This is a genomic window from Pseudarthrobacter sp. NamB4, from assembly GCF_005796185.1.
Lineage (GTDB): Bacteria > Actinomycetota > Actinomycetes > Actinomycetales > Micrococcaceae > Arthrobacter.
Genome location: NZ_VAHM01000007.1, coordinates 1 through 56,272, shown reverse-complemented (window position 1 = coordinate 56,272; position 56,272 = coordinate 1). Strand labels below are relative to the sequence as shown.

At 63.6% G+C, this 56,272-nt stretch carries 58 protein-coding genes and 1 tRNA gene (1 of these 59 cut by a window edge); 26 read left to right on the top strand and 33 right to left on the bottom strand.

Annotated features, from left to right (window positions below; all coding sequences use genetic code 11):
* Positions 1-134, bottom strand: the beginning of a protein-coding gene (locus FDW81_RS08495) for a DUF3043 domain-containing protein (protein WP_138133757.1). The gene continues 469 nt to the left of window position 1, outside the view; only the first 134 of its 603 coding nucleotides appear in the window; its start codon is at positions 132-134; the stop codon falls past the left edge of the window.
* A gap of 89 nt (positions 135-223) precedes the next feature.
* On the opposite strand from FDW81_RS08495, the gene FDW81_RS08490 reads away from it, so the two are divergent.
* From FDW81_RS08490 to FDW81_RS08470, 5 genes are all read left to right on the top strand, one after another.
* The gene (locus FDW81_RS08490; RefSeq protein ID WP_138133756.1) at positions 224-1,666 is read left to right on the top strand and encodes a dipeptidase; all 1,443 of its coding nucleotides are present in this window, start codon (positions 224-226) and stop codon (positions 1,664-1,666) included.
* 164 nt (positions 1,667-1,830) lie between these two features.
* Positions 1,831-2,220 (top strand): iron-sulfur cluster assembly accessory protein, encoded by a 390-nt coding sequence (locus FDW81_RS08485; RefSeq protein ID WP_138133755.1) that lies wholly within the window; start codon positions 1,831-1,833, stop codon positions 2,218-2,220.
* Between the two features lie 186 nt (positions 2,221-2,406).
* Positions 2,407-3,279 carry a cytochrome c oxidase subunit II gene (coxB, locus tag FDW81_RS08480; RefSeq protein ID WP_138133754.1) on the top strand — a complete coding sequence of 291 codons (873 nt, stop codon included), beginning with the start codon at positions 2,407-2,409 and terminating at the stop codon, positions 3,277-3,279.
* Between the two features lie 10 nt (positions 3,280-3,289).
* Positions 3,290-5,011: a cytochrome c oxidase subunit I gene (gene ctaD / locus FDW81_RS08475; RefSeq protein WP_138133753.1), complete on the top strand. Its 1,722-nt coding sequence runs from the start codon at positions 3,290-3,292 to the stop codon at positions 5,009-5,011.
* A gap of 2 nt (positions 5,012-5,013) precedes the next feature.
* A complete protein-coding gene (locus FDW81_RS08470) occupies positions 5,014-5,415 on the top strand; it encodes a cytochrome c oxidase subunit 4 (RefSeq protein WP_138133752.1) in 402 nt (133 codons plus the stop codon).
* Positions 5,416-5,499: 84 nt separating this feature from the next.
* Here FDW81_RS08470 and FDW81_RS08465 read toward each other — a convergent pair whose 3' ends face one another.
* Positions 5,500-5,793 (bottom strand): HPr family phosphocarrier protein, encoded by a 294-nt coding sequence (locus tag FDW81_RS08465; RefSeq protein WP_138133751.1) that lies wholly within the window; start codon positions 5,791-5,793, stop codon positions 5,500-5,502.
* Positions 5,794-5,955: 162 nt separating this feature from the next.
* On the opposite strand from FDW81_RS08465, the gene FDW81_RS08460 reads away from it, so the two are divergent.
* Complete coding sequence (locus FDW81_RS08460; protein ID WP_138133750.1) at positions 5,956-6,726, top strand: GntR family transcriptional regulator; 771 nt, start codon at positions 5,956-5,958, stop codon at positions 6,724-6,726.
* A 114-nt stretch (positions 6,727-6,840) separates the two neighbouring features.
* Here the strand turns inward: FDW81_RS08460 and FDW81_RS08455 are convergent, their stop codons facing one another.
* The 4 genes from FDW81_RS08455 to FDW81_RS08440 form a co-directional block, all read right to left on the bottom strand.
* Complete coding sequence (locus FDW81_RS08455) at positions 6,841-8,511, bottom strand: ubiquinol-cytochrome c reductase cytochrome b subunit (protein WP_138133749.1); 1,671 nt, start codon at positions 8,509-8,511, stop codon at positions 6,841-6,843.
* Positions 8,489-9,562: a ubiquinol-cytochrome c reductase iron-sulfur subunit gene (locus FDW81_RS08450; RefSeq protein WP_138133748.1), complete on the bottom strand. Its 1,074-nt coding sequence runs from the start codon at positions 9,560-9,562 to the stop codon at positions 8,489-8,491. Before FDW81_RS08450 ends, FDW81_RS08455 begins: the two co-directional genes overlap by 23 nt.
* 97 nt (positions 9,563-9,659) lie before the next feature.
* Positions 9,660-10,448 (bottom strand): c-type cytochrome, encoded by a 789-nt coding sequence (locus FDW81_RS08445; RefSeq protein WP_138133747.1) that lies wholly within the window; start codon positions 10,446-10,448, stop codon positions 9,660-9,662.
* 86 nt (positions 10,449-10,534) lie between these two features.
* The gene (locus FDW81_RS08440) at positions 10,535-11,209 is read right to left on the bottom strand and encodes a heme-copper oxidase subunit III (protein ID WP_240720081.1); all 675 of its coding nucleotides are present in this window, start codon (positions 11,207-11,209) and stop codon (positions 10,535-10,537) included.
* Between the two features lie 112 nt (positions 11,210-11,321).
* On the opposite strand from FDW81_RS08440, the gene trpD reads away from it, so the two are divergent.
* Positions 11,322-12,380 carry an anthranilate phosphoribosyltransferase gene (trpD, locus tag FDW81_RS08435; protein WP_138133746.1) on the top strand — a complete coding sequence of 353 codons (1,059 nt, stop codon included), beginning with the start codon at positions 11,322-11,324 and terminating at the stop codon, positions 12,378-12,380.
* 20 nt (positions 12,381-12,400) lie between these two features.
* Here the strand turns inward: trpD and FDW81_RS08430 are convergent, their stop codons facing one another.
* Positions 12,401-12,682, bottom strand: a complete 282-nt coding sequence (locus tag FDW81_RS08430) for an Lrp/AsnC family transcriptional regulator (protein ID WP_138133876.1) — start codon at positions 12,680-12,682, stop codon at positions 12,401-12,403.
* 101 nt (positions 12,683-12,783) lie between these two features.
* Positions 12,784-13,188, bottom strand: coding sequence for a DUF3054 domain-containing protein (locus FDW81_RS08425; RefSeq protein WP_138133745.1), 405 nt, complete (start codon positions 13,186-13,188; stop codon positions 12,784-12,786).
* A gap of 139 nt (positions 13,189-13,327) precedes the next feature.
* Here FDW81_RS08425 and FDW81_RS08420 point away from each other — a divergent pair, with 139 nt between their 5' ends.
* The 3 genes from FDW81_RS08420 (at position 13,328) to FDW81_RS08415 (ending at position 15,440) form a co-directional block, all read left to right on the top strand.
* On the top strand, positions 13,328-13,801 hold the full coding sequence (locus FDW81_RS08420) for a VOC family protein (protein ID WP_138133744.1): 474 nt from the start codon (positions 13,328-13,330) through the stop codon (positions 13,799-13,801).
* A gap of 550 nt (positions 13,802-14,351) precedes the next feature.
* The gene (locus FDW81_RS18090) at positions 14,352-14,501 is read left to right on the top strand and encodes a hypothetical protein (protein WP_171027141.1); all 150 of its coding nucleotides are present in this window, start codon (positions 14,352-14,354) and stop codon (positions 14,499-14,501) included.
* A 147-nt stretch (positions 14,502-14,648) separates the two neighbouring features.
* On the top strand, positions 14,649-15,440 hold the full coding sequence (locus FDW81_RS08415) for a BTAD domain-containing putative transcriptional regulator (protein ID WP_138133743.1): 792 nt from the start codon (positions 14,649-14,651) through the stop codon (positions 15,438-15,440).
* A gap of 347 nt (positions 15,441-15,787) precedes the next feature.
* Here FDW81_RS08415 and FDW81_RS08410 read toward each other — a convergent pair whose 3' ends face one another.
* Positions 15,788-16,777: a M12 family metallopeptidase gene (locus tag FDW81_RS08410; protein ID WP_240720079.1), complete on the bottom strand. Its 990-nt coding sequence runs from the start codon at positions 16,775-16,777 to the stop codon at positions 15,788-15,790.
* Between the two features lie 984 nt (positions 16,778-17,761).
* Here FDW81_RS08410 and FDW81_RS18415 point away from each other — a divergent pair.
* A complete protein-coding gene (locus FDW81_RS18415; RefSeq protein WP_240720077.1) occupies positions 17,762-18,145 on the top strand; it encodes a hypothetical protein in 384 nt (127 codons plus the stop codon).
* A 9-nt stretch (positions 18,146-18,154) separates the two neighbouring features.
* Positions 18,155-18,280 (top strand): hypothetical protein, encoded by a 126-nt coding sequence (locus FDW81_RS18605; protein ID WP_255467097.1) that lies wholly within the window; start codon positions 18,155-18,157, stop codon positions 18,278-18,280.
* Positions 18,281-18,634: 354 nt separating this feature from the next.
* Here the strand turns inward: FDW81_RS18605 and FDW81_RS08400 are convergent, their stop codons facing one another.
* On the bottom strand, positions 18,635-19,321 hold the full coding sequence (locus tag FDW81_RS08400) for a TetR/AcrR family transcriptional regulator (RefSeq protein ID WP_138133742.1): 687 nt from the start codon (positions 19,319-19,321) through the stop codon (positions 18,635-18,637).
* 78 nt (positions 19,322-19,399) lie between these two features.
* On the opposite strand from FDW81_RS08400, the gene FDW81_RS08395 reads away from it, so the two are divergent.
* The 9 genes from FDW81_RS08395 to FDW81_RS08350 all read left to right on the top strand — a co-directional run bounded on the left by FDW81_RS08395 (position 19,400) and on the right by FDW81_RS08350 (position 27,222).
* Entirely contained in the window at positions 19,400-19,693 is a 294-nt protein-coding gene (locus tag FDW81_RS08395) for a hypothetical protein (RefSeq protein WP_138133741.1), read from the top strand.
* A 332-nt stretch (positions 19,694-20,025) separates the two neighbouring features.
* Positions 20,026-21,237, top strand: coding sequence for a type III polyketide synthase (locus tag FDW81_RS08390; RefSeq protein WP_138133740.1), 1,212 nt, complete (start codon positions 20,026-20,028; stop codon positions 21,235-21,237).
* Positions 21,238-21,287: 50 nt separating this feature from the next.
* Positions 21,288-21,938, top strand: a complete 651-nt coding sequence (locus FDW81_RS08385) for a class I SAM-dependent methyltransferase (protein ID WP_370278884.1) — start codon at positions 21,288-21,290, stop codon at positions 21,936-21,938.
* Between the two features lies 1 nt (position 21,939).
* Entirely contained in the window at positions 21,940-23,088 is a 1,149-nt protein-coding gene (locus FDW81_RS08380) for an NAD(P)/FAD-dependent oxidoreductase (protein WP_138133738.1), read from the top strand.
* 325 nt (positions 23,089-23,413) lie between these two features.
* Positions 23,414-24,094 carry a peptide deformylase gene (locus tag FDW81_RS08370; protein ID WP_138133737.1) on the top strand — a complete coding sequence of 227 codons (681 nt, stop codon included), beginning with the start codon at positions 23,414-23,416 and terminating at the stop codon, positions 24,092-24,094.
* 84 nt (positions 24,095-24,178) lie between these two features.
* A complete protein-coding gene (locus FDW81_RS08365) occupies positions 24,179-25,063 on the top strand; it encodes a putative RNA methyltransferase (RefSeq protein ID WP_138133736.1) in 885 nt (294 codons plus the stop codon).
* A gap of 125 nt (positions 25,064-25,188) precedes the next feature.
* Positions 25,189-25,653, top strand: coding sequence for an NfeD family protein (locus tag FDW81_RS08360; RefSeq protein WP_138133735.1), 465 nt, complete (start codon positions 25,189-25,191; stop codon positions 25,651-25,653).
* A 33-nt stretch (positions 25,654-25,686) separates the two neighbouring features.
* A complete protein-coding gene (locus FDW81_RS08355; protein WP_138133734.1) occupies positions 25,687-26,628 on the top strand; it encodes an SPFH domain-containing protein in 942 nt (313 codons plus the stop codon).
* A gap of 246 nt (positions 26,629-26,874) precedes the next feature.
* The gene (locus FDW81_RS08350; protein ID WP_013600997.1) at positions 26,875-27,222 is read left to right on the top strand and encodes an RNA polymerase-binding protein RbpA; all 348 of its coding nucleotides are present in this window, start codon (positions 26,875-26,877) and stop codon (positions 27,220-27,222) included.
* 78 nt (positions 27,223-27,300) lie between these two features.
* On the opposite strand, the gene FDW81_RS08345 is transcribed toward FDW81_RS08350, so the two are convergent.
* From FDW81_RS08345 to FDW81_RS08260, 18 genes are all read right to left on the bottom strand, one after another.
* A complete protein-coding gene (locus tag FDW81_RS08345) occupies positions 27,301-28,041 on the bottom strand; it encodes a polyprenol monophosphomannose synthase (RefSeq protein WP_138133733.1) in 741 nt (246 codons plus the stop codon).
* Between the two features lie 94 nt (positions 28,042-28,135).
* Positions 28,136-29,791 carry an amidohydrolase gene (locus FDW81_RS08340; RefSeq protein ID WP_138133732.1) on the bottom strand — a complete coding sequence of 552 codons (1,656 nt, stop codon included), beginning with the start codon at positions 29,789-29,791 and terminating at the stop codon, positions 28,136-28,138.
* A gap of 77 nt (positions 29,792-29,868) precedes the next feature.
* Positions 29,869-32,763 (bottom strand): RNA helicase, encoded by a 2,895-nt coding sequence (locus FDW81_RS08335; RefSeq protein WP_138133731.1) that lies wholly within the window; start codon positions 32,761-32,763, stop codon positions 29,869-29,871.
* A 20-nt stretch (positions 32,764-32,783) separates the two neighbouring features.
* Positions 32,784-33,578 (bottom strand): twin-arginine translocase subunit TatC, encoded by a 795-nt coding sequence (gene tatC, locus FDW81_RS08330; protein WP_138133730.1) that lies wholly within the window; start codon positions 33,576-33,578, stop codon positions 32,784-32,786.
* 48 nt (positions 33,579-33,626) lie between these two features.
* Positions 33,627-33,899 carry a Sec-independent protein translocase subunit TatA gene (tatA, locus tag FDW81_RS08325; protein ID WP_104997977.1) on the bottom strand — a complete coding sequence of 91 codons (273 nt, stop codon included), beginning with the start codon at positions 33,897-33,899 and terminating at the stop codon, positions 33,627-33,629.
* A gap of 32 nt (positions 33,900-33,931) precedes the next feature.
* Positions 33,932-34,282, bottom strand: a complete 351-nt coding sequence (locus tag FDW81_RS08320; RefSeq protein ID WP_138133729.1) for a hypothetical protein — start codon at positions 34,280-34,282, stop codon at positions 33,932-33,934.
* Between the two features lie 10 nt (positions 34,283-34,292).
* On the bottom strand, positions 34,293-36,299 hold the full coding sequence (locus tag FDW81_RS08315; protein ID WP_138133728.1) for a YafY family protein: 2,007 nt from the start codon (positions 36,297-36,299) through the stop codon (positions 34,293-34,295).
* A gap of 113 nt (positions 36,300-36,412) precedes the next feature.
* On the bottom strand, positions 36,413-36,808 hold the full coding sequence (locus FDW81_RS08310; RefSeq protein ID WP_138133727.1) for an FKBP-type peptidyl-prolyl cis-trans isomerase: 396 nt from the start codon (positions 36,806-36,808) through the stop codon (positions 36,413-36,415).
* 86 nt (positions 36,809-36,894) lie between these two features.
* A complete protein-coding gene (locus FDW81_RS08305; RefSeq protein WP_138133875.1) occupies positions 36,895-37,824 on the bottom strand; it encodes an FKBP-type peptidyl-prolyl cis-trans isomerase in 930 nt (309 codons plus the stop codon).
* A 110-nt stretch (positions 37,825-37,934) separates the two neighbouring features.
* Positions 37,935-39,299: a Pup--protein ligase gene (gene pafA / locus FDW81_RS08300; protein WP_138133726.1), complete on the bottom strand. Its 1,365-nt coding sequence runs from the start codon at positions 39,297-39,299 to the stop codon at positions 37,935-37,937.
* Positions 39,300-39,312: 13 nt separating this feature from the next.
* Positions 39,313-40,023 (bottom strand): proteasome subunit alpha, encoded by a 711-nt coding sequence (gene prcA, locus FDW81_RS08295; protein ID WP_138133725.1) that lies wholly within the window; start codon positions 40,021-40,023, stop codon positions 39,313-39,315.
* 1 nt (position 40,024) lies between these two features.
* The gene (prcB, locus tag FDW81_RS08290; RefSeq protein WP_138133724.1) at positions 40,025-40,846 is read right to left on the bottom strand and encodes a proteasome subunit beta; all 822 of its coding nucleotides are present in this window, start codon (positions 40,844-40,846) and stop codon (positions 40,025-40,027) included.
* Positions 40,847-40,927: 81 nt separating this feature from the next.
* Positions 40,928-41,131, bottom strand: a complete 204-nt coding sequence (locus FDW81_RS08285; RefSeq protein ID WP_138133723.1) for a ubiquitin-like protein Pup — start codon at positions 41,129-41,131, stop codon at positions 40,928-40,930.
* Between the two features lie 85 nt (positions 41,132-41,216).
* Positions 41,217-42,887, bottom strand: coding sequence for a depupylase/deamidase Dop (gene dop / locus FDW81_RS08280; protein WP_138133722.1), 1,671 nt, complete (start codon positions 42,885-42,887; stop codon positions 41,217-41,219).
* Positions 42,884-44,635 (bottom strand): proteasome ATPase, encoded by a 1,752-nt coding sequence (arc, locus tag FDW81_RS08275; RefSeq protein ID WP_138133721.1) that lies wholly within the window; start codon positions 44,633-44,635, stop codon positions 42,884-42,886. Before arc ends, dop begins: the two co-directional genes overlap by 4 nt.
* Before the next feature lie 82 nt (positions 44,636-44,717).
* Positions 44,718-45,782, bottom strand: coding sequence for a tRNA (adenine-N1)-methyltransferase (locus FDW81_RS08270; RefSeq protein WP_138133720.1), 1,065 nt, complete (start codon positions 45,780-45,782; stop codon positions 44,718-44,720).
* A 93-nt stretch (positions 45,783-45,875) separates the two neighbouring features.
* Complete coding sequence (locus tag FDW81_RS08265) at positions 45,876-47,036, bottom strand: site-2 protease family protein (RefSeq protein ID WP_138133719.1); 1,161 nt, start codon at positions 47,034-47,036, stop codon at positions 45,876-45,878.
* On the bottom strand, positions 47,029-47,772 hold the full coding sequence (locus FDW81_RS08260; RefSeq protein WP_138133718.1) for an HAD family phosphatase: 744 nt from the start codon (positions 47,770-47,772) through the stop codon (positions 47,029-47,031). The genes FDW81_RS08265 and FDW81_RS08260 overlap by 8 nt, the downstream gene beginning before the upstream one ends.
* Positions 47,773-47,923: 151 nt before the next feature.
* On the opposite strand from FDW81_RS08260, the gene FDW81_RS08255 reads away from it, so the two are divergent.
* Entirely contained in the window at positions 47,924-48,829 is a 906-nt protein-coding gene (locus FDW81_RS08255; RefSeq protein ID WP_138133717.1) for a PAC2 family protein, read from the top strand.
* 7 nt (positions 48,830-48,836) lie between these two features.
* Here the strand turns inward: FDW81_RS08255 and mshC are convergent, their stop codons facing one another.
* Together mshC and FDW81_RS08245 are read right to left on the bottom strand one after the other, a co-directional pair.
* Entirely contained in the window at positions 48,837-50,114 is a 1,278-nt protein-coding gene (gene mshC, locus FDW81_RS08250) for a cysteine--1-D-myo-inosityl 2-amino-2-deoxy-alpha-D-glucopyranoside ligase (protein ID WP_138133716.1), read from the bottom strand.
* A 15-nt stretch (positions 50,115-50,129) separates the two neighbouring features.
* On the bottom strand, positions 50,130-50,963 hold the full coding sequence (locus FDW81_RS08245) for an undecaprenyl-diphosphate phosphatase (RefSeq protein WP_138133715.1): 834 nt from the start codon (positions 50,961-50,963) through the stop codon (positions 50,130-50,132).
* A 52-nt stretch (positions 50,964-51,015) separates the two neighbouring features.
* On the opposite strand from FDW81_RS08245, the gene FDW81_RS08240 reads away from it, so the two are divergent.
* Positions 51,016-51,948 (top strand): aldo/keto reductase, encoded by a 933-nt coding sequence (locus FDW81_RS08240; protein ID WP_138133714.1) that lies wholly within the window; start codon positions 51,016-51,018, stop codon positions 51,946-51,948.
* A gap of 19 nt (positions 51,949-51,967) precedes the next feature.
* Here the strand turns inward: FDW81_RS08240 and FDW81_RS08235 are convergent, their stop codons facing one another.
* Complete coding sequence (locus tag FDW81_RS08235) at positions 51,968-52,234, bottom strand: hypothetical protein (protein WP_138133713.1); 267 nt, start codon at positions 52,232-52,234, stop codon at positions 51,968-51,970.
* Positions 52,235-52,273: 39 nt separating this feature from the next.
* On the opposite strand from FDW81_RS08235, the gene FDW81_RS08230 reads away from it, so the two are divergent.
* Complete coding sequence (locus FDW81_RS08230; protein ID WP_138133712.1) at positions 52,274-52,507, top strand: DUF5703 family protein; 234 nt, start codon at positions 52,274-52,276, stop codon at positions 52,505-52,507.
* 21 nt (positions 52,508-52,528) lie between these two features.
* Here FDW81_RS08230 and FDW81_RS08225 read toward each other — a convergent pair whose 3' ends face one another.
* Both FDW81_RS08225 and FDW81_RS08220 read right to left on the bottom strand, forming a co-directional pair.
* The gene (locus FDW81_RS08225; RefSeq protein ID WP_138133711.1) at positions 52,529-53,689 is read right to left on the bottom strand and encodes an acyl-CoA dehydrogenase family protein; all 1,161 of its coding nucleotides are present in this window, start codon (positions 53,687-53,689) and stop codon (positions 52,529-52,531) included.
* A 12-nt stretch (positions 53,690-53,701) separates the two neighbouring features.
* A complete protein-coding gene (locus FDW81_RS08220; RefSeq protein WP_138133710.1) occupies positions 53,702-55,006 on the bottom strand; it encodes a M20/M25/M40 family metallo-hydrolase in 1,305 nt (434 codons plus the stop codon).
* 170 nt (positions 55,007-55,176) lie between these two features.
* On the opposite strand from FDW81_RS08220, the gene FDW81_RS08215 reads away from it, so the two are divergent.
* Positions 55,177-55,259 (top strand) — tRNA-Leu (locus FDW81_RS08215).
* 202 nt (positions 55,260-55,461) lie between these two features.
* Positions 55,462-56,272: tyrosine-type recombinase/integrase (locus FDW81_RS08210; protein ID WP_138133709.1), on the top strand; the 811-nt coding region annotated here is incomplete at its 3' end.

Here is a 56,272-nt window from a genome sequence, read left to right as displayed (position 1 = left end):
GCTGCCTCCTGTGCCTTCCGGGTAGGCGTGGGAGCACCCTTGCCGCTCACGCGGGCTGCCTCCGCCGCGGCTTCTGCAGCCTCTTGGTCTACTGTTTGCTGCGCCGAGGGCGCTTCCTTCTTACGTCCGAACACCTGACCAGAATACCTTGCGGAGGCTGACGGAATTCATCCCGCACCGGCCCTCCGGCGCAGCTGGATGTGACGCGGGTAATGTTTCGGCCATGACTTCATCGCCAACTGCCATGCCGCAGAACCCCAAAGGCACCGCATCCCCGGGCCTGGCCGAAAACAGCTGGACGGAAGAACTCCGCAGCTCGATTGACCAGGACTTCGGGCGCATGCTGGAACGCCTGAAGAACCTCGTTGCCATTCCTGGCATAGCCTGGCCCAGCTTCGAACGCGCACCCTTGGAACGCAGTGCTGAAGCAGTTGCGGACCTGCTCCGCGACGCTGGCGTTGGCAACGTGCAGATCCTTGCATGCGACAAGCCGGACGGCACTCCGGGAGGTCCCGCCGTCGTCGCTTCCCGGGCTGCCGCGGAGGGTAAACCGACCATCCTCCTGTACGCCCACCACGACGTCCAGCCCACAGGCGACCGGAGCCTGTGGGAAACAGAGCCGTTTCTGGCCGTTGAGAAGGATGGGAGGCTGTACGGCCGGGGCGCCGCCGACGACAAAGCCGGCATCATGGCCCACATAGCGGCGTACGCCGCAGTTTCGGAAGTTTTGGGCAGCACACTTGGCCTGGGCGTGACGTTCTTTTTTGAAGGCGAAGAGGAAGCCGGCTCGCCGACGTTCCGATCCTTCCTGGAAGCCAACCAGGAGCTGCTCCGGGCTGACGTCATCGTCGTGGCCGACTCGAGCAACTGGAAGGTGGGTACCCCCGCCCTCACCACCAGCCTGAGGGGCCTCGTGGACGGCACGATTGGGGTCCAGGTCCTTGAGCACGCTGTTCATTCGGGCATGTACGGCGGGCCCGTACTGGATGCGCCCACGCTGCTGTCCAGGCTCATTGCCACCCTGCACGATGACGAGGGGAATGTTGCCATCGAGGGACTGGTGGCAAAGGATACGGCCGCGGTGGAACTTCCCGAAGCGGACTACCGGGCTGATGCATCAGTGCTCGACGGCGTCCGGCTGGCGGGGTCGGGCAGCATCGCCTCGCGGCTCTGGACCAAGCCCGCCCTGTCCATCATCGGGTTCGATGCTCCCTCCGTGGAGTCGGCCTCGAATACCCTGTTGCCCACCGCACGCGCGAAGTTCAGCCTGCGCCTGGCGCCGGGGCAGGATCCCGGCGAGGCAATGGACGCGGTGCGCCGGCACGTGGAGGTGAATGCTCCGTTCGGAGCGAAGGTTACGTTCACCCCGGGGGAGAGCGGCAACCCGTTCCAGACTGATACTTCTTCCCCCGCGGCCTCAGCGGCCATGTGGGCCCTGGGAGAGGCATGGGGGGTGCCGGCGGTGGAAACAGGAATTGGCGGTTCCATCCCCTTCATTGCCGACCTCACCGAGATGTATCCGGACGTACAGATCCTGGTGACCGGGGTGGAGGATCCCGACTCACGCGCCCACAGCGCCAACGAGTCCCTGCACCTTGGTGATTTCCGCAAGGCCATCCTCGCCGAAGCGCTGCTTCTGGCACGGATCAACGCCGAGGGCCTGTAGGGGAAAGGGAGTCCGGAGGGAACAACCGGGATGCGTACATGGTTACGTCTGGAGTTAGAGCTACAGGTGCGCCCCGCGTAGCATGTAGCTATAGCCCATACCGTATCCGTAGGGGCAGGCACCGCCAGCGCGGAGCCGCCAGACCGTCCTAAGAAGGTAGGCCAATGAGCACCGCTACCAATGAGAACAGCACCGGTACCACCAGTACGGCCAGTGATGAACTGCCCGTCCACGAGGTCAATCTGACCGACGTCGCAGCAGGCAAGGTACGCAGTCTTCTCGAACAGGAAGGCCGTACCGATCTGCGCCTCAGGGTTGCCGTGCAGCCCGGCGGCTGCTCGGGGCTGATCTACCAGCTTTACTTCGATGAGCGGCTCCTGGACGGAGACGCAGTCCGTGACTTCGACGGCGTTGAAGTTGTGGTGGACAAGATGAGTGTGCCGTACCTCAGCGGCGCCAGCATCGATTTCGAAGACACCATCGCCAAGCAGGGCTTCACCATTGACAACCCGAACGCCGGGGGCTCCTGCGCGTGCGGGGACTCGTTCCACTAACCCGGTTATTTCGCCCGGTGCCGGCGCCGTGCCACCTGCCGAAAACAACGGCAAGGGGGCACGGCGCCGACATGTGGGCGAAACGCCCGGCGGAGCGGTAAGCTCTACACCGAGTAGTAAAACTTTTCGTGTGCCCGGGGCGGCCAAGTCTGCCCGGACAACAGCAACAAGTAGGAAGGGCCGTCTGTGAGTTCGCAGAACCGAACCGGCAGCCGACGCAAAACGATCACCACGATCTCAAGCTTGGCAATCGCCGGCGCGTTGGTTTTGACCGGATGTTCGCCAGAGGTAGAGAAGGGGTGGCTGCCCACTGAACGCGGCACCACCAGCAACACCGACCGCATCATGGACCTCTGGGTCAACTCATGGATTGCCGCCCTGGTTGTGGGCATCATTACCTGGGGCCTGATCGTCTGGTGCCTGGTTGCCTACCGTCGCCGCAAGGGCACCGTCGGGTTCCCGCGGCAGACCAGCTTTAACCTCCCGCTGGAAGTCTTCTACCTGACCATCCCGCTGTTCATGGTGTTGGTGTTCTTCTACTTCACCGACCGCGACCAGCAGGCGATCGATGACCGGTCCCAGCCTGCCGACGTCGTTGTGGACGTCCGCGGCAAGCAGTGGGCCTGGGACTTCAACTACAAAGCAGGCGACGTCATCGAAGAGGACGTCCACGAGGCAGGCGTTCAGACCAACCTGACCGGCAACACCATCGACAAGGAACAGATGCCGACGTTGTACCTGCCGGTGAACAGGTCCGTTGACCTCGAGCTCAACGCACGCGACGTCATCCACTCCTTCTGGGTTCCGGCTTTCCTTCAAAAGCGCGACATGATCCCGGGCAAGACCAACTACATCAGGTTCACCCCCACTAAAGAGGGCACCTACGACGGCAAGTGTGCCGAACTCTGCGGCGAGTACCACTCCGAAATGCTGTTCCGCGTCAAGGTGGTGTCGGAAGATGAATTCCAGGCACACATGGACGATCTGCGCGAAGCAGGCAACACGGGTCTGCTCGGCGTGGAGTACGACCGCAACCCGAACGTGAACGACATTAAGTAAGGGGAGCGACGTGGCTACGTACACTCAATCCGCACCCACCGGAGTCCTGGCGGCTCCCGTGGTTCCGAAATCCAAGGGGCGCATCGTCGTCAACTGGATCACCTCCACCGACCACAAGACCATCGGGTACATGTACCTGATCGCGTCCTTCGTGTTCTTCTGCCTGGGCGGCGTCATGGCGCTGCTCATCCGTGCCGAACTCTTTGAGCCCGGCATGCAGATCCTGCAGACCAAGGAGCAGTACAACCAGCTGTTCACCATGCATGGCACCGTGATGCTGCTGATGTTCGCCACCCCGCTGTTTGCCGGCTTCGCGAATGTCATCATGCCTCTGCAGATCGGCGCTCCGGATGTCGCCTTCCCGCGACTGAACGCCCTGGCGTTCTGGTTCTTCCTGTTCGGCTCCACCATCGCCGTATCCGGCTTCATCACCCCGCAGGGTGCTGCATCCTTTGGATGGTTCGCCTACGCGCCGCTGTCCAACACCACCTTCAGCCCCGGCATCGGTGGTGACCTCTGGGTCTTCGGCCTCGCGCTTTCCGGCTTCGGGACCATCCTGGGTGCGGTCAACTTCATCACCACCATCATCTGCATGCGTGCTCCCGGCATGACCATGTGGCGGATGCCGATCTTCACCTGGAACACCCTGGTCACCGCAATCCTGGTGCTCATGGCCTTCCCGCCGCTGGCCGCCGCACTGTTCGCGCTCGGGGCTGACCGCCGCTTCGGTGCGCACATCTTCGACCCGGAGAACGGCGGTGCGGTCCTCTGGCAGCACCTGTTCTGGTTCTTCGGCCACCCCGAGGTGTACATCATCGCCCTGCCGTTCTTCGGCATCGTGTCCGAGATTTTCCCGGTGTTCAGCCGCAAGCCGATCTTCGGCTACAAAGGCCTGGTCTACGCCACCATCGCCATCGCCGCCCTGTCCGTGACGGTGTGGGCGCACCACATGTACGTCACCGGGGCTGTGCTGCTGCCGTTCTTCGCCTTCATGACCATGCTGATCGCAGTGCCCACGGGCGTGAAGTTCTTCAACTGGATCGGCACCATGTGGCGCGGGTCGCTGACCTTTGAAACCCCCATGCTGTGGAGCATCGGCTTCCTGATCACGTTCCTCTTCGGCGGCCTGACCGGCATCATTTTGGCCTCGCCCCCGCTGGACTTCCACGTCTCCGATTCCTACTTCGTGGTGGCACACTTCCACTACGTGGTGTTCGGCACCGTAGTGTTCGCAATGTTCGCCGGGTTCTACTTCTGGTGGCCCAAGTTCACCGGAAAGATGCTGAACGAGCGTCTGGGCAAGATCCACTTCTGGCTGCTCTTCCTGGGCTTTCACGGCACCTTCCTGATCCAGCACTGGCTGGGCGTCGAGGGCATGCCGCGCCGGTACGCGGACTACCTCGTGGAAGATAACTTCACCTGGATGAACCAGTTCTCCACTGTCGCATCGTTCGTCCTGGGCGCTTCGCTGATCCCGTTCTTCTGGAACGTGTACGTCACGTGGCGCAGTGCTGAAAAGGTCCAGGTGGATGACCCGTGGGGCTTCGGAGCTTCCCTGGAGTGGGCTACGTCCTGCCCGCCGCCGCGACACAACTTCACCTCGCTGCCCCGAATCCGTTCGGAGCGTCCCGCGCTGGACCTGCACCACCCTGAACTGCGCCAGGTACACACCGTTGAGTCACCGGCTCCTGCAGCCCAGGTACTCGGAAACGCCGACCAGAAGGACAACTGACGATGAAAATTGAATCTTGGATCTTTGGTGCAGGAGTTTTCTTCTTCGTTCCCGTCTCCCTGATTTACGGGTTCCTCACCAACTGGGGTGAATGGGTAGGCATCCTCGGGATCCTGCTCGTTGGCGGCCTGGCCGGCATGATCGGGGGATACCTCGGCTTCACCGGGAAACGCGTCGGCCTGCGTCCCGAGGACCGCAGCGACGCTGAAATCCACGAGGGCGCCGGTGAGCAGGGACACTTCAGCCCCTGGAGCTGGTGGCCGCTGGTCCTCGGCATCTCCTGCGCCACAGGCTTCCTGGGCCTCGCCGTAGGGTTCTGGATCGTGTACATCGCTGCCGGCCTGGCAGTCGTTGCCCTTGTGGGCTGGGTGTACGAATACAGCCGCGGAGACCACGCGCACTAGAAGAGCAACACATATCTATATAAACGACGTCGGGCCCCACCAGATTTGGTGGGGCCCGACGTCGTTATGTCCGCAGGGCAGCGGCTAGACCGTGCCTTGTGACTCCAAAAGGTCGCCAAGCGACCGGAGGGCTTCTTCGGCTTTCTCGCGGCTTAGGTGGCCGTTCAGGGCCGCTTCGCTGATTCCCAGTTCCACTTCGCAGCCCTGGGGGAAATCAGCCGTCATCACCTGCAGCAGGGACCCGGCGTCGACACCCCCGCTGCCTTCCTTGGTAATGGTGACCGGCAGTCCGGTCTCGTTGACAGCCCGTACGAAGACGGCGGCAGGTCGTGCGTGCAGCCCGATGGCTGCTGTGACCACGGCCTTGTGTGTTGGCAAAGCGACTCCTTCATGGCGACGGCCCCCAACCGCCGGTTCAAATTTTCCTGACAAATATAGCCGCCCGGCCTACTGCCCCGCCAAACGGGCTGTGGGGGAGAGAACGTGGTCTAGACCTGCACTAAAATTTAGGTGTGGACTTGGAAGCAGGAGAGATGACCCATGGCTGCTAGTGCCGCAGCCATTACTGGCGATATCGACCGCGCAAGCGGCGTAGCCATCTATATCCAGCTGCGCGAGCTACTACGTTCCTACATCGCAGAGTCGTGCCCGCCGGGGTCGGCTCTGCCTTCGGAACGTGATCTCGCCGAACGTTTCGGCCTTGCCCGGATGACAGTGCGTCAGGCGATTGATGCCCTGGTCGGTGAAGAGGTAATTGAGCGGGTCGTAGGCCTCGGCACCTTCGTCCGCCGGCCAAAGCTGGATCTGCAGGTAAAGCTCACTTCCTACAGTGAGGAAATGCAGCGCCGCGGGATGGTCCCAGCCGCGAAGGTCCTTAGCTTTGAGCAGATTGGCGCCAGTGCCTTTTTGGCCCGCGAACTGCAGCTGGACGAGGGGACACCCCTGGTGCGTTTCCGGCGCCTGCTGCTGGCCGACGGTGAACCCATGAGCGTTGACGAAAACTTCATTCCCGCCCATCGCGTGCCGGGCCTGCTTGATGGTGAACCCCCAACGTCCCTGTACAACGTTCTCAGCGAGCAGTTCGGGCTGGTGATGGAATGGGGCGAGGACATGATTGAGGCCACTGCAGCGTCCCCGTCCACCGCGCGGCTGCTGAATGTGGAGGTGGGCTCACCGCTGTTGAAGATTCAGCGCCACGCCTTTGTTGCACGGGCGATGGTGGACTATTCCGTGTCGTACTACCGGGCAGACAGATACAAACTGTGGGTGCCGCTGCAGCGGCCGGGGGCACGCAGGGCGCGCAACCACTGAACTTCAGCCGCTGCCTGTTGAGCAGCGATCCGGCTCTAATGCAGTTCAAAAAACGCTACGCACACAGGAAGGCCCGGTCCGATGGACCGGGCCTTCCTGTGTACGCTCTAAAGCCTAGTGGGACAGGCTCTTTGCTTCCTCCGGCGCCTCAACTGCTGCATGGCCGTGGCCGTGGGCAGCTTCCAGCTCAGCGGGGGTGGCGGGGGCAACGCGGTCCTCGAAGAACCACTTGGAAAGGAACGCACGGCGCTTTTCCTTGCGCGTCACCACACCGTGTTCGTTCGGCATGGCGGGGAGAACCTCGGGGGATTCGAAGCCCACCAGCTTGTAACGCTTGTATTCGTCGAGCGGTGCGTGCACCTCGATGAACTCGCCGTGCGGGAGTCGGACAATGCGGCCCGTTTCCCGTCCGTGCAGTGCGATCTCCCGATCCTTGCGCTGAAGGGCCAGTGCCACACGCTTGGTGACGATGAACGCGATGATCGGACCGATGAAGAACAGTGCCCGCAACCAGTAGGTCACGTCGTTCAGGGATACGCTGAAGTGCGTAGCGATGAGGTCGGAGCCTGCAGCTGCCCACATGACGCAGTACCAAACGAAACCGGCCATACCGATGGCGGTACGGGTGGGGGCGTTGCGGGGACGGTCCAGGACGTGGTGCTCGCGGTCGTCCTTCGTGATCCAACGCTCGATCCACGGGTACATGAACATGACCGTGAACAGGATTCCGGCAGGCACAAGCGCCGGCAGCAGGACGTTGAAGCTGAAGACGTAGCCGAACCAGTCCTGCTCTACCTGCCAGTCACCCAAGGTGCCTGGCATCAGGCGCAAGGCGCCGTCAACGAAACCGATGTACCAGTCGGGCTGGGTACCGGCCGAGACGGGGGAGGGGTCGTAGGGACCGTAGTTCCAGATCGGGTTGATGGTGAAGAAGCCTGCCATGAGTGCCAGGACACCGAAGACGATGAAGAAGAATCCACCGGCTTTGGCAGCGTAGACGGGGCCGAGCGGGTAACCCACGACGTTGTTGTCGTTGCGGCCGGGGCCGGGGTACTGGGTGTGCTTGTGGATAACCACCATAAAGAGGTGCAGGACGATCATCAGGAGGATCAACGCCGGCACCAGCAGGATGTGCAGCACGTAGAGGCGGCCGATGATGGCCGTACCCGGGAATTCCCCTCCGAAGAGGAAGAACGAGATGTAGGTGCCGATGACCGGGATGGACTTGATGACGCCGTCGATGATACGCAGGCCGTTGCCGGACAGCAGGTCATCGGGAAGGGAGTAACCGGTGAAGCCGGCAGCCATGGCCAGGATGAGCAGCACGCCGCCCACAACCCAGTTCATTTCACGGGGCCGGCGGAAAGCGCCGGTGAAGAACACGCGCAGCATGTGCACCGCGATGGAAGCCACGAACAGCAAGGCTGCCCAGTGGTGTACCTGCCTCATGAAGAGGCCGCCGCGGACATCGAAGGAGATGTCCAGCGACGAGTTGTAGGCCACCGACATCTCCACGCCCTTGAGGGGAACATACGAGCCGTCGTAGTGGGTTTCCGCCATGGACGGATCGAAGAAGAATGTCAGGAATGTTCCGGACAGCAACAGGATGACGAAGGAGTAGAGGGCTACTTCACCAAACATAAAGGACCAGTGGTCCGGAAAGACCTTGCGGCCGAACTCCCTGAGGATTCCGGAACCGCCAACACGCGAATCGACGAAGTCGGTAAACCGGCCTGCCTTGGTTTTGGCGGCGAAAGCGGGCTCAGCTGTTGACGCTGCGCTCATGCATATCACGCTCCCAGTAACTCGGTCCTACAGGTTCTTTGAAGTCGCTGGTAGCGACGAGGTAGCCCTCGTCATCAACTGCAATGGGCAGCTGGGGGAGGGGCCGGCTGGCGGGGCCGAAGATCACCTTGCACTCTTGAGTGAGGTCGAAGGTGGACTGGTGGCACGGGCACAGCAGGTGGTGCGTCTGCTGCTCGTAAAGAGCAACCGGGCAACCGACGTGGGTGCAGATCTTGGAGTAGGCAACGATGCCGTTGTAGCCCCAGTCCTCGCGGCCCTGGGAGGGGTTCAGCGATTCAGGGTCCAGGCGCATCAGCAGGACAACAGCTTTTGCCTTCTCGTTGAGCTTGCCTTCGTGAAGTTCGTTCAGTCCTTCAGGAATAACGTGGAAGGCTGAGCCGATGGTGACGTCTGCCGCCTTGATGGGCGTACCGTCGGGGTCGCGGGCAAGGCGCTTAAGCTTGCCGTCCTGGGGAGCCCACATCGTGTGGGCAAGCTTCTCGTCGGGGCGCGGCCCGAGGTCGCCGAAGATTGCGACGGCGGGCAGCGGAGCGAGTGCGACCGCACCCAGCAGTGTGTTACGGATCAGGGGACGGCGCTTGATGCCCGTCTCCTCAACAATGTCGTCGACGATGCGGACAGCTGCCTGCCGGTCCTCCTCGTAGCGGATTGCGTGCCGCTCTTCGGAGACTTCGTGGTCCGGCATCAGGGCCTTGGCCCAGTGCACGATTCCTGTGCCGATGCCGAGCATCGCAAACGCAGTCCCAAGGCCCAGGAGCATGTTCTGCAACCTGATGGTGCCGATGGTGGACTCTCCGCTTCCAAGATCGATGGCGAAGTACGCCACCAGGAAGATCAGGGTTCCAACAACAGAAATGCCAAACAGTAAGGCGACCTGCCGTTCTGCCCGCTTTGCGGCCTTCGGGTCCGTGTCAGCCAGGCGCAAACGGTGCGGAGGAATTCCAGGATCCTGAAATTTCTCCACCTCATTCTGACCAGCCGTAGCTACGGTGCCCGAGTGGTTCGGACTGCCGTCACTATGGTTGCCCATAATTCGCCTCATCCTTCTCTCGTCCCGGCTGTTGCCGGGTTAGTTTTCTAATATCCAGCTGCTGACTGATCAGCAGAAGTGCGGTGATTCGCGGAGGTCAGGACGTCCGGGAAGTCAGCCAAATGGTGAAGGCAATGATCACGCCAAGACCGGCAACCCATACGAAGAGGCCTTCTGCAACGGGGCCCAAGGATCCAAGGTCGGCACCGCCGGGCGAGCCGGTGGTTTCGATCTGCTTGAGGAAGGTGATGATGTCGCGCTTGCCTTCAGGGGTGATGTTGGAGTCGCTGAAGACCGGCATGTTCTGCGGCCCGGTCACCATGGCTTCGTAAATGTGCTTGCCGGAGACATCTGCCAAGGCGGGCGCGAACTTGCCGCGCGTCAGGGCGCCGCCTGCTGCTGCTGCGTTGTGGCACATGGCGCAGTTGGTGCGGAAGAGCTCGCCGCCAGCCGCTGCGTCGCCGCCTTCGTCCAGCAGGCTTTCTTCAGGAACTGCCGGGCCTGCGCCCAGCGAAGCCACATACGCTGCCAGCTGGCGGGTCTGCTCGTCGTTGAACTGCACCGGCTTCTCAAGGGCCTGGGGACCGTTCATCTGCATCGGCATACGGCCGGTGCCTACCTGGAAGTCAACAGCGGCTGCGCCGACGCCGACCAGCGACGGACCGGCCCCGCTTCCGCTCGCACCCATGCCGTGGCACGTGGCGCAGTTGGCGGCGAACAGCTTGCCGCCTTCTTCGACGTCGTCGGCGCTGTAGGAAGTGGTGGAAGCCTTGGCCTCGTTGACGGTGGTAGCCGCGGCGTAGAGCCCACCCGTGATGAGGAGCCCCATCAGGAGCAGCGCTATTGCTGCAAGTGGGTGACGCCGCTTTTGTGAGAGTGCCTTCACGTGGTGGTTCCTTTAGTCGTTCCTGCGCCGGCTCCGCGAGCCGCTACCTGAAATTCTGCCTCTTGTAGAAAAAGAATCAAAGCTGGCTACTTGAGTACGTAGATGACCAGGAAGAGGCCGATCCACACGACGTCCACGAAGTGCCAGTAGTAAGAGGTGACAATCGCGGAAGTGGCTTCAAAATGCCCGAACTTTTTGGCGGCGAAGGCGCGTCCCATGATGAGGAGGAACGCGATGAGCCCGCCGATGACGTGGAGGCCGTGGAAGCCGGTGGTCATGTAGAAAGCGGAGCCGTAGGCATTGGAGTTGAGCGATACGTGCTCGGAAACCAGCATTGCGTATTCTGTTGCCTGGCCGGCAACGAAGAACGCACCCATGAGGAACGTCAGGGTGAACCATTCGTTCATTCCCCAGCGGGCAAACTGGAACACCCCGCCGGTCCGGCGCGGCTGGAGCCGTTCAGCCGCGAAGACGCCCATCTGGCAAGTGAAGGAACTGGCCACGAGGACGATCGTGTTGGCGAGCGCAAAGGGGAAGTTGAGCTTTGCTGTCTCGTCCGCCCACATCTGTGCACTCGTCGAGCGCAGCGTGAAGTACATGGCGAAGAGACCGGCGAAGAACATCAACTCGCTGGACAGCCAGACAACGGTTCCAACGGAAACCATGTTGGGGCGGTTCAGCGTGGGGTGCGCCGGGGTACTGGGGGCATGGGTCGCAGATGTCACATAGACATTATGTCTGTAAAAGTCCGTGCTGCCCAACGCAAACCGCCTTTTCGGGGGACTTTTTCTACAAAGACGCGAAATCGCCCCGGAAAGTTCCCGTGGGGGTTCATATTGGTCAGTGTCCTGCAACGATGGATAGCATCAGGAGGTGACTTCACAGGCTTCTGCAGCGTCCGGCAACACTTGGCCCCGCCTGATCTCGGCATTGATCGGCGGCTCGGACCTCACCGCGGACAACACTTCCTGGGCCATGGACACCATCATGTCCGGTGAGGCTACGCCGGCCCAGATCGCCGGCTTCCTTGTGGCGCTCAGCGCAAAGGGTGAAACAGTGGAGGAGCTTTCCGGCCTGGTGGATGCGATGCTTGCGCACGCCAAGCCGATTTCCATTTCCGGTGAGAAGCTGGACATCGTGGGAACCGGCGGCGACCAACTGAATACCGTGAACATCTCCACCATGGCGGCTCTTGTTGCTGCCGGCGCCGGCGCCAGGGTGGTCAAGCACGGCAACCGGGCTGCGTCGTCGTCGTCCGGTTCCGCTGACGTGCTGGAAGCGCTGGGGGTCCGGCTGGACCTGACCATCGAGGAGGTGGCCCGCAACGCGGAGGAAGCGGGCATCACCTTCTGCTTCGCACAGGTTTTCCACCCGTCGTTCCGCCACACCGCCGTTCCCCGCCGCGAACTGGCTGTTCCCACGGCCTTCAACTTCCTGGGCCCGCTCACCAACCCGGCCAAGGTACAGGCCTCGGCAGTCGGCGTCGCAAATGCGCGGATGGCTCCGCTGGTTGCCGGCGTGCTGGCCCAGCGGGGGAGCAGGGGACTGGTTTTCCGCGGCAATGACGGCCTCGACGAACTGACCACCACCGGGCCCTCCACGGTATGGGAAATCCGGGGCGGCCGGGTGGCAGAGATGACTTTCTCCCCGCAGGACCTTGGCATCGGTCTGGCCACGGTGGAGCAGCTTCGTGGTGGCGACGCCACTGTGAATGCCGCTGTTGTCCGCGATGTCCTCGCAGGCAAAGAAGGCCCAGCCCGGGACGCCGTCCTGGTCAATGCAGCGGCCGGGCTGGTGGCCTTTGACACCTCGGCCGAGGGGCCCTTCCTGGAACGGATGCAGAACGCTTTCGCCCGTGCTGCCGAATCTGTTGATTCCGGAGCCGCCGCAGCCGTCCTCGAAAAGTGGGTTTCGCTGACCGCCGCTCGATGACAGCGGCCGCGCCACCCTGCCTACTGTTCGAAGCCCAGCGAAAACGCCGCATCCAGGTCATGCTGGGAGTACGCGCGGAAAGCGATGTGCGTGGTGGTGTGGACCACGGCAGGTACTTTGGAGAGCCGGTCCGCGATAACGTCTGCCAGGTCCTCGTGCCGGTGGACGCGGGCAACGGCAATAAGGTCCCATTCCCCGGTCACCGAGTACACCTCGCTGATTCCTTCGAGGGCGGAAATTTCCTCAGCAGTCTCGGGAATGCGGGCAGCGTCGGTCTTGATCAAAACGAATGCGGTGATCACGTTGAACCCTTCCGGATCTGTTGCGCCGAAGCAGTGGCCCGGCAAGCTTTTCACTGCTGTCAGCCTATTACACCAGCTACTTGCTGGGCGGCGGCGCCTGTTCAGGCGCGGCGCCGCCGGCTCAGGAACGCAAGCACAAGACGGTAGCCGAGCAGCAGGACTCCCAGGCTAAGCAAGGCCACAATGACGAACGGGAGCACTACCGTCTGCCCGGTCAGGGACCGGAGCGTCATGCCTCCAGCCACGCTGCCGAGCAATACTGCCAGCCCGGCCCGGCGTACCGAGAGCGGGTCACGCCACGCCCTGGCCGCCGTCCAGCCTATTGCTGCTCCGGCAAGGAAAGGCCAGGCGGTCAGCAGCACGCCGGTCACGACATCACCCCGCTGGTGGGCATCACGTCCGATGCCGGCAAACACCAGGATCAGGACGACGTCGGCCGCCGCCACGGCCGCAACCCGCAAGCGCCGGGTTGGCGGTTTTGCTGACTGCACATCGCGGAAACTCATGCCTCCGAGCTTAATGCCCACGGGCGTGCCGGCCTTACCCACCGTCGGACCTGGGCATCACGCAGGGAATCCTGTCCCATCTGGAACCGTTGTGCGCCCTGAAGCCCGGCACTAGGCTCAACCCGGAAGGGAGCAATCTATGCCACGCAAAATCGGGACCTGCCTCTGGTTCGACCACCAGGCGGAAGAAGCTGCCCAGTTCTACACATCGGTCTTCGATGACGCAAAGATCCTGAACATATCGCGGTTCGGCGAGGGCGGCCCTGGCCCGGCCGGCGCGGCGATCGCCGTCGACTTCGAACTGGAGGGGCGCGGCTTTACCGCCCTTAACGGTGCCAGGGGGTCCAGTTTTACGGATGCCGTCTCTTTTGTCGTTGAATGCGAGGACCAGGCGGCCGTGGACAGATACTGGACTGCGCTGACGGACGGCGGCACCGAAAGCCAGTGCGGCTGGCTGAAGGACCGCTTCGGCGTCGCCTGGCAGATCGTCCCGGCAGTCCTGCCGCAGTTGATCGCCGGTCCTGACCCGAACGGCTCGCAGCGTGCCATGGAGGCGATGCTGGGCATGCGGAAGCTGGATATAGCGGAACTGCAGAGGGCGTACGCCGGCTGAACTGGATGTAGTCATCGGTGAAGGTCAGCCGGTAATGCGTGCGACGCCCATTTGTTCTCCAGCCGGGACTCTCGGCAGTTGATGCCGCTTGCACACGCCTGCCAAGGAGCTCAACAAAAGCGGTTGGCGTGTGAGCAGCTGTACGGTCGGCGCACCATTCAACTTGCTACCCATTGAGCTGGTAACCGTCGTTGAAGGTCATAGAGGAGGCCTGGGCGGTGTGCGGGCAGTACCGACTTTGTGAGGACCGGCATAAAGGGGCTGTGGCATAGGACATCCTGTGAGGATCAGGGCCTGGTGCACCAATGCCGTCTGCTTAGCCGGAGGATCGAATCACTATCGATTCGGTCCCCTGAAGCGCAGGCGGTCGCCCGATTTTGGCGGCGGCATGCATCGAGAATGGGAACCAGCGGAACGCTTTGCACCCGTAAAAGGTACTCGACTTCCTGGTTTTCCGGTACCTGCTATCCCGCCCAGAAGCTGGAGTTGAGCAGCATGCAGTACTCTCTGGAGGACCGGACAATTGCTGTCATCTGCCGCTGGAGGACCTGTGAACAAGCCACTCTGGATTTCGTGCCTCCTTGGCGCGGCAGTAGGCATCACCGTCGGCTTGGCGGTGTTCGACACCCCGTTCCTGGGGTTTGCAGTGGGGCTGGGCATCGGCGCTGTGGTGGGCGCCGCAATCGGGCCCAGGCGCTAAGGCTCCGCTGGTTGCGCCCTGGCCCTGCCCTTTTCCGGTAGTGTCCTCTCCGCTTCGAAAAAGGAGGCGCAAGGTCATTGACAGGGCTGTCAGTAATGTGGATGCTCATGACTACCAGCAAAACAGTTTTACCGAAATCAGGCTCCCATGGACGACGGCGGCTATGGAGAACTAAAGCTTGACCTGCTTGGGTCCTGGCGGCTTCGCCGGGACAGTGTTGTCGTTCACGTTGCGGCGCGCCAGCAACGCCTTATCGCGGCGCTGGCACTGAAGGGGCCGAGCCTCAGGAGCTATCTGGTGGGCCTGCTGTGGCCCGAGTATCCCGAACCAAGGGCGCTGGAGAGTTTGCGGGTGAGTGTTCACCTGGTATCGCGCCAGGCGCCCGGCCTGATCCTTAACGCCGGATCTGTCCTGTCTCTAAGCGAGCAGGTGGACATTGACCTGAACCGGGTCCGAGCGCTGATCCGCGCCATGGGCCAGCCATCGCCTGACCATGACGAAGCTTCCGGGCTGGACGGCTTACGCGGTGGGGAACTCCTCCCGGGGTGGTACGACGACTGGGTGATATTCGAACATGCACGGCTTCAGCATGACCGCCTGCGTGCTTTCATGGGTATTGCCGCGCGGTCGCTCGGCAGGGGGGATTTCGGGACTGCAGCGGCAGCCGCTAACGCAGCAGTCGAAGTCGAACCTCTCTATGAGAACGCTGTCAGGCTTCTGGTAACTGCTGAGATGCAGGCAGGTAATCCGGCTGCGGCTCTTCGGGCGTACGAACGGTACCGGGTGCAGCTCGAGGCCGAGCTTGGCCTGACGCCCTCCGAATCTGTCAGGCGCCCCGTCGTCGAGGTCCTTGCCCATCAGCCACCTCTGGGGGAAGTGACCCTAATTCCGGCCATTCACTCCCGGCTGGCCGGCCAGCCAGCGCTTGACCACTCTTAGGACCTCAGCAGGATCGGCCGTAACTATCGTGCTTGGATCGCTGCCTGGAGGTTCCCCGTATGTAATTCTCGCTCGGAAACCCTGAGGGTGGCCCGGCTCATGCCACGCGCGAATAACTATCGTGTCCGAAACCGGCTTCTCCGGGACGGCCCCGGGGTCGCCCGTGGATTCGGACCATTGGTGATCTCTCATCGCGGCCCCCCTTCCCCGTCTGCACTCATCTCCAGGTGAAGCCCCAGGCTTCCGCCCTGCCGCCCCTCCGGACAGCGGGAGGTGCGCCTTCGGACGAACGGCGGGCTCAATCCCTTGGTTGCTCCGATCTTGATGGAGGAAAATCAGGAGTAAGCTCACATTTCCGCAATATTGGCCAAAGATTGGCGTGGTGTTTTGCGTCGTTGAAGGGCTCCGCGTCCCGGACTCGACTGCCGCTGCCCGTTTTCACCAGTACATGAGCGCTGTCTGCCCTGATTCACCTGCCCAGTAGAGACGCACCCGAACAACGTAGCGCCTGCCCTGGAAGAGTTTAACGAGATGCGTGAATTCCGGTCCTCGCCGCTGTCATCATCCCGGCAACAAAAGCGCAGTTCGCCGTCCACCTCCTCAAACAGGACCAACACTGTGTCTGCGGTGCCAAAAGTACCGATTTCAAATTTACGAGAGGCCTGTGGCTCCACTGCAAAGTCTGACTGGCTGCCGGGCGCAAGGGAGAGGGCGGCCGACTGGAAGGGCTGCAGTAACGGAAGCTCCGGTTTCAGGGCAGGGAAGAATTTCCTGACCCATTCCTTGTCTGCGGCTGACAGTCCGCCGGGAGGATTGAGCCCGGCCTGGAACCGGGCGGGTTCTTTGATCAGTCCGGCGGGGAACCAATACTCCATGACTGAGTCCGGGTCCCAAGAAGTTCCTTCGACTTCACTGGCATCAATCTTCCTCAGTACGTTGTGGAGGGTCTGTTCAGGCGGCCAGTGATTGGGTGCGCCACCGAAGTATTCGTAGACCTTCGGCTCATCCCACACGATTCCGGAGAAGGGGTTCTGGTGTTCGTGAGGCAGGCCCAGGGTGTGGCCGACCTCGTGCGGTGCCGTTGTGCGGCCGTAGTCGTCAGAGAGATCCCAGCCAAAATTCATGGTCGGCTCGTTGGCGCTGATGCCGAGCACGTCCCGCCCGACGTAGGACCAGGAGCCGTCGGACTGGTCGAAGGCGATGCGCACCTCTGCTTCGCTTCGATCTGCGACTTCCGTGAACTCCAGCCCGATGCCCAGGTCTTTCCATTCCTTGAAGGCTTTGCGCACTGCTTCCTGCTGTGGGGCAGGAGCCTCAAGGAACCAGTAGTGGAGCACTGTGCCGTTAACCCATTTGAGCCGCAAGAGCCGTATGAGGCGCTAGCTGCGGGAGACAAATCGGGGCGGGGGACCGGACGGGTCTGCGGCTTGACGTCGCAATGCTGCCTGGTTTCCTGGTCATTCATGACTGGCTCCTCAGGGATTTTGTGGCTTCAAGCCAGTACAGCGGGGCGCCGTTACTCCTGCGTTACCGCCGCTCGCCGCGGACGGCAGAACTGCCACAGCAGGGCCGTCACGCCGCGGCAACGCCCCCGGTGGTCCACTTTGACCAGACTTGCAGGCCACTGCTCTCCCTGGGGGACAGTCGGAAGGAAGGACACGAGATGGGATTTCCCGGTGACGAAGGCCGGCTCCCGGTGATTTTACGTGCGCCGGTTTGCCGGTACCGGTTCTGCGGTCAATACAGCCGTCGACGACCCGTTCTATGGCTTCAGCCAGGGCTCTGTGCATGTCCTGCCGACAGCAACGGCCGGGCGAAATTCCACCAGTTCGAATCCCCGATGCTGCGCTTGCTTTCCGACCACAAGTACGAGGTCCCGGTCCACGGGACCAGTCGGTTTTCCTGGACAGCGCGGATGGGGGCTCCGTTAATCCAGCCTCTGTTTGGATCCACCGGTTTTACGATGACGCGGCGGATACCTTTGGCAATGACCCGGAGGCCTTCTCCTTTGAGGAGGCTGCACGTGATTTGTTCAGGCTGATCCGGCTGATTCTTCAAAAAACCGGGGCGCCAAAGGTCTTCCTGGTGGCTCATTCCATGGGTGGATTCATCCGCCGGTCGCTGGTGCAGCGCGCCATACCGGAAAGCATGGCAGGGGAGGAGGAAAAGTTTGATCCTGCTGCCGGGGCGAGGTTCGTCGCCAGGATCTTTACCTATGCAACCTCTCATGGCGGGATCCGTTTCGCCGTTGGCCCGGGCCTGCTCGAGCGGATCCGCGACGCGACCGGGATACAACGGCAGGTATCTTCGGCCCTGACCGCATGTACGAGTACCTCACGCCACCTGCGCTCCGGCCGATACGGACACGAAACGCTTTTATTGGGACGGAAATGCCCGACGACGGGTTTCCGGTGGACGAGGTGTTCTGCCTTGTGGGGTCCAACCCGGAGGATTACGACGCCGCGTGGGGACTTTCGTGCAAAGCGGTAGGAGCGCGCAGCGACGGCCTGGTGCAGATCGACAACGCTGCAGTCCGGCGAGCACCGCTGGCGGTGGTGCACCGCAGCCACAGTGGACGCCGGCAGCGTCAATTCAGAAGAGGGCTACCAGAACCTGCAGCGGTTCCTCTTCGGCAATCTCAAATACAGGTGGAACTGGTGGGCTTCGCCGTTGCAAAGGCGGCGCAAAGTGCTGCCCACTTCTAACTGCGGGACATGGATGACACCCCTAATTGCTGGCGGGGAAGGATCGATGTCCCGGAATTCTCCAAGGACCTGCTGGGACCGCACGCCGTGATCGGCCTCAACGTAACACCGCGCAGGCTCGCCCTTGACAACTGAAAGCGGGGGAGAGGCCCACTCAAACGCTCCACGCCCCGAGCGGAAGATCGATGCCGGCAGACCTGCCGGCAAGTGCCCCAACAATAGGCGATATATCGGGCTTGGACATCATCGCCAAGCAGGTTCCAGCAATCGGTGCCAAACCTTCGCCGTATAGCGCTGGGTTCCTCACAAAGAGCAGTGTGACGAGTTGAGGTTCCTGCGGGCCGGGGCTCGTAACGGTAAGAGGTAGTAGTACTCGCCATCCGTGCCGGTGGAGCGGCAGAGAGTGATGACGCCGATGCCGTTGGGCGGTCGCCACATGGGCCGTTGGCCTTCATTTCGTCACCAATAACGTCGGCTATCGCCCGCCCTCTAGGGACCGGTGGGGCTTGTCTCAGCCTGGCGCCCGGTGGGGGAGACGAGGAGTTGTAAGCAGAAGGCGTCGCCCAGCCATCGCTCGTACTCTTCGTCGCTCCAGCCGCGGTTGAGGACCAGGAGCTGCCATACGTTCGGGTGGTTAAGCGTCCAGAGGATGTCAGTCGCCCTCAAGACGCCTAAGGACGGGGCAAGGGAGCCGCTGGCATGGAGTTGCTCGACGATGGCGCGCTGCACCTCGAGGAGCTTTCCTTGGATGCCTGCCCACAGGTCGGCGATATCTGGGTCAGCTGATGCGGCGGTGCGGATCATTTCCAGTAGCGCTCCGGACCGGGCTTTGACGCGGCGGGCCTGCGCGGCGACCAGGCGGAGCTTCCGTTCCGGATCTGGTTCCTTTACCACGGCTTTGTACCAGTCCCGTTCCAGGACGGGCAGCTTTGCCTCTTCGGCGCCGAGCCGGGCGTCCCAGAGTGTGTGCACCAATGCTGCCTTGGTGTCGAAGTAGACGTAAATCGTCTTCAGGCTTACGCCTGCTTCTTCAGCGATGGCGGGCATCGACGTTGCGGGGTATCCCTGGCGCTCAAAGAGCCGCTGCGCAGCGTCGAGGATCGCCCTGCGCGTCCCTTCAGCCTGCTCCCGGCGTCGAGGTGAGTCGTACCTACGACTCTTGACCGTTGTTCCCATAGGAGTAGACTAACAACGTAATGATTACATGACACGGGTAATGAATATCCGATAACGGCAAGGAAAGGCTGAGGGGCAATGGCAACGCTGCGGATCGAGCTTCAGGTTCGTGACTATGAGTTGTGGAGGAGCGCCTTTGAAAAGGACGCAGGGGGACGTGAGCGTTCCGGAGCGCGGGGCTACAGGATTTTCCGCCCCGCCGAGCAGGACCACGAAGTGATGCTGGACCTGGACTTCGGCTCGGTGGCTGAAGCCGGTGCATTCCTCGACACCCTGCGCACCCAGGTATGGCCGTCCACCGAAAAATCTCCGGCCAAGATCGGCGAACCCAAAACGCACATTCTGGAGATGGTTGAGGCCAGGGAGTACTGAGGACACCGCAAAAGCTTGCTCCAGCCAGCCTTCCTGCATTAAAACGCCATCGACACCCGCCCTTTGGCAGGACGCGGTGCATCGGCGCGATGGTTCGGGCAATTGCCCATTATCACCGGTGTGCCGGCGCATAAACTTCTCGGGTAGCCGGACGATCAAGTTCCGGCCCGCCAAGAGGAGTTCCAGTCCTTAGGTTTACATAATGTAGATTATCGGCGTTCTAGCGACCTTCTTGCGAGTGGCCGTTCGCAGTGCCATTACCCGGTCCATGGCAGGCAACTCCGCACATCAGCACCGTTGCCTTTATCCGGAGGCTCGTTAAGAATGAGTCAATGACGGTCTACGTGCGCTCACTCGAAACTGCAGTTCCGAAAACAAAGCTGGTCCAGTCCGAAGCCCGCGACGTGTTCGCAGCCCAACCTGGCTTGTCCAGGCTTGGGGCCAGGCTGGTCAACACCTGTTTTGATTCAGCTGCCATTGAGACCCGGTTTACTGCCGTTGACGAGCTGACCAATGAATTCCGCTCCGATGACCCGCAGTTCTATGACTCGGCCACCGGCCTTCTCCTGAATCCCAGCACCAAAGTCCGCAACGACATCTTTGGCCGGGAAGCCACCAAGCTGTTCGTCCAGGCTGCCCGCTCCGCGATGGAGGCGTGCCCTGAACTCGATCTACTTGACATAACTCATCTCGTGACAGTTTCCTGTACCGGTTTCTTCAACCCCGGCCCGGACTACAAGATCGTCAGGGAGCTGGGGCTGAACCCGGCCGTCCAGCGGTACCACCTTGGGTTCATGGGCTGTTATGCAGCATTCCCGGCCCTGCGTGCTGCGAAGTCGTTCTGCGACGCCGACCCCAATGCCGTGGTCCTCGTTGTCTGCGCAGAACTCTGCTCCCTGCACGTACGCACCTCCAATGATCCCGACACCATCATGGGGTCAGCCCTTTTCGCGGACGGCGCCGCGGCCGCCATCATTACGGCCAGGCCCGGCAGCGAGGAAACCGCGCTGCTGCAGCTCGACCACTTTGAAACCGTCCTCACCCCTGTCGGCGAGGATTCCATGGCTTGGAACATCGGCGATCACGGATTCGAAATGGTGCTGGGAAACTACGTGCCGCACATCATTGACGACCATATCGTGGGCGCCTTGGAGCCACTGCTCGCCCGGGAACCGGAACTGGCGGCACTCCCCTACTCCTCCGTCACGCACTGGGCCATCCACCCCGGCGGCCGGAGCATCCTGGATAAGGTCGAGTCACGGCTTGGCCTGACGGAAGAGCAGCTGGTTCCGGCCCGTGAGATCCTCCGCAATTACGGCAACATGAGCAGCGCAACTGTGCTGTTTGTCATCAGGCGCATCCTGGAACAGGCTCCCGAGCCCGGTGATGAACGGATCTGTTCCATGGCGTTCGGCCCGGGGCTGACCGTGGAGACAGCTCTGTTAACCAAGCTCCGGCAGGCGCCGCCCGCACTCCGGCACGGGCAGGGCGGCCAGACGGACCAGGCCCGGGAGCTCCTAGCGGCGGAAGCACCCGTAGCCTGAGCGCCGTGGACCTCCTGCTGCGGCGCCGTGCCGCCAGTGCTGTGGAAATCATGGACCTGCCGGACTGCGACCCGCAGGCCCTGGACAACACCTATCGCCAGTTCGCCGTGGTGAACCGGGCACTGTCCGGCTGGCGGAGGCTGTACACCCGTGAGCTGCGGCCCTTTCTTTCAGCCAGCCCGCGGCCGGCAACAATCCTGGACATTGGCTCCGGCGGCGGCGACCTCGCACTCATGCTGGCCCGCTGGGCCGCGCGCGACCACCTGGCCCTGCACATCACGGGCATCGACCCTGACGCCCGGGCGGCGGCCTTCGCACTGCGCCGGCCGGAAGTGCACGGCGTCATCTTCCGGCAGGCCCACAGCAGCGATCTTGTCGCCGAGGGGCGGCAGTACGATTTCGTGATCTCGAACCATGTCCTCCACCATCTGGGCAGCGACCAGCTGCAGGAACTGCTGGCACATTCTGAACGGTTGGCGGGACATGCGGCGCTGCACAACGATCTCCGCCGCAGCCCCATTGCCTATGCCCTCTTCAGCGCTGCCGCCCTTCCCTTCCGCCGTTCCTTCATACGCGCGGACGGACTCACCTCCATACGGCGCAGCTACACCACCGGGGAACTGACCGCCCTCGCTCCCCCTGGCTGGACTGTCCGGCCGGGCAGCGCTTTCCACCAGGTGCTCGCCTGGCACAGGGAGTAGCGTGCCTGCAGACGTGGTGATCGTGGGCGGCGGGCCCGTGGGCCTGTACCTGGCCGCTTCGCTCCTTCAGGAGGGCGTCTCCGTCCGGGTGCTGGAGCAGAGGACAGAACGCAGCCCGCACAGCCGCGCCATCGGGATCCATCCGCCCGCTCTGGCAGCGCTTAGCCAGGTGCAGGTGGCGGCCGCCATGGTGCATGAAGGAGTTTCGATCCGCACGGGAAAGGCAGTCAGCGGCGGGAGAACAGTGGGGACGATGTCATTCGCGGGCGTCTCGGAAGACTTTCCATTCGTCCTCGCCCTCCCCCAGTCCCGGACCGAGCAGCTCCTGGAGGAGCGCGTCCGTACCCTGTCGGCCCATGCCATCGTCCGGGGAGTACGGGTGACGGGAGTAACGGACGACGGCGAAACGGCCGCCGTCGCCGTCGAACCTGTGGCGGGGGCTGGGACACGCCGTGAAGAAGTTGAGGGGTCAATAGTCGTTGCGGCCGACGGGGCGCGTTCACACTTGCGCACGGCTCTTGGCGTGCCCGTTCGGGCCAAGGAGTATCCGGACCACTATCTGATGGGCGACTTCGCTGATGCCGGGCAGTACGGCCGGATGGCTGTCCTGTTCCTCGAACCCGAGGGCATTGTCGAGTCCTTTCCGCTCCCCGGCGGGGTGCGGCGGTGGGTGGTTCGACTCAGCAGGCCCCCGGAAGACGCAAATGCGGGGCAACTCGCTGGCCTGGTGATGCGCCGCACCGGCGTCCTGCCGGACCTCCAAAGCAACACGATGGTGAGCGCCTTCAGCGTCCGGTCGACGCTGGCCCGCCGCTTGGTGTCCGGCCGGGTGGTGCTGATCGGGGATGCCGCACACGAGATCAGCCCCATCGGCGGACAGGGCATGAACCTTGGTTGGCTTGATGCCCAGGCGCTTTCGCCACTGATCCAAAGCGCTTTGGCGGGCGGACCGGTGGACCTGCAGTTGAAGAAATTCGAGGCTGACCGGCAGCGTGCCGCGGTCATCGCCCGCCGACAGTCTGAAGTCAACATGATGCTTGGACGTCCGCTGCCAGCGCCGTTCCTGAAGCTTCGCAACCTTGCCATCGGCGCCGCCGCATCTGCCCCGGCCATCAACCTCTGGACTGCAAGGCGTTTCACCATGCAGTAGGACACCCCCGGGACAGCTTGCCGGCCAGGAAGCGCACCTGAAGTCCCAGCAACGGAGAGCCAGCAGGGCCGGTGCTGATCAGTCTGATTCCACGGTTGCCCAGCCGCCCACACAGGTAGTACGCCCGATCACAATCTTCTGGTCCGCAACCACCCGGGCACCTTTGGTCGGCACCGGCCAGGACTGCCGCCAAGGTATGGGTGGAACCCTTAGGCGCCAGGAGGTGCGGCGCTTCCACCAGTACGAATGCATCCGCCTGGTCAGCCATGGAAAAGAGACTGACCGAGGGCCGGGCTTGATGCTGCCGCGCCAGTAGGCTTTCCCCATGAGCCATATCCCGCCCGAAGCCGCAGCCAGTGCCGAAGAGATCAGCGAAACGGTGGAGCAGATATTGTCGGCCGGGACGCTGCCGCCCATTGTGCAGGCGGGCCATCCCGCCCTGCGCCAGCCCGCCGCTCCCTTCGACGGGCAGCTGTCCGGCGACCAGCTTGACCGCCTGATAGCCCTGATGCGGCAGGTCATGCATGAAGCACCGGGTGTGGGACTGGCAGCGCCGCAGCTCGGCATACCCCTGCAGGTTGCCGTCGTCGAGGACCAGTTCGACGTCGATCCCGAGGCTGCCGCCCTGCGCAAACGGAGCCCCCTGGAGTTCCTGGCCCTCCTGAACCCGCGGTACAGTGCGTTGGGTCCGGAGCTGGCCTCTTTCTATGAGGGGTGCCTCTCGCTGAGCGGGCTGCAGGCAGTGGTGGCCCGGCCGGAAAGAGTCCTGCTCGAATTCCAGGCCCCCGACGGTTCAGCTGTCCGTCGTGAGTTCAGCGGCTGGCAGGCCCGGATAGTGCAGCACGAGACAGACCACCTCAACGGCATTCTTTACATTGACCGCGCCCAGCTGCGGTCGCTTAGCAGCAACGCAGAGTATGCCGCGCACTGGGCAGAAGCCGGGATTGGAAAGGCAAGTGCCGGTCTCGGTTTCGACGCCGGACCCGTGACGCCCGCCGGTCACTGACCGTCTCCAGGCCAAAGCGCGTCCTCGGGCAGGCGCCAGGGGATTCCGCCGGCAGGCCTGGCAGGCAGCCCTAAGATGGTGCCTATGCCTCTTCACGCCGACCTCCCGCTGCTGTGTCCGGTGTGCTCCCAACCGCTGGAACTCCTGGGGCAGCATCCTGCAGGGCAAAGCCGCCTCGCCTGCGGCGCTGGCCACAGCTTCGACGCAGCAAGGCAGGGCTATTTCAACCTGCTTGTCGGAAAGGGCACGGCCTTCGAGGCAGACAGCGCAGAGATGGTGGATGCGCGCTTCACTTTCCTGGGGAACGGGCATTACGGGCCAGTCGCAAACGCCGTGGCCGCCGCCGTCGTACCCTGCCTGGCCGCGGAAGCCGCCGTCGTCCTGGACTCCGGTACGGGAACCGGACACTACCTGCGTGTCCTGCTCGATGCCGCCTCAGCACAAGGACGGAAAGTCGCGGCATTGGGGCTGGACATCTCGAAGTTCGCGCTGCGGCGCGCCGCGCGGCTCAATCCGGAGGCAGTAAACCTGGTCTGGGACATCTGGCAGCCGCTGCCGGTAGCCGCAGGTTCGGTGGACGCGGTCACGGTGGTCTTTGCGCCGCGGAACGCCGCAGAGTTCGCCCGGGTCCTGAAACCAACGGGGCGGCTGGTGGTGGTGACACCCCGCCCCGGGCACCTTTCCTCCGTCGCTGCCCTCACGGGCATGCTCGGAATAGAAGAAGGCAAGGACACCCGCCTTACCTCTGCAATGGCCCCCCACTTCGAGGTCGAAAGCACCCGGGACATTGACTTCCCTTTGTCGCTCTCGCGCCGGGAGGCAGCCGACCTTGCATTGATGGGCCCCGCGGGACACCACCTGGACCGCCCAGCCGTCGCAGCCCGGCTGGAGGACCACCCGCAAACCATCGAAGCCGAGGCACGCTTCAGGCTCACTGTCTTCAGCCCCGCCCAACCTCCGATGCCGTAACGACTTGGCCACTATCCTCCGGGAACCGCACCCGTACCGCCCACAGTGTGACCGGCGGCACTAGGATTGAAGGACAGTTACTGGAGGGTCCGCGGGCGCGGCTCCCCGTAGCGAAGGGGGAGCAATTGTTCGAGTGGTTGGGTGAAAACTGGTGGGCAGTATGGCTCACAGCTTTCCTCGCTTTTGCAGTGGTCGAGATGATCACCCTCGACCTTTTCTTCATCATGCTCGGCGGAGGAACGCTCGCTGCGCTGGTGGCCGACTTCGCCGGCGCGGACCCGTGGCTGCAGATTGTTGTTTTCTGCGTGGTGTCCCTGCTGATGATCGCCTTTGTCCGGCCCGTGGCCCTGGCCCACCTGAAAAAGGGCCCGTCGGAGCAGCGGACCAACGTGGACCGGCTGATTGGCGAACGGGCCGTCGTCATGGAGCCCGTCACGGCCGACGGCGGCCTGGTCAAGATCGGCGGGGATATATGGAGCGCCCGGTCGGCGGCGGGGGTCCTCCCTGCCGGCCAAAAAGTAGTGGTGGCCGCCATCGACGGGGCCACAGCCGTGGTCTCGGCGGCGTCGGACGCTGACGGCAAGTCCTGATACAGCCTGAACACATGGGGAAGAAGGAAATGTATGGATAACGCAGGAGGAACCGCACTGGCGATTGTGCTGGTGGTCCTGATCGTGTTTGTGATTATCGTCCTGGTCCGGGCCATCCGGATCATTCCACAGGCACGGGCAGGTGTGGTTGAACGGCTGGGCAAATACCAGCGGACCCTGAACCCGGGGCTGACCATCCTGATTCCTTTCGTGGACCGGCTCCTGCCATTGCTGGACCTCCGCGAGCAGGTGGTCTCCTTCCCTCCCCAGCCCGTCATTACCGAGGACAACCTGGTGGTGTCCATCGATACCGTGGTGTACTTCCAGGTCACGGATCCGCGGGCCGCCACCTATGAGATCGCCAACTACATCCAGGCGGTGGAGCAGCTGACCACCACCACGCTTCGCAATGTGGTGGGTGGCCTGAACCTGGAGGAAGCGCTGACTTCCCGCGACCAGATCAACGGCCAGCTCCGCGGCGTCCTGGACGAGGCCACCGGCCGCTGGGGCATCCGGGTTTCGCGCGTTGAACTGAAGGCCATTGATCCGCCCCACTCGATCCAGGATTCGATGGAGAAGCAGATGCGCGCGGAGCGCGACCGCCGCGCCGCGATCCTGACGGCCGAAGGAACCAAGCAGTCCGCCATCCTGACGGCTGAAGGGCAGCGGCAGGCTGCCATTCTTAAAGCGGAAGGCGACGCCAAAGCTGCCATCCTCCGCGCCGACGGTGAAGCGCAGGCTATCCAGAAGGTCTTCGACGCCATCCACCGCGGCAACCCGGACCAGAAGCTGCTGGCCTACCAGTACCTGCAGACGCTCCCCAAGCTGGCGGAGGGTTCCTCCAACAAGCTGTGGATTATCCCCAGTGAAGTCGGTGAGGCGCTCAAGGGGATCGGCAACGCATTGGGTGGAACGAGCTCCGAAACTGTCCGCGGGCTATTTGATGAGGTAGGGGCCAAGAGCTCTGAACCCTGACGGCGCCGCCAAAGCAGGGGAAGGGGATCCGCAGTTGCTGCGGATCCCCTTCTATTTTGGCCGGGACGGCATGATCCCGGTATAGTTGGGTATTTGTCCGGCAGGAGCAGATCCGCCGGAACAACAAGCCTTCGCAATGCGTTGAATCTAGAAGATGCAGCACAGAGCACACAGTAGTCCGGCGGTGCTTCGCGGCCACCGGCTAGCGCGGTGTTGTACACCGCGAACCGACCAGAGGGAGAAATTATGAGCGATCGCAGCCTGCGGGGCATGCGCCTTGGTGCGCAGAGCATGGAGACTGAGTCCGGCGTCGAGCCCGCTCCGCGCCAGCGCGTCGAATACCGGTGCGAGGACGGCGAGCAGGTCTTCGTCACTTTCTCCTCAGAGGCGGAAATTCCCCCTGTCTGGGTCTCCAAGACCGGCAAGGAAGCGCTCCTGGTTGACGGCGAACGCCCCGACACGAGCAACGACAAAGCTGTCCGCACCCACTGGGACATGCTTCTGGAACGCCGCTCGCTTCCTGAGCTGGAGCAGATCCTCGAGGACCGGCTGACCATCCTGCGCGAACGCCGCGGAGAACGGCGCTCCGCCTAAGGGGTTTCCTGACACTAAAAGGGGCCGTCCCCGCACCAAAGGTGCGGGGACGGCCCCTTTCCTGTCCCTGCCGGCCGCCTAGGGCTGTCCGCTTGCCTTCCGGGTCAGGGTGTTCCAGCGGGCCTGCAGGCCCCACTTGGTGACGTTGACCATGGCTTCGAGCACAATGTTGCCGCTCATTTTGGATGCACCGAGTTCCCGCTCCACAAAGGTGATGGGCCGTTCCTCGATGCGGAGCCCCATGCGGGCCACCCGGAAAGCGAGGTCCACCTGGAAGCCATAACCCACGGAGTCCACCTGGTCCAGGTTGAGCTTCTCCAGGGTGGTCCTGCGGAATGCGCGGTAGCCGCCCGTGACATCCTTGATCTTCAGTCCGAGCATGAGCCTGGCGTAGGTGCTTCCCACCCGGGAGATAGCCTGGCGGTAGAGCGGCCAGTTGACGACGCTTCCGCCGGGGACCCAGCGCGAGCCCATGGCAAGGTCCGCCCCCTGCTCAACTGCTTCCAAAAGCTGGGGAAGCTGTTCCGGCTGGTGGGACCCGTCCGCGTCCATCTCCACCAGGACGTCGTACCCTGCGTCCAGTCCCCATCTGAAGCCGGCAATGTAGGCCGCGCCGAGCCCTTCTTTGCCCTTCCTGTGCAGGACATGAACCTGGGAGTCCTCGGCGGCGAAGCCGTCGGCAAGCTTGCCGGTGCCATCGGGGCTGTTGTCATCCACCACCAGCACGTCCGACGCCGGAACTGCCGCGCGAAGCCGCTGGAGGGTCTTCGGCAGTGATTCCAGCTCGTTGTAGGTGGGAATGATGGTGAGGACGCGCACAGGGGGCCTTTCCTGGGGGAAATGGTCGGTGCGTCCGGCCGCGGACAGGTCGGCGGCGGGCGCAACTACCAATTATAGGGCGGTGGGGACCTGGTCAGGACCGCAGCGCGGGACTGGCGAAAAGTTCGACGCCGTCCCGCACCGTCTGGAGGCACACCGGGTCACTGCCCGTGTCCAGTGCAGGGAGCAGCGGAGTCCTGGCCCTCGGGTCGGTGCTCCAGGACTGGACGCGGCCGTCGGCCACCTGGACCATCAGTTCCTCGACTTCCCACACGGCGAAACTGGCGGGGGCTCCAGGCACGAGTTGCCCAGCCATGGGATTGGGGTACCTGGCTGCCCGCCAACCTGCCCGCGTGTGGCCAAGGAAGGCAGCCCGGGCGGAAATGCGCTCTTCCTGGTTGTGGTGCTCCAGGCAAGCCCGGACGCTGGACCACGGCCGCAGCGGGGTGACGGGGCTGTCGCTGCCAAAGCAGACCGGCACGCCTGCCGAGTACAGGCGCGCGAAGGGGTTCATGGAACTGCTCCGCTCCCCCAGCCTCTGCTCGTAGAGTCCCCCGGGGCCACCCCAGGCGGCATCGAACGCCGGCTGAGCACTGACCGTTACCGCGTAACGTGCCAGGGTTTCCACCGCGGCAGGATCGGCCATCTCGACGTGCTCGAACCGGTGGCCGGCTGCCCGCACCCGCTGCTCCCCTACTTCCCTGGCCGCAAGCCCAAGGGCCTGCAGGGCAGCGTCCAGCCCGGCATCACCGATTACGTGGAACCCGCCCTGTACACCGGCGAGGGAGCAGGCCGCCAGATGCGCTGCTGCCTCATCAACGCTTAGGTACAGGCTGCCCCGCTCCCCTGGCGCGTCCGTGTAGCCGGTCCTCAGGGCCGCTGTCCTGGACCCCACAGAGCCGTCGATGTTGAGGTCACCGGCGAGCCCGCGCACAGCGAAGCCGAACTGTTCAAGGATGCTGCGGGCATGCTCTTCGGACAAGGCCAGTTCGCCCCAGTAGGCGAGGACCTCCGGTACCCCCGCGCCTTCAGACCCGCCGCCGTTCCATGCTGCCGCAAGCCTCAGGTCCTCCGCTCCGCCGATATGGGGAGCCCCCATTTCCGCTACGGCCACATAACCGTTGGCAGCCGCTTCGGACAGCGCTCGTGACTGGTGCCGCTGCAGCATGGACTCCGGCAAGCGCCGGGTTGCCTGCCTGGCTGCCGTGTGCGCAGCCCTCCGAACCCGTGCGCCGCCGTCGAACCCATCCATCTCCCGCAGCCCCGCCGCCTGCGCAAGTGTCGTGGAAACCAGTGCCGAGTGGACGTCCACCCGGGACAGGTAGACCGGGCGCCCCGCCGACGCCCGCTCCAGTTCCTCCGCACTGGGCAGGGTGCCGTCAACCCAGGCCGTCTCATCCCAGCCGTGCCCCAGGACAGGACCGTCACCGGGGGCGGCAGCTACGGCGTCAAGCAGCTCCCGCGCGGACCGTATCCCGCCCAACTTCAGGGATTCCAGGGCGATGCCGGTTTCGGTGAGATGCAGGTGGGAGTCGACAAAACCGGGCGCAACCAGCGCGCCCCGAAGGTCGATGATCTCCATGGAACTGTCTGCGATGGAGGACGCCGCCTGTTCCGATCCCACCCACGCGACGGTGTCTCCGTCCACCACCATGGCTGTGGCGAACGGGTCCGCTGCAGTGTAGACGGACCCGTTGCGGTACAGGACCGTCTTGGGGCGGGAACCGGGCAGTGGTTCAGGCTGGGACATACGGGGCAGTACTCCTGGTATGGGCAGGCCTGCGGACAGCAGGCAGGATTGGCAGAGTTGTCAGGGGATCGCGCTGGTCAGAGGACCGAGGAATAGGCCACAACGCCGCGGCGGATCAGCGAGATTGCCTCGGCGCAGAGCCGGGCAAGGCGGGGATCCAGGCCCGGGATCTTGGCAAGCTGGTCAAGAAGGTCCACCACCTGCTTGACCCAGCGGACAAAGTCGCCGGCCGCCAGGTCCGTTCCACTGAGGACATCCTGAAGATGCCGGCCCCTTGCCCACTTGTAGATGGGCCAGACAAGGCCCAGTTCAGGCTCACCGGTCAGCGGAAGCTTCTTTTCCTCTTCCACATCCTCCAGGGCAGACCATTCGCGGATGACGATGTCCACCGACGTCTCCAGGGAGACACTCGGCATCCGGGGCCGAAGCCCCCGGTCTTCGCGTTTCGCCTGGTACACCAGCACACTTGCGAGGGCGGCGATCTCCGCGGCATCCAAATCGTCGAACGCGCCCAGCCGCAGGGACTGGGAAATGAGCAGGTCCTTCTCACCATAGATCCTGCGCAGCCGCTGGCCGTCAGGACTGATGGCCAGCCTTCCGTCCCCCGCCGGTTCGAGGTATCCGTAGGAGGACAAGACATCACAGACGCGGTCGAAAGTCTTGGCGATGGTGTTGGTACGGCCCTGGATCTGCCGCACCAGGCCGTCAGTTTCCCGCCGCAGCTTCCACCACCGTTCGGACCAGCGCGCGTGGTCCTCCCGCTCGTTGCAGCCATGACAGGGGTGGGCGCGGAGGGCGCGGCGCAGGTCCGCAATACGCTTTTCCTGGTTGGGCAGGGCCGTTGCGAGGCCGAAGTCGTTGTTGCGGTTGTTACCGGGTGCGGGCGGCCTGTTTTCGCGCAGGGCATTCCGGGCCGAGGACGCAAGGTCCCGCCGGGACTTGGGCACCTTCGCGTTGAAAGACTTTGGGATTCGGATCCGTGTTATGGGCGCAATAGGGCCTTCCAGATCGTCCGTGCCGATCCTGCGCAGCTGGTTGTCAAGCGTGAGGACCGCGGGCCTTGGCTCCCGACTGGTGTGGTCCGCGCTGAGCACGATGGCCGGGCCGGGTGCCCTGCCGCCGGGAACATGCACTACATCGCCGGGCAGGAGCCTCGCCAGCGAATCGTCACTCAATGACTTCCGGGCGCGCGACTTGGTGCGCGAGGTGAGGTTCTCGGCGTCGGACAGTTCTCTGCGCAGGCGGGCGTACTCGGTGAAGTCCCCCAGGTGGCAGGTCATCGCCTTGGCGTAGCCGGCCAGGGACTCCTCCCGGCTGCGCACCTGCTTGGCGAGCCCCACTACGGAACGGTCCGCCTGGAACTGCGCGAAGGAGGACTCGAGGATTTCCCGGGCCCTTGCCCGTCCGAACTGGGCCAGGAGGTTGATGCTCATGTTGTACGTGGGCCGGAAGCTCGAGTTCAAAGGGTAGGTGCGCCGCGAGGCCAGGCCTGCGACCGCCGTCGGATCCGTCCCCGGCTGCCACAGCACCACGGCGTGGCCTTCGACGTCGATTCCCCGGCGGCCGGCACGGCCGGTCAGCTGGGTGTACTCCCCCGCGGTAATGTCCACGTGGGCCTCGCCGTTGAACTTGTCAAGCTTTTCCAGGACTACAGACCGGGCAGGCATGTTGACGCCAAGCGCAAGGGTCTCCGTCGCGAAGACTGCCTTGACCAGGCCGTCGGCAAAGAGCTTCTCCACCACTTCCTTGAACGTCGGCAGCATACCGGCGTGGTGCGCGGCAAAGCCCCGCAGCAGCCCGTCCCGCCACGTCCAGAAGCCCAGCACATCCAGGTCGTCCGGCGGGATCTCGAATCCGGCTTCATCAACGCGTTCAGCGATGATCCGCTGCTCCTTCTCGGTGGTCAGCCACAGACCGGAACTGACGCACTGTGCCACGGCAGCGTCGCAGCCGGCCCTGGAAAAAATGAAGGTGATGGCCGGGAGCAGGTCCATGCGGTCTAGGCTGGCGATGACCTGGGGACGGCTGGCGGGACGTACGCCCCGTTCTTCCCTGCCCGGCATTTCGTTGCCGCGCCTGCCCCGCTGGCCGCGTCCGCCGGGACCCGGCCGGCTGCGGAAGCTCTGCTGGCTCTCGCTTTGGGCAACAGTCAGGAGATCGGGATTGACCTCGAAGCCCCGCCCCTTGGACGCCTCCTTTGAGGAGGACGGCTGCTCGTCCTCCTCGTCCACGGGCGGCGCAATCTCATCGAACGTGGTTTCGCCGGCGAACAGGTCCATGATCTGGCGCCCGACCATGACGTGCTGCCACAGCGGCACCGGCCGGTGCTCGGAAACGATGATGTCCGTGTCACCGCGGACGGTATCCAGCCAGGCGCCGAACTCCTCCGCATTCGAGACGGTGGCGCTGAGGGAGACCACCTGCACCTCGCTCGGAAGGTGGATGATCACTTCCTCCCACACGGCGCCGCGGAAGCGGTCGGCAAGATAGTGCACCTCGTCCATCACCACATAGCCGAGGTCGTCCAGGGTGGCCGAGTCGGCGTACAGCATGTTCCGGAGCACTTCGGTGGTCATGACGACGACAGGGGCGTCACCATTGATGCTTGTGTCGCCGGTCAGCAGGCCTACCTTATCGGCACCGTACTTCTCGGAGAGCTCAGTAAACTTTTGGTTGCTCAGGGCCTTGATGGGCGTCGTGTAGAAGGCCTTGAGGCCCCGCTGCAGCGCCAGGTAAATGGCAAATTCCCCAACGATCGTTTTTCCGGCCCCCGTGGGCGCAGCCACAAGAACTCCCCGGCCCTCCTGCAGGGAACGGCACGACTGGCGCTGGAAGTCGTCGAGCTCGAAGTCCAGGGTGCGGACAAAGGCGCCCAGGTACGTCGCTGCTTCGGCCCTGCGCTCGGCGCTGGCACGGTAGCGCTCAGCCGGGGAGAGCTCTTCAAAGTCGGTGGGCCCGGTGTTGGAGGACATACCCCAAGCCTAACGGGCGCCTAGAGGTTCTTCAGCTCACTGCCCGGGGTGGCGATGTCCGCTGTTGCCTCTGTCTCGGCCATGCGCTTGGCCTGGCGGCGCTCCCGGCGCTTGTCGTTCATGAGGCAGATGCCGATGGCAGCGAAAAAGAGAACCAGCAACGGGCCGGCCAACATGAACATGGAAATGGCGTCCGCCCCGGGAGCGGCAATGGCGGCCAGGACGAACACCAGGAAAACGGTGATCCGCCAGGCTTTGAGGATGGCGCGTCCCGAGATGACGCCGGCCATGTTGATGCCCACGAGCACCACCGGCACCAGGAAGGCGATGCCGAGCACCAGGACCATCCGCGTCACGAACTCGATGTAGGTGCGGGCATCGATGACGCTCGAGGAGCCGTCAGGGGTGAACTGGGTCAGAGCCCGGACAACCTGCGGGACGACAAGCCAGCCCGCCCAGATGCCGGCAAGGAACAGCGGGACTGCTGCCGCCATGTAGCCCAGCGTGTACCTGCGCTCCTTCGAGGTAAGCCCAGGCGTGATGAATGCCCACAGCTGGTAGATCCAGATGGGACTGGAAATCACCACGCCGATGAGCAGCGACATCTGGAGCTTGAAGTCGAACGGGGACGCGATGGTTCCGAAGTTGATTGCCGAAAGCCCGCCGGTCTGCTGCGAGATGCTGTTGACGGGGTCGGCCAGCGCCTTCAACAGCGGATCGTAAAGTATCCAGCCCCCAATGCCGCCAATGACGACGCCGATAGCTGACTTGATCAGCCGGTTCTTCAGCTCTTTGAGGTGGTCCCAAAGAGCCATGCGCCCTTCTGGGTTGGCTTTACGGGCCCGCGACAGTGCCACTGGGGGTCAGGCGCGGTTTGACGGCGGAACGTCAGTGCCGTCTGTCGGCTCACCGGGCTTCGCCTTGGGGTGGTTCACGATGGTGCCCTCAACCGGACCTGAGGCGTCCGTGGAATCGGTCTTGCCGTCGTTCTTCATTTCCTTGACCTCGGACTTGATAATCCGCATGGACTGTCCAAGGCTGCGTGCCATGGCCGGAAGCTTGGGCGCGGCGAAGAGAAGCAGGGCAACAACGATGATGATTACGATGGGCCAGGGGCCATCGAAGAGTCTTCCCATGGGAAATCCTTTCGTCTTACTACATTTTACTTCTATGTGAAGTCCAGATCGCCGAGGGCCTGCGGCTGGCCCCGGTCCTTCTTGCGCTGCACTCGCCGCAGTCGGCGTTCTTCCCGTCGGGATGACTTGGATGCCTCGTAATCATGTCGCATCGCAGCAGGTGAGGCAAAAACCGCGGATCCCGGGCGGGGCTCGCCCGGATCCGCCTGCTGCTCCCCGTCCGGCCCAACAGGGTTCAGGTGCCCCAGCTTGTCGCCCGCTGCGCCCAGATCGTGCATGGTCGCCATGAACTGGCGGAAGAGGCGGATGCCCAAAAGGACATAGAACAGCAGCGAAAGCGCAACGAGCGCCACCCATATCAGGATCCAGGACCACCAAGGCATGCTGAGAAGTCTATCCGCCGTACCTGGCCAAGGATGCCGCCAGCCAGGCGCGGGCTGCCTCTGCGTGTTCGGCGGGCTCCAGGATCCGGACAGAACCGCCGTGCTGGGCCACAAACATCGGGAGCCAGGCGGTGTTGCCGAAACGGATGTCGGCCACCAGGCCGCCGTCGTCCAGTTCGGCCGTGCGTTCGGCATAGTAGTCATCGGCCAGCCCCCTCCCCTGCCGGGTGAGCTGGACGGTGACGGTGGTGTCATCGTCCCTGGCGGTGAAAAGTTTGGCCGGAACCCCCTGGGCGGGCGTAGCGCGGACGGCTGCCGGGCGCCCGTTGGCGTGGATCTCCTGTACCCGGTCCAGGCGGAAATTCCTGAGCCCTTCCACCGAATGGCAGTACGCCTCGAGGTACCAGGTGTTATCCAGCGAGTACAGCCGCAGCGGGTCCACGTCCCGCACCGAGACGCTGTCCCGTTGCGGGGAGAAGTAAGTGAGGTGAAGTTGGGCCCGCGACTCGATGGCCTGCCGCACCAGCGCATGGGTGGCAGCGTCCGCCGGCGCCACTTCCGGCCCGGCGACGGACGCGGCACGAAGCCCCTCCTCACCGGCGGCGGCCAGGAGTTTGAGCGTCACTGATTCCAGCGCACCCCCTTCTGCCACGTCCGGGAGGCTATTCAGCGTTTCCAGCCCCGTGAGGAGCGCGCACGCTTCCTCGACAGTGAAACGGACCGGCTTGGTCAGGTCCAGGTCCTGGGTGATGTACACGTGGTCGTCGTCCCACTGGATGTCCAGGAGGTCATCCGGGTAGCCTTCCGGAAGTCCGGAACAAATGAGGATTTGCAGGTCATTCTCCAGTTCCTTCCTGCTGATGCCGAACCGGTCCGCCACGTCCTGGATGTGCAGGCCCTGGTTGTGCACCAGGAAGGGGACGAGCTGGAGCATCCGCTTCAGCTGGTCCTCGGAAGTGCGCGGGCGGACCGGCCGGGCAGGAGCATCCGCGAACTTGTATTCCGGTACGGGAGCGGCGGAGAAGTCAGCTGCGGCGCGCAGCCTTCGCCGCACGGCGTCCACCAGTTCGGGGGGAGCAACCGCCAGGGCGTCCGGGCCGTACGAGGCGAGCTCTTCGGCGAGCACCTCCGGGTCACGGTACTGCAGGATGAGTCGGTCAGAGCCTGTCTCGGGCCCCTGGAGGCCGCTGACCGGGGCGCTGTTCCGGCCAGCCTCGTCCTGCGCGATTGCGCGGCGCCGCAGTGCCAGCAGGCGTCCGGCCCGGACGTCCACGACGGCGGTGCTCAGCGGCAGTTCCGGCAAACGTTCCAGTTCCTGCCGGACATTGAAGTCGCGCGGCGGCCTGAATTGTTCGCGCTCCTGGATTGAAACCGCGCTGGTGAACCGCGAGAGCCGGAAGTGGCGCGTTTCCCTCCGGACGCGGTCATGACCCACCAGGTACCAGTGGCCGAAACGGCTGCCCAGGCCCCAGGGCTCCACTGACCGCTGTTCTTCAATTCCGGTGCTGCCCGCAAGGTAGGTGAAGATGACGGGGTGCTTGGCATGGATCGCGGCAACGAGGTCGTCGAAGGCCTGGCCTGCGGGCTTGATCCGGGGCTGGACTCCGGCCGGCAGCTGGACGTCCGCCATGCCGCCGGATGCCTGCAGCTTCCGCAGCGCGCTTTGGGCGGCTGAGCCCAGGGCTGCCCGTTCCCAGAGCTGTGAAGCGAGCAGGAGCACCGTCCACTCTTCAGGCCCCAGCTGGACGTCCGGCAGGCGGTTGGATTCTTTGCCGATCCGGTACCGCGTGGTGGCGGGGTCGTCCTCGCTCCAGCCCAGGTCTGTCAGCGTTTCGACCTCGAAGCCGAACTTCCGCAGATCGGTTTTGTCCCGTTCGAACATGCGGCCAAAGGAGGCTTCGTTACCGTAGACATCGCGGTAGACCGTTTCGCGCAGCTCGCTGCGGCGCAGGCCGTACTTGGTGTTCAGCAGTGCGATGAGCAGGTTAAGGAGTCGTTCAGTACGGGATGCGGGCACCCTCGTTACGTTACTAAAATCCTCGCCGGAACGCAGGAAACGCGGCAGCAGCAAAAAAGGTTGCTCCTGCTGCTGCCGCGTTTCCTGCAGCTCGTGACAGCCCGCTGGACGGTTTAGCGGATGCCGACGAGGTCCACTACGAAGATCAGGGCCTCGTCGGGAGCGATCGCTCCGCCGGCACCGCGGGATCCGTACGCCAGCTCCGAAGGGATCTCCAGCCGACGGCGGCCGCCCACCTTCATGCCCAGCAGGCCCTGGTCCCAGCCCTGGATGACCTGACCGACACCAACCCGGAAGTCAAGGGGTGCCCCGCGGCCCCAGGAGGCGTCGAATTCTTCACCGGTGGACCAGGCAACCCCAACGTAGTGGGTGGAAACTGTGTCCCCGGGCTGGGCTTCCCGGCCTTCGCCCTCAATGAGGTCCGTGATCACCAGTTCAGTGGGTACGTCTCCCTCGGGAAAATCGATCTCGGGCTTCTGGCGGTCGAATTCACGCTGGCCAAATGACATGGTTGCTCCTTTGGTGTGGATGTGCTGGTAGATGTGATGCCGGTGGATGCCGCCGTCAGGAAGCCGCGGCCCGACTGTAAGTGTTGCTACTTGGCCCCGAGGATGTCCACTACGAAGACAAGGTCGCCCTTGGCCTCGCCCTGGCCGGCTTCTCCATACGCAAGATCCTTGGGGATGACCAGCAGCACGCGGGACCCAACAGTCTTGCCGGCGAGGCCCTGGGTCCAGCCCTTGATCACGCCGGTGAGGGGGAAGCTTGCGGGTTCGCCGCGGTCGAAGCTGGAATCGAATTTGGTGCCGCCGGCCAGGGTGACGCCGACGTAGTTCACCGTGAGGGTGTCGGTCTCCTTCACAGTGGCCCCGTTACCCTTGATGAGGTCCTGCGAGACCAGTGCTGTGGGAGCGGCCACGCCCTCGACGTTGATCTCGGGGATGCCCTCGCCATTCTCGGTCACCTTGGGAAGACCGGCCGGCGGGGTGATGGCTTCACCTTCAGGCTTTTCGAGCACGGGAGCAATGTCCTCCGCGGAGATCACCTTGATGACCAGCAACTGCGTGGGTTGTGCTTCACCGCCTGCGGCGGCGGCCTGTCCGGGCACGGCAAGCGCCAGGCTGGAGCCGACCCTGGCCCCAACAAAGGCGTTGTAGATGACCTCGCTTCCGGTCTTCAGCTCCTCGTTAAGTTCCAGGGGCTCCGGCTCGTTGGGGAACGTGTCCTCAAGCATACTGCCGTCCTTACCGTTGAGCGCCAGGACGGAGATGTTTGCCACCTGGTTCGCCTTGACTGTTTCGCCGCTGCCCTCAGTGATCACCTTGACAGTTGGCTCTGCCACTTCCAGCGGCTTGGTGAATTCCACACCGGGGGCTTTCTTGTCCCCGTTGTCGGTCAGTTTGAGGGAGTCGAACTTGGCAGTCTCACCAGCGGATACGCTGGTGGGTTCCGGCTCGGCGGTTGAGCCGCCGCAGGCGGTCAGCAGCAACAGACCGGGAAGAAGGATTGCTAGTAGTCGGCGCACGTAAGAGAACTTTCGTCGGGGCAGGATGAAGGCGATGTTCCGCATGGCAACGGCTCAACGCGGCAGGCCGGGATAGGGGCCTTATCCAGAATAGACCCTGAAGCTGGGTGTTAGCCCATAGAGTCCAGGAGCGCATCCACCCGCTCATCGACACTGCGGAAGGGATCCTTGCACAGGATTGTCTGGTGCGCCCTGTCGTTCAGCTTGAGGTGGACCCAGTCAACGGTGTAGTCCCGGCCCAGCTCCTGGGCCCGGCGCACGAAGTCGCCGCGGAGTTTGGCGCGGGTGGTCTGGGGCGGGACGTCAACGGCGTCCTTGATGACTGTGTCCTCCACGATTCGCCGCACCGCACCCCGTGATTGGAGCAGGTAAAACAAGCCGCGGCCGCGGGAGATGTCATGGTAGGTGAGGTCCAGCTGGGCAATCCGGGCATGGTCCAGGCCAAGTCCGTGGCGTTCACGGTAATTGTCCATGAGTTTCTTCTTGATGGCCCAGTCGATCTCGGTGTCGATGCCCCTGAAGTCGCCGGTTTCGATCGCCTTGAGGGTGCGCTCCCAAAGATCGAGGATCAGCGGCACGTGCGGGTTGTGGGCTCCGTGCTCCTTGACGAAAGCCGTCACTTTCGTCAAGTACTCCTGCTGGATTTCGAGGGCAGTGAGCTGGCGCCCGTTGGCCAGGCGGACCAACGCCCGCCCGGTGAGGTCATGGGAGATTTCACGGATGCTGCGGATGGGGTTTTCCATCCTCATGTCCCGCATGATCACACCTGCTTCAATCATGCGCAGGACGAGGTCAACAGTGCCGATTTTCATGAGGGCAGTGGCCTCAGACATGTTCGAGTCACCCACAATGACATGGAGGCGGCGATAGAATTCGGCATCCGCATGGGGCTCATCGCGGGTGTTGATGATGGGCCGCGAACGGGTGGTGGCGGAGGAAACCCCTTCCCAAATGTGGTCAGCCCGCTGGGAAAAGGCGTAGGTGGCCCCATGGGGAGTCTTGAGGATCTTGCCCGCACCGGCGATCAGCTGGCGGGTGACCAGGAACGGGATCAGGATCTCCGCAAGTCGGGAAAATTCGCCGCGCCGGGGAATGAGGTAGTTCTCGTGGCTGCCGTACGAGTTTCCGGCCGAATCGGTGTTGTTCTTGAACAGGTAGACGGTGCCGTTGAAGCCTTCTGCCGCGAGCCGGGCCTGCGCTTCGTCCACAAGGTCGTCCAGGATCAGCTCCCCCGCGCGGTCGTGGGCGATGAGCTGTGCCAGGTCATCGCACTCAGCCGTCGCGTATTCCGGGTGGGACCCGACATCTAGGTAGAGCCGTGATCCGTTGGTTAGGAAGACGTTGGATGAGCGCCCCCAGCTGACCACTTTGCGGAAGAGGTACCGGGCCACCTCCTCGGGAGCAAGAGGCCTTGAATCGGGGCTCGAATACGAGATCCCGAACTCGGTTTCGATTCCGAAGATTCTCTTGTCCATCTGTACTGTCCTCCTAGGCCAGCAGTGCAGTGATTTCCGCGTCGTTGAGCCGGCGGAAGGCCCGCCTGGATCCGCGGGTGGCCTCCGAATCGCGGTCAAGAACTGCCACTTCCAGGGCACCCGGGGGCAGTGTCTTCGGCTGTTCGTCCGCCTCTGCCGGCGGGACCAGGCCTGACACGGCAAGGCGCACGGCTTCTGCGAGGCTCAGCGAACTGCGCCAGCCCTGCCCAATGACTGAGGAGACCTTGTCCGCCTGGCCGCCCATGACAACGAAGGAGTGCTCGTCTGCGATGGAGCCGTCAAAGGTCAGCCGGTACAGGTGGTCCTCACCCTGGGTGGGGCCCACTTCAGCGACCGCCAGTTCCACCTCGAACGGCTTCTGTTCAGCCGTGAACACGGCTCCCAGGCTCTGCGCATACACGCTTGCGAGGCCCCTGGCAGTCACATCCTCGCGGTCGTAGGAGTAACCGCGTACGTCTGCGTACCGGACCCCCGCCTGGCGAAGGCTTTCAAACTCGTTGTACTTCCCGACGGCGGCGAACGCGATTTTGTCGTAGATCTCGCCGACTTTGTGGAGGGAAGGTGAAGGATTTTCGGCTACGAGGGCGATGCCGTCCTGGCAGCTGATGACGACGACGGACCGACCCCTGGCTATGCCCTTCCGCGCGAAGTCCGCGCGGTCCTTCATCAGCTGCTCGGGCGATACATAGAATTGCTGCGTCATATCAGGCCTCCCGTCCAGCGATGGTACGGGCTTCTATGACGTTCCTCGATACAGCTGCCAGTTCGTTCTCGGGCACCCGCCGCGCACCGGAACTGTCCACTGTGTAGATGATGGGCCAGAGCTTGCGGACGGTATCGGGACCGCCGGTTGCTGAATCGTCGTCGGCGGCATCGTAAAGGGATTCCACTGCCACGGCGGTGGCCTCGGCGGCGGTGAGGTTGGGCCGCCAGAGTTTTTTCAGGGCACCGCGGGCAAAGACTGATCCGGAACCGACCGTGTGGTGTTCATGCTCCTCGTACCGGCCGCCGGTGACATCGTAGGAAAAGAGCCGGCCCACACCTGCGCTGGTGTCAAAACCGGCGAAGAGCGGCACCACGGCCAGGCCCTGCAGTGCCAGCGGGAGGTTTCCCCTGATCATGGCGCCCAGCCGGTTGGCCTTGCCTTCAAGGCTGAGGAGCGTGCCCTCAATTTTTTCGTAGTGCTCCAGTTCAACCTGGAACAACCGGGTCAGGTCGATGGCTATGCCGGCAGTCCCCGCAATTCCCAGAACCGAGTAACGGTCAGCGGGGAAGACTTTCTCGATGTGCCGGCTGGCTATGACGTTGCCCATGGTCGCGCGCCTGTCCCCTGCCATCAGCACACCGCCGTCGTAGGCCATGGCAACGATGGTGGTGGCATGCGGAACCTGCAATGGGGCGGTGGGTGACGCGCCTGCCTGAAGGGACCGGTTGTAGGGCAGAAGCTCGGGCCGGTCCCGTTGCAGGTGTTCCGTAAAGGACGAGGTGGCGTTGGCGGCTACCTGGTTGGCGGTTGATTCCAGCACTCATGCACTCCTTGAACGTAGTTCTTCACCGTCGGTACAGATTCCGGCCGACCGCGGCTTCCGCCACCCACCGGGTCCGGGTTACTGACCGCCCTTTTGGACGAACGCCCGGACGAACTCTTCGGCGTTGGATTCGAGGACGCCGTCGATCTCGTCGAGGAGATCGTCTACGCCTTCCGTTGATGCTGAAGCCTGCGCCTCAGGCGGTGCGGGCGGCGCCTCGGGAATGTCTTCGTCGACCTGGCTGTCCCGCGATTGCGGATGCTGCTGTTCCTGGCCTGCCATTGGTACCCCTCCTTATATCCGTCATCGGATCCGGCGGATCCTCCGATATGCCCATCCTGCCACGGTATGGGCTTCCCGGGGCGGTTTACGCCGCAGGCGGAGCGTTATGTCCCAGAAGCTCCGCAAGGAACGGGCCCGCCTCCCGGTAGCGTTCAAACAACGCTCCGGTCAGGGCTTTCGTTCCCCGTAGCGGTTCCCTGGTGGGCACCCGCTGAAGCCGCCCGTATCCGGGAACGTCGAAGATGACAGAGTCCCAACTGGCACCCACCACGTCCTTGCCGAAGCTGCTGATGCACTTGCCCCGGAAGAAGGCACGGGTATCTGAGGGAGGTTCTGAGACGGCCGAGGCAATGGCCGCGTCCTCGAGGATTCTTTGCATCCGGTTCCTCGCCAGGAGCCGGTAATAAAGCCCCTTTTCGGGCCTGATGTCGGCCCACTGCAGGTCGACGAGTCCCATCCTGGCGTCGTTCCATTCAAGCCCGTCACGCTCGCGGTACCCCTCGAGCAGTGACAGTTTGGCGAGCCATTCGACAGAGGAGGCAGCGGCTTTGCGGTCATTGTCCAGTTGGGTAAGGACGGTGGCCCAGTGTTCAAGGACCGCGTGCGTGTGCCCGTCGCCGTCCAAGGCATCCCCTACGCCGGTGTCCTGTGCCAGTTTGGCAGCGGCCTCGTGATACATCCACTGGAGGTCGAGGGCGGTGACCCGCCGTCCGTCCATCAGGCGGAGCGTGGCGGTAAGGGAGGTGTCGTGGCTAACAGCCTGGAGTGCGGCCACCGGTTCGTAAACTTCTACTCTCGGGGCAAGCCCGGCCTCAATGAGGCTGAGCACCATGGCGGTCGTTCCGAACTTCAGGTAGTTGGACACCTGGCTGAGGTTGGCGTCCCCGATGATCACATGCAGCCGCCGGTACTTGTCAGCGGTAGCATGCGGCTCGTCCCTCGTGTTGATGATCGGCCGGCGGATGGTGGTTTCCAGCCCGACTTCGGCTTCGAAGAAGTCGGCCCGCTGGCTGATCTGGTACCCCGGGGTGGAGCTGTCCTGCCCGATCCCCACCCGGCCGGTGCCGCACATGATCTGGCGGGTGACGAAGAAAGGCGTCAGGCCCCGCACGATGTCGCCAAAGGGGACGGACCGTGGCATGAGGTAGTTCTCATGGGAGCCGTAGGACACGGACTTGTTGTCCGTGTTGTTCTTGTACAAATTGACGGGCGGCAGGTCCGGATCGGCTGCCAGCCGGCGCACGGTGGCCAGCGCTACGAGGTCTCCCGCAGCGTCCCACCTGACCGCGTCACGGGGGTTGGTGACCTCCGGGCTGGAGTATTCGGGATGGGCGTGGTCCACGTAGAGCCGCGCTCCGTTGCCCAGGACCATGTTCATCAGGAGGGTGCCGGACTCGTCCTGCCCGTCAAGCTCGAGCTCCTCCCGTCCGTAGGCGAGGGCCACCGCTTCCGCATCGAGAACCGGCGGCTGGTCGGTCAGCTGGCTGGGATGGGCGGTGGCACGGTCCACCGTCCAGCCGCGGGCGTCGTGCAGCGGTTCCTCGTCTGTATAGTCCCAGCGGGTCTCCGCTCCTCCGGCGGCGCGCTGCCGGGTTACCTGCGCGTAGGCCTGCACCACCCTGGCACTCATCATGGTGGCGTTGGCGGAGGGCGCGGACGGGGCATGGATGCCATATTCCGTTTCCGCACCCATAACGCGCATGGCCCCGCCGGCGGGCAGTCCTCCCCCGCCGGCAGGTTCCGAAGCAGCCGTCATAGATACTGCCCCGTGGCCGGCATGGTTTCGATGGACTTGCCGGGCTCCTGGCCGGCCTTGCCCTGGACGATGGTCCGGATATAGGTGATGCGTTCGCCCTTCTTGCCCGAGATCCGCGCCCAGTCATCCGGATTGGTGGTGTTGGGCATGTCCTCGTGCTCGCGGAACTCATCCACCACGGCGCGGAGCAGATGCTCGATCCGCAGCCCCTTGTGGTGCGTGGTCAGGAGGTCCTTGATGGCGTATTTCTTGGCCCGGTCTACGACGTTTTGTACCACCGCTCCGGAGTTGAAGTCCTTAAAGTAGAGCATCTCCGTGTCGCCGTTGGCGTACGTAACCTCCAGGAACTCGTTGGACTTGTCCGTTGAGTACATGGCCTCCACCGTCCGCTGGACCATGGCGTCGACGGTTGCCTGGACATCTCCGTTGTGCTCGGCGAGGTCAGATTCATGGAAGGGAAGGTCAGTGGTGATGTACTTGTTGAAGATGTCGGCGGCGGCCTCGGCGTCCGGACGGTGGATCTTGACCTTGACGTCCAGGCGGCCGGGCCGGAGGATGGCGGGATCGATCATGTCCTCGCGGTTCGACGCGCCAATCACGATCACGTTGTCCAGTCGCTCCACGCCGTCGATCTCGCTTAGCAGCTGGGGCACGATGGTTGTTTCGACGTCGGACGAGATGCCGGTGCCGCGGGTGCGGAACAGCGAGTCCATTTCGTCAAAGAACACCACCACGGGGCTGCCGTCGGACGCCTTTTCGCGAGCCCTGGAGAAGATCAGCCGGATATGGCGCTCGGTTTCACCGACATACTTGTCCAGGAGTTCCGGGCCCTTGATGTTCAGGAAGTAGCTCTTTAGGTCCACGTTGCCGGACCGCTCTGCTGCGCGGGCCGCGAGGGAATTGGCCACTGCCTTGGCAATGAGGGTCTTTCCGCAGCCCGGCGGGCCGTAAAGCAGGATGCCCTTGGGGGCCTTCAGCCCGTGTTCGCGGTAGAGGTCAGGGTGCAGGAACGGCAGCTCGACGGCATCACGGATCTGCTCGATCTGCGGTCCGAGGCCGCCGATGTCCTCGTAGGTGATGTCCGGAACTTCCTCCAGCACCAGGTTTTCCACCTCGGAGCGGGGGACTTTTTCGAGGGCATAGCCCGTCCTCGAGTCAACGGACAGGGCATCGCCCACGCGCAGCTTCTCAGCCATGAGCGCACCGGAGAGCCGGACGACGCGTTCTTCGTCCGCACGCCCCACCACAAGGGCACGATCGGCTCCGAGCATCTCCTTCAGCGTGGCCAGCTCACCTGCGCGCTCGTACCCCAGGCCGGCAACGATGAGGAGCGCCTCGTTCAGGAGGACCTCCTGGCCCACCGCCAACTGGTTGATGTTCACCAGCGGGCTGATGCCCACGCGCATCTTGCGGCCGGCGTTGAAGATGTCCACGGACTCTTCCGTGGCTGCCTGCCCGCTGCTGCCCGGCGCGGGCTGCCGCCTGGGATTCAGTTGGAGGATGGTGCCGAAGCTGTACGGCGGCTGGCCTTCCTGGTCCAAGGCATTCTTCAGCCGAAGGATCTCGGCCTTCGCGGTCTCAAGCATGCTGACCAGTTTTGCGTTGTTCTGCGTCGCCGCAGCCAACTGGCGGTCAATGTGCCTGAGCTTGTCCCGGAGGATGTTGACCTGGCGGTCGGCAACCGAGAGGTCATTTGCGGCAGACTGCTCTGCCGGTGTACGTCCGGAGTCCTGGTTTGGTGTCTCCATGATGTATCAGCCCCTTCCTGCGCTTCTATTAAGACATTAGCCCCAAGATGGCAGGTAGGGAGGGAGACTCCCGAAATGTGGACTAGTTCGTAACCTCGGGATCGTCCTTGACGTTGGTACCGGCGATGGCGTCCCGCGCGGCACGCCGGAGTTTCTTATCCGAAACCTGCCGCTCCCCCACGGCCCCGGGCGTCCAGGCGTTGACGTCGCTTTCGTTAAAGTCCGTCTTGGACGGGCGGCGCTTCACGGAAATGCCGGTAACGCCGTCGGCCAGCCGCCGGGTGACCAGCAGGAACCCGGTGTGCGCCACCATCCGGTGGTCCGGCCGGACTGCCAGTCCCTCAAGGTGCCAGCCGCGGACCAGCGATTCCCAGGCGTCGGGCTCTGTGAAGCGGCCGTCAGCCCGGATTGCTTCGGCAGTGCGGGAAAGCTGGGTGACGGTGGCGACGTAGTTGATCCAGACACCCCCGGGTGCCAAGACAGTGGCCACGGCGTCAAGGCATTCCCAGGGCGCGAGCATGTCCAGGACCACCCGGTCCACGGAGCCTGGCGCCTCCGTGCGGACAACTTCTTCCTGGAAGTCGCCCAGCGTGATCTGCCAGGCGGGGTGCGGTCCGCCGAAAATGGTTTCAACGTTGCCGCGGGCGATGTCGGCGAATTCCTCACGGCGTTCGAAGGAGTGCAGGTACCCGTTGTCGCCCACTGCCCTGAGCAGGGAAATGGACAGGGCGCCCGAGCCCACACCTGCTTCCACCACCCGTGCACCCGGGAAGATATCTGCCATCGTGACGATCTGGCCGGCGTCCTTGGGATACACCACTGCTGCGCCGCGCGGCATGGAGAGTACAAAGTCGGAGAGGAGGGGACGCAGGGTCTGGTACTGCTGGCCAACGTTGTTCACCACCACAGAGCCGTCCACCTTGCCGATGATGTCGTCGTGGTTCAGAAAGCCCCGGTGCGTATGGAAGGCACCGCCGCTTTCGAGGGTAATGGTGTTCATACGGCCGCGCTCGTCGGTCAGCTGGACACGTTCGCCTTCCCGGAAGGGGCCACGGCGGCGCGCCGCACCCACCGGCTGCGAGCCGCCGGCGGCAGCACCGGTGGGGCCGGCTGCTGGGGCTTCGTTGACGGCAGTTTCGCTGCTCATGACTTTCCTCGCTCCTGTAAAACTGTGGCGCCTGAATGTCCTGTTACAAACATTGTGGCTTCTGCGGCGGCAATGCACGGCCGGCAGGTAACTCTACCGGTTTTGGCCTTGCCGGCGTGTATCGGGCCGCCGGGCTTTGCCGGTGATGGCGGCCAGCACTGCGTCCTGGGAGAGCAGGCCCGTCACCTTGCCGTTGTGGTCCACCACCGCGTAGTGCCGCCCTTCGAGCTGCGACAGGAACTGGATCAGCTCCTGCCCCTTCGACCATTCGGGGACATACGCCCCGGGCGCCAACGCATAGGAAACCGCCGTGATGGGTGTCGAGGCCGCAGCGTGGGCAGGGACCGAGGCCAAGGCTGCGGCATCAACAACCGCTTCGGGACGGCCATCGGGCCCGCAGACCACCAGCGAAACAGCACCGCCGTGCCGAAGGGCGTCTTCCACTGTCGCCGTCGCAGGAAGCCCCGCAGCCGGCGTCGAAAGCCCTGCCGCGCTGACAAGGTGAAGCCGCCCCCGGAGGGTGCCCTGTTGGATGGACGCGGAAGCACCCATCCAGAGGAAGCCGCTGACGAGGACTGTAATCATCAGGAGACTGAAATCCGGTGAGTCCCCGGCCAGCAAGGGCCTGAGGATGAACCAGTAGCAGATGCCGACGACGATGATCCGGCCGCCCCAGCCTGCAGCTATGGTTCCTTTGGCCTGGCTGCCGGTTGCCTTCCAGACAACTGACTCAACCAGGCGCCCGCCGTCCAGTGGAAGCCCCGGGAGCACGTTGAAGACCGCAATCAGGAAGTTCGCCCACATGAAGATGTTGGTGAGGATTTCCGCCACGCTGCCCATGCTTACCGAGCTGAGCACCAGCCAGGCACCTCCTGCCAGGGCAAAGTTGGCTGCCGGGCCGGCGAGTGCCACCACAACCGACCGTCCCGGTGACGCCGTGAAGCTCTCGAACTGGGTATGCCCGCCCCACAGGTTGAGCACGATCTTCTGCGTGGGCCAGCCGTAGATCTTGGCCGACAGGGCGTGGGCGAGCTCGTGGACCAGGACGGAAATAAGGAGCAGGACGGCGTAGGCGAAGGCCACGATGTAAGCGCTCATGCCGAGGGCCGGGTTCTGCCGGCCGAGGACCGGCCCGTAAACAATCACAGTGAAGGCGGCGATGATGAACCAGGAGTAGGCAAGAACCACCGGAACGCCGGCGATCCTTCCCAGGGGGATGCCTTCACGCCGGACAGGGGCGCTGGTTTCACTCACCGGCGATCCCGAGCGCCTGCACCGGCGAACCGGTGGTGCTGCCGAGGGCGTTGCCGGCCAGGACCAGGGACTCGAGATCGGTGACGGAGCGGCCGGACAGGGAGTCCCAGAGTGTGTAGCGGTGATCCTCGGGCAGCGGAACGATATGCGGAATGGCCACGGTCGCCACGCCGGACGCCACCGCCGCGGCCACGCCCGGAGCAGAATCTTCCAGCGCAACGCAATGGTGGATGGCCAGGTCCGGGTCGGCAGCCTGGAGCCATTCCAGTGCGGTCAGGTAGGCCTCGGGGTGGGGCTTGCCTTGGGCCACCGTGTCCCCCGTTACCAGGACCTCAAAGTATTGCCGCGGGAGGCTGTCCACCACTTGCCGGGCCAGCGGGCCCTCAGACATGGTGACCAGGGCGCACCGCACGCCGGCAAGGTGGAGCTCTTCCAGGAGCTCGCGGGCACCCGGCCGCCACGGCACCTGGCGCTGTACGCTTGCCACCACGGCCGCGGTAAGCGTGTCGATGATCTGCCGGACTTCCAGGGCCACGCCGGCCTCCTGCAGGAGCCCGGCGGAAAAAGTCAGCGACTGGCCCACCAGCTGCATTGCCTGCTCGTGGGACCAGGTCCCGCCGTGAGCCTCCACCAGCGCATGTTCAGCCGCGATCCAGTACGGTTCCGTGTCAACTATCGTCCCGTCCATGTCCCACAGGACGGCTTTGAGCGGGGAACTGTCGGCTGGCAATCGCATGGCTTCAGTGTACGGGGACTGTCTGTACAGCGGCTGGGGGCTACGCCCTCGGCGAATATCGTGGCCCTTCCTGCTCCGCTCCCTGCCTCCTGGAGGATTTCCGGCGCTTCATTCAATGCACGACGGCGCTCCTTGGACGTAGGGTGAAGAAATGAATAGCTTCGAGGGAGACACCACCGATCCGGGTGCCGGACCCGAACGGGAGCGGTTCCTGCAGCCCGTGGCTGACGGACAGCGCGTGACAGTGATGCTTGCCGCCTTTGAAGGCTGGAACGACGCCGGGGAAGCGGCCAGCGACTCTTTGCGGTACCTGAACAAACTGTGGGGCGGCAAGAAGGTGGCGTCCATTGACGCCGACGAGTACTACGACTTCCAGTTCACCCGCCCCACCGTCCGCCGGAACGCTGCCGGGGAACGGAAGATCAAGTGGCCCTCCACGCGGATCTACAAGGCCAGCGCACCCAACTCGAACGTCGATGTCATCTTCGTGCAGGGCACTGAGCCGTCCTACAAGTGGCGGGCCTACACCGCTGAACTGCTGGTGCATGCCGAGGCCCTTAATGTGGATTACGTTATCCTGGTGGGCGCGCTGCTGGCAGACGTACCGCACAGCAGGCCGATTCCGGTCAGCACGTCTTCGGACGACGCGCCGTTGCGCGAACGCATGAACCTGGAAGCGTCGCAGTATGAGGGGCCCGTTGGAATTGTGGGTGTGCTGTCCGAGGTGGCGCTGCTGGCGGGGATCCCCACCGTCTCCCTCTGGGCTGCCGTTCCGCACTATGTTGCCCAGGCGCCGTCGCCGAAGGCCCAGCTTGCGCTCCTGCACCGGATTGAGGAACTCCTGCAGGTCCCGCTGGACACCCATGAGCTTGCGGAGGAGGCGGACGCCTGGGAGCGGGGCGTGGACGAACTGGCTACCGAGGACCCCGAGATCGCCGCCTACGTCCGGCAGCTTGAGGAAGCGAAGGACACAGCAGATCTTCCCGAGGCCACCGGGGAGTCCATCGCCCGGGAATTTGAGCGTTACCTCAAGCGCCGGGGCCAGGACCGGCCCTGACCGGTGGTTAGAGAACCACGCCCAGCAGGGCGTCCACCGCGTCCGTGACCAGGGCCCCGTCGGACAGACTTGCGGGACCGCCGTAGGCGTTCGCCTGCTCCGCCCAGTGGGAAACGGCGGCGACGGCGGCGGGCGCGTCCAGGTCCGCCGCCAGTGCTGCCCGCATCTCTGCAATCAGGGGGACGGCTGACCCCTCCGGAGCATGCCCCAGTGCCTGGCGCCACTTCGCCAGCGTTGCCTTCGCAGCGTCGAACCCCTCATCCGTCCAGGACCAGTCGGAGCGGTAGTGGTGGGCAAGGATGCCAAGGCGGATGGCCGCAGGGTCCTCCCCTGCTGCACGCAATTTTGACACCAGCACCAGGTTGCCTTTGGACTTGCTCATCTTCTCGCCGTCCAGGCCCACCATGCCCGCGTGGGCGTAGTGTTTGGCCAGCGGAACTCCGGCCAGCGAGTAAGCGTGCCCTGCACCCATCTCGTGGTGCGGGAAGATCAGGTCCGAACCTCCGCCCTGCACGGTGAAGGGCGAGGGCAGGTACTTCCGGGCGATGACCGTGCACTCGATGTGCCACCCAGGGCGGCCAGCTCCCAGGCTGCCGCCGGGCCAGCTCGGCTCCCCTTCACGCTCCACCCGCCACAGCAGCGGGTCCAGGGCCTGCCGCTTTCCGCCGCGGCCGGGGTCGCCGCCGCGTTCCGCGAAAAGCTCAAGCATCTCGCTCTCCGGAAGCCCTGAGATGCATCCAAGCGACCACGCATCCGGTGCGACGGACTGCTTGCCGGCAGCTTCGACGTCGTAATAGACATCCCCGTCCGGCTCGCCGTTGCTGCCCGGGACCCTGTAAGCCAGCCCAAGGCTGACGAGCCGCTCCACCTCGGGAACTATCAGGGCGATGGACTCCACCGCGCCCACGTAGTGGTCCGGCGGCAGGACATTGAGGGCTTCCATGTCCGTCTGGAAGAGCTCGATCTGGCCGGCTGCCAGGTCCTTCCAGTCAACGCCGGTAGCGGTGGCGCGTTCCAGGAGCGGATCGTCCACGTCCGTGACGTTCTGGACGTAGGCAACCTCGTGGCCGGCGTCCCGCCACGCCCTGTTGAGAAGGTCGAAAGCGACATAGCTGGAGGCATGGCCCATATGGGTGGCGTCATACGGCGTTATGCCGCAGACATACATGGACGCGTGGTTCTCGTTTCCAAGGACAACCTCGCGGCGCGCCGCGGTATCGAACAAGCTGATCTCAGGCATGTTTCCGGGCAGGGCGGGAACGGGGCGGGAAGTCCAGGATTTCACACACCAAGCCTAGTGCTAGGCGTTGATGACACCGAAACCGAGGAGCAGGTACAGGGCGAGGCCCAGGAAGATCCGGTACCAGACGAAGAGGCGGTAGCTGCGGGTGGAAACGAACTTCAGGAACCAGCCGATGATGACGTATCCCACCACAAAGGCGATGGCTGTGGCCAGGGCTGTTTCCGGCAGTCCGTAGGGGCCGCTGAGGCCTTCGTTGGTGACGGTCTTATAGAGCTGGTAGAGCCCGCTGCCAAACACAGCAGGGATGGCGAGCAGGAAGGAGTAGCGGGCGGCGGCCTCGCGGGTGTAGCCCATCAGGAGGCCGGCAGTGATGGTGCCGCCGGAGCGCGAAACGCCGGGGATGAGGGCCATGGCCTGTGCAAGGCCGTACAGGATGCCGTGCTTGTAGGTCAGCCGGCTCAGGTCCCGTTCCTGCCTGCCCACTGCATCCGCCACTGCCAGGAAGAGTCCGAACACGATCAGCATGGTTGCCACAAGCCACATGCTGCGCAGCACAGACTCGATCTGGTCCTGGAACAGCAGGCCCAGGACCACAATCGGGAGGCTGCCCAGGATGACAAGCCAGCCCATCCGGACGTCCGGATGCTGCCGTGACACTTTTCCGGCGAGGGACCCGAACCAGGCCTTGACAATGCGGACAATATCGCGCCAAAAAAACACCAGGACCGCAGTCTCGGTGCCCAGCTGGGTGATGGCTGTGAAAGCGGCTCCAGGATCTGCGGCGTTCGGCAGGAACTGCCCCACAATCCGCAAGTGTGCACTTGATGAAATCGGTAGAAATTCGGTCAGTCCCTGCACTAGGCCCAGCAGGGCCGCTTCAAACCAGTTCACGCTAAGACCCTACGGCATGGGCAGTGCCTGTTCTGGCCGTAAGCTTGCTGCTATGCAGCAGCGTTACGTCGGCAACAGTGGATTGCGTGTGTCCGCCCTTTCCCTCGGCACCCGGGGCTGGGCCGGCGAAACCGACGAACAGGACGCCTCGGAACTACTGCGCACTTTCCTGGATGCCGGTGGAAGGCATATTGACACAGCCGCGTCCTACTCGGACGGACGGTCGGAGGCGATGATCGGTTCGCTGCTGGGAGATGTGGTGGCCCGGACAGAGGTATCCATCTCCACTAAGGCAGGAATGACGACGCCGGATGGGCGGCGCGGCGTAGACACCTCGCGTAACGCGATGCTCACCGGACTGGAAGCCAGCCTTGCCAGGCTGGGGACCGACTACATAGACCTTTGGTTTGCGGAGACCTGGGACGGGAACGTGCCGCTGCAGGAAACGCTGTCAGCCCTTGAATATGCTGTCCGGACAGGCAGGGCACGGTACGCCGGCGTGTCCAACTTCACAGGGTGGCAGACGGCCAAGGCGGCCGCCGTAGCGGACTTCCCCCTCGTGGCGGCGCAGGCGGAGTATTCCTTCCTGCAGCGGAAGGCGGAAGCGGAGCTTATCCCCGCCGTGGAGGACGCCGGACTGGGCCTCATGGCCTGGGCGCCCCTGGGCCGTGGCGTTCTGACCGGCAAGTACCGCGGCAGTGTTCCGTCCGGGTCCAGGGCAGCGACCGCGTCTGAAGCCGGTTACGTCGAACCTTATCTTGAGCCCAAACCGTCCAGGACAGTGGAGGCCGTATGCATGGCTGCGAAAGGTTTGGGACGGACCCCACAGGACGTTTCGCTCAGTTGGCTCCTGTCCCAGCACGGGGTGGCCACCGCGATCGTAGGAGCGCGGACCCCGGCCCAGCTCAAGGAACTGCTGGATGCCCAGCTCACACCGCTGCCGCCCGAAATAGCCCGTGCGCTCGAGGACGTCTCAGGAGCCTAGGGTTCTGGCCCGATAGGTCCTATTCCTCGACGATCTCCAGGTCCTCGTCGTCGTCCGCGACGCTTTCTTCGTCCTCTTCATCCTCATCGTCGAAGACCTGCAGCGGGGTTACCTCGTTGTAGGCCTCGTAGAGGGCGTCCTCGTAAACTTCGAAGGCGTCTGCCACTGCAAAAAAAGCTGCCTCCACGGAGGGGTCACCATCTCCGCGGCGGTTGGATGCTGCTATAAGGTGTTCTTCCAAAGCGGTGGTCAGGGACTGAAGCGCGACACGCGGATCGATGCTCATGACTTCACGTTAGCCGGAAAAGGACGAAAATGGAGAGCAATGAAGGAACAATTTCTCACCAGCTCGGTCCAGCGGGAACGGGACTATTTGAGGCAGTACGAGTACCTCGTACTGACGGTGAGCCCCGACGATTCACTGAATGAGGCACGCCGCCGCCTGGTGGAACACTCCGAATACGGCAAGTGGGAGCTGGAGCGCAGCAAGCTGTACGTGGGTGGGGGTCGGCGCTTTTGGCTCCGCCGCCGGGTGCTGCAGGTTCAGCGGACCGTCTGAAAGCACCGCCAAGGGGACTGTTTAGTCCTCCAAGGGTCCCAGCCAGGCGTTGGCCACCGTGTTGTGGGCTGATTCGTCGTCAGACGGGTGGAACATTCCCGCCAGGACATCCCGGTACAGCCGTTCCAGCTCGGATCCCCTGAAATAGCTTGATCCCCCGCTTACCCGGATGGCAAGATCCACCACACGGCGGGCGGTTTCGGTGGCGTTCACCTTGAGTCCAACGAGCTTCGGGAACCACTGCGCGCCATGGTCCACCAGGGCGTCGACGTCGGATGCGACGGATGCCAGCTGGGGGTACAGGTTGTCCATGGCCATGGCGGCGTCGGCGACTTTCCAGCGGATGTCCGGGTCCTGCGAATAGCTGCGTCCGCCGTTTTTGAAGGAAGTGCGGCGCTTGACGGTCTCGACTCCCACGGCCAGCGCGCGTTCCCCAAGGCCGGTGTATACGGCTGCGAGCAGGGTCTCGAAGCAGGCGAAAACCGCGAAGATCAGCGGGTCGCGGTTGGGCCCGGCAGGAAGTTTCCGGAAGATCCTTTCCGCCGGGACACGGGCGCCTTCCAGGACTGTGGTGCCGGATTGGCTGGCGCGCATGCCCAGGGTGTCCCAGTCGTCAAGGATGCGGTAGCCGACCGTATCCCGGGTGATGAAGCCGTGGACCAGTTCGCCGCTGCCGTCCGTGGCGTGCGGGTCCTTGCCGAAGATCCCCAGCCTGGTCCAGGCCGGGGAGAGGCTGGTGAAGATCTTCGTTCCCGTGAAGGAGTAGCCGCCGTCGGGCATCGGCTCGGCGGTGGTTCGGGAATCGAACAGCACGGAGTCGTTTCCCGCTTCTGAGTTGCCGAAGGCGAAAATTTCGCCCGCCGCCGCCTCCTTCAGGACAAAGTCCATTGAGGCGTCCCCCCGCGACTGGAGGACCTGCGCGACGCCGGTCCACACCAGATGCATATTCACGGCCAGTGCAGTGGCCGGCGCGGCCGTTGCGAGCCTTCGCTGGCACTGCGCCGCCGCTTCGAGGCCAAAGCCCAGGCCGCCGTCGTCCGCTGGCACAAAAAGCTTCAGATAACCGGCCTCAACAAGCTCTGACAGGTCCTCGTGGAAGAACGCGTTGTCCCGGTCGTAGCCGGCGGCGCGGATGCGGAACCGCTCTAAGAGGGTATCCGGCAACAACTCTTCGGGCGTCACGTTGCTGGCCTGTCAGTAGTTGGTCAGCAGGGTGTTCAGGACCCGGGCACCAAACTTGAGGGAGTCCGCCGGGACCCGCTCGTCAACCCCGTGGAACATGCCGGTGAAGTCCAGCTCGTCCGGCAGCATGAGGGGCGCGAACCCGTAGCCGGTGATTCCGAGCCGACTGAGCGACTTGTTGTCAGTTCCGCCCGAGAGCGTGTACGGCAGCACCTTGGCGCCCGGGTCCTCCTTATGCAGGGCATCGATCATGGAGTCGACCAGGTTGCCGGCGAACGGGACCTCCAGCGAGACGTCATTGTGGACATAGCTGACCTCTACGCCGTTGCCGGCCAGTTCGCGGACAATTTCCAGGACCTGCTGTTCCTGGCCCGGGAGGGTGCGGCAGTCAACCAGGGCTTCGGCAGACTCGGGGATCACGTTGTGCTTGTAGCCGCCCTTGAGGAGCGTGGGGTTGGTGGTGTTCTGCAGGGTGGCGCCGACGAACCGCGCCACAGTGCCGAGCTGGTTAAGCAGGAGGTCCGGGTTGTCGGCGTCGAACTCCACGCCGGTGAGTTCGGTCACTCCGTCAAGGAACTGCCGGGTGGTGGGGGTGAGTTCGATGGGCCATTTGTATTCGCCGATGCGCGTCACGGCCGCGGCAAGGCGGGTGACGGCGTTGTCCGTGTTGATCTGGGAGCCATGGCCGGCCCTTCCATGGGCCACAAGGCGGAGCCAGGAGATGCCCTTCTCCGCCGTCTGCAGCAGGTAGGTCCGCTGCCCGCCGATGGTGGCCGAAAAGCCACCAACCTCGGAAATGGCCTCAGTGGCGCCTTCGAAGAGTTCGGGGCGGTTGTCCACGGCGTAGCGGGCTCCGAGCGCGCCGCCGGCTTCCTCGTCAGCGAAGAAGGCGAAGATGATGTCGCGCTTGGGCTTTTTGCCGGAGCGGGCGAAGCTGCGCAGGACGGAGAGGATCATGGCGTCCATGTCCTTCATGTCGACGGCGCCGCGGCCCCAGATGAGCCCATCCTTCAGTTCGGCTCCAAACGGGTCCACGGACCACTGGTCCCGAAGGGCGGGGACGACGTCCAGGTGTCCGTGCACGACGAGGGCACTGGCGGAGGGGTCCTCGCCGGCCATGCGCGTGACGACGTTGGCGCGGCCCGGAGCGGATTCAAAGATTTCGGCTTCCAGTCCCACTTCCTCAATCAGCCCGGCCGCATACTCCGCCGCCGCGCGCTCCCCCGGGCCGGAACCGTCGCCATAGTTGGAGGTGTCGATGCGGATGAGTTCCTGGCAGATCCGGACAACTTCATCCTCAGGCAGGACGTCAGGCATTAAGGGCTCCTCAGTGGAAATGGCCGGTTGGCACGCGCTCAATCGTTGCCCTCAGCCTACCCACTTGGCCCGATTCGTTGTTCGCGGAAAGTTCGTGTTAGAGTTTTTCTCGCTGCTTCGGAGAGGGCGCGAAACGCCGGAAGGTGTGAACGACTCCCGAATTACCACCTGCGCGGGTGGCGGAATGGCAGACGCGCTAGCTTGAGGTGCTAGTCCTCGAAAGGGGGTGGGGGTTCAAGTCCCCCTCCGCGCACAAGAAAAACCCCGGGAAACCGGGGTTTTTTTGTGTCTCCAACCATGCGAGGCCTGTTTCCAACCACGTCTGTGTGAATGTACGCCGCCGGTCAGGGGGTTCGGCGCATAGTAATTTGCATGCATGCATCGAGAAGCGGAAACGCAAGAACAGTTCGGTTACGGATTACGTCAGATGGATCGATCCCGACTCCAGGTGTCGGATGACCCAGAAGATGGACTCCAAGGAGAGCGCCGAGCTGTTACTCACTGTGCTCAAAGCTCATGGCTGCGACGTGGATGCGGCTCTCAGGAGTGCGAAGGACCATTTCGGCGGGGTCTATACCGTCACGAGGATGATTGAAGACCACATCGATCTCCTGACCTCCGCCAATGGGTATACAGTGCGGCGCTACAGGGGCAATTTGAGATGCCATATTGCCGACAGTCTCGGCGTCTTGGATGCATCGGCGGTCGAGTATCGTGACATCGTCGGATGGCTAAAGGAGATGCAGAAAAAGGGTCTTTCCTCGAAAACAATCGCGAATGTCAATGGACTTATTTCTGTTGCATTCAATACCTGCATTAGGGAGAAGCGCAGGCCAGACAACCCTTGCAAGGGTGTAGCCCTGCCCAAGAGCAGCGCCACGGAGGAAGTTGCAACTTTCCTTACCGAGCATGAGTGGGGTCTCGTAGTCGCGGAACTCGCCGAACCCTATAAGTCGTTTTTTACTTTCCTAGTTCGACCCGGGCTGAGATTTTCGGAAGCAACGGCGCTTGAGGCCAAGGATTTTGTAACCACATCAACGGGTCAACACGTTGTAAACATTGTTCGAGCGTGGGCCAGGGACGAGAACAACGTCCCCTACATCGGGCCGCCCAAGACCAAACAATCAAAGAGGTCAGTGGCGCTCACCCCATCGACCGTCAATGACATTCGGCCGCTCATTATCGCCGCGGCGAAGGTAGGTGGGCATGTCTTTCTTAACACCGCCGGTAGTCACATCGATCATCGGCGGGCATGGGGCGTCTGGG

Coding starts and splice junctions, on each gene's coding strand:
- FDW81_RS08235 (WP_138133713.1), bottom strand. CDS start 52,234: ATGAGCATCGATCCGCGTGTCGCGCTTCAGTCCCTGACCACCGCTTTG.
- FDW81_RS08350 (WP_013600997.1), top strand. CDS start 26,875: ATGAGCGATCGCAGCCTGCGGGGCATGCGCCTTGGTGCGCAGAGCATG.
- FDW81_RS08310 (WP_138133727.1), bottom strand. CDS start 36,808: ATGTCATTTGGCCAGCGTGAATTCGACCGCCAGAAGCCCGAGATCGAT.
- FDW81_RS08355 (WP_138133734.1), top strand. CDS start 25,687: ATGGATAACGCAGGAGGAACCGCACTGGCGATTGTGCTGGTGGTCCTG.
- FDW81_RS08365 (WP_138133736.1), top strand. CDS start 24,179: ATGCCTCTTCACGCCGACCTCCCGCTGCTGTGTCCGGTGTGCTCCCAA.
- FDW81_RS08400 (WP_138133742.1), bottom strand. CDS start 19,321: ATGGGAACAACGGTCAAGAGTCGTAGGTACGACTCACCTCGACGCCGG.
- dop (WP_138133722.1), bottom strand. CDS start 42,887: ATGACGGCTGCTTCGGAACCTGCCGGCGGGGGAGGACTGCCCGCCGGC.
- tatA (WP_104997977.1), bottom strand. CDS start 33,899: ATGGGAAGACTCTTCGATGGCCCCTGGCCCATCGTAATCATCATCGTT.
- FDW81_RS08390 (WP_138133740.1), top strand. CDS start 20,026: ATGACGGTCTACGTGCGCTCACTCGAAACTGCAGTTCCGAAAACAAAG.
- FDW81_RS08260 (WP_138133718.1), bottom strand. CDS start 47,772: ATGCGATTGCCAGCCGACAGTTCCCCGCTCAAAGCCGTCCTGTGGGAC.
- FDW81_RS08470 (WP_138133752.1), top strand. CDS start 5,014: ATGAAAATTGAATCTTGGATCTTTGGTGCAGGAGTTTTCTTCTTCGTT.
- FDW81_RS08420 (WP_138133744.1), top strand. CDS start 13,328: ATGCCACGCAAAATCGGGACCTGCCTCTGGTTCGACCACCAGGCGGAA.
- FDW81_RS08340 (WP_138133732.1), bottom strand. CDS start 29,791: ATGTCCCAGCCTGAACCACTGCCCGGTTCCCGCCCCAAGACGGTCCTG.
- FDW81_RS08255 (WP_138133717.1), top strand. CDS start 47,924: ATGAATAGCTTCGAGGGAGACACCACCGATCCGGGTGCCGGACCCGAA.
- tatC (WP_138133730.1), bottom strand. CDS start 33,578: ATGGCTCTTTGGGACCACCTCAAAGAGCTGAAGAACCGGCTGATCAAG.
- arc (WP_138133721.1), bottom strand. CDS start 44,635: ATGGAGACACCAAACCAGGACTCCGGACGTACACCGGCAGAGCAGTCT.
- FDW81_RS08320 (WP_138133729.1), bottom strand. CDS start 34,282: ATGCCTTGGTGGTCCTGGATCCTGATATGGGTGGCGCTCGTTGCGCTT.
- FDW81_RS08485 (WP_138133755.1), top strand. CDS start 1,831: ATGAGCACCGCTACCAATGAGAACAGCACCGGTACCACCAGTACGGCC.
- FDW81_RS18605 (WP_255467097.1), top strand. CDS start 18,155: ATGGATGACACCCCTAATTGCTGGCGGGGAAGGATCGATGTCCCGGAA.
- FDW81_RS08220 (WP_138133710.1), bottom strand. CDS start 55,006: ATGCCTGACGTCCTGCCTGAGGATGAAGTTGTCCGGATCTGCCAGGAA.
- FDW81_RS08425 (WP_138133745.1), bottom strand. CDS start 13,188: ATGAGTTTCCGCGATGTGCAGTCAGCAAAACCGCCAACCCGGCGCTTG.
- FDW81_RS08395 (WP_138133741.1), top strand. CDS start 19,400: ATGGCAACGCTGCGGATCGAGCTTCAGGTTCGTGACTATGAGTTGTGG.
- FDW81_RS08415 (WP_138133743.1), top strand. CDS start 14,649: ATGGACGACGGCGGCTATGGAGAACTAAAGCTTGACCTGCTTGGGTCC.
- FDW81_RS18415 (WP_240720077.1), top strand. CDS start 17,762: ATGTACGAGTACCTCACGCCACCTGCGCTCCGGCCGATACGGACACGA.
- FDW81_RS08335 (WP_138133731.1), bottom strand. CDS start 32,763: ATGTCCTCCAACACCGGGCCCACCGACTTTGAAGAGCTCTCCCCGGCT.
- prcA (WP_138133725.1), bottom strand. CDS start 40,023: ATGACGCAGCAATTCTATGTATCGCCCGAGCAGCTGATGAAGGACCGC.
- pafA (WP_138133726.1), bottom strand. CDS start 39,299: ATGGACAAGAGAATCTTCGGAATCGAAACCGAGTTCGGGATCTCGTAT.
- FDW81_RS08285 (WP_138133723.1), bottom strand. CDS start 41,131: ATGGCAGGCCAGGAACAGCAGCATCCGCAATCGCGGGACAGCCAGGTC.
- FDW81_RS08270 (WP_138133720.1), bottom strand. CDS start 45,782: ATGAGCAGCGAAACTGCCGTCAACGAAGCCCCAGCAGCCGGCCCCACC.
- FDW81_RS08230 (WP_138133712.1), top strand. CDS start 52,274: ATGAAGGAACAATTTCTCACCAGCTCGGTCCAGCGGGAACGGGACTAT.
- FDW81_RS08385 (WP_370278884.1), top strand. CDS start 21,288: ATGGACCTGCCGGACTGCGACCCGCAGGCCCTGGACAACACCTATCGC.
- FDW81_RS08455 (WP_138133749.1), bottom strand. CDS start 8,511: ATGAGCGCAGCGTCAACAGCTGAGCCCGCTTTCGCCGCCAAAACCAAG.
- FDW81_RS08460 (WP_138133750.1), top strand. CDS start 5,956: ATGGCTGCTAGTGCCGCAGCCATTACTGGCGATATCGACCGCGCAAGC.
- FDW81_RS08240 (WP_138133714.1), top strand. CDS start 51,016: ATGCAGCAGCGTTACGTCGGCAACAGTGGATTGCGTGTGTCCGCCCTT.
- FDW81_RS08490 (WP_138133756.1), top strand. CDS start 224: ATGACTTCATCGCCAACTGCCATGCCGCAGAACCCCAAAGGCACCGCA.
- FDW81_RS08450 (WP_138133748.1), bottom strand. CDS start 9,562: ATGGGCAACCATAGTGACGGCAGTCCGAACCACTCGGGCACCGTAGCT.
- FDW81_RS08370 (WP_138133737.1), top strand. CDS start 23,414: ATGAGCCATATCCCGCCCGAAGCCGCAGCCAGTGCCGAAGAGATCAGC.